Source organism: uncultured Sphingomonas sp., from assembly GCF_913778135.1.
Taxonomy (GTDB): Bacteria; Pseudomonadota; Alphaproteobacteria; order Sphingomonadales; family Sphingomonadaceae; genus Sphingomonas.
The window spans coordinates 1-56,286 of record NZ_CAJYVU010000042.1 but is presented as its reverse complement, the minus strand read 5'-3'; the positions used below and the strand labels follow the sequence as shown (position 1 = coordinate 56,286).

Genomic DNA, 56,286 nt, shown 5'->3' with positions numbered 1-56,286 from the left:
CATTATGGAGAGGCTGGCTGCAGGCAGTGCCGAACCCAAGACCGTCATGATCGACGCGACACACCTGAAGGCGCACCGCGCGGCATCGATCCTGCGGGTTAAGAAGGGGATCTTGGCCGCCTGATCGGGCGCACCAAATGCCTGCCCCGGCGAAGGCCGGGGGCGGCATGAATACCAAGCTCCATGCCATTGCCGATGCCAATGGACGCCCGTTGAGCTTCTTCATGACCGCCGCAAGTCAGCGACTATACTGGCGCGGCAGCGCTACTGGAAGACCTGCCAAAAGCGCAGTGGCTGCTTGACGACCGCGGCTACGACGCGGACTGGTTCAGGGACGCTCTTCAGGCCAAGGGCATCGAACCCTGCATCCCGGGCAGGCTATCACGCAACGAGCCGGTCAAGCACGACAAGCGCCGCTACCGGCGCCGCAGCCGCATCGAGATCTTGTTCGGTCGCCTCAAAGACTGGCGACGCGTCGCCACCAGCTACGATCGCTGCCCCACGGCCTTCTTCGCTGCCGTCACCCTCGCTGCCACCGTCATCTTCTGGCTGTGATCAACGAGTCCTGACCCTAATGGACAGCGGGCGTTGATCGCGATGTCAGCGGAGCAACTGCTACAAGCCTTTATGATCTTGATTGTTTGTGAATCTGATCGCCTTACAAGAAGCGCGGCCATGCGACGATCGGATCCGGCAAGGCCGTTTCAAGCAGCCGAGACGATCGACGCGGCGTCCGTGTGAGCACGTGACGCGAGCTTGCCCGCGCCACGTATCGCCGCTTCACGCCGTCGCCGCGGTGACGCGGCCGCTGCGCTCGAGCTTGTTCCAGCCGACCACCCAGCCGCCGATCGCGGAGGCAATCGCGCGCAGCACCACCCAGTACATGATCTGGCGATAGATCAGCCGCTGCGCGACCAGCAGGTGCGCGGGGTAGCGTGCGCGTCCGCCGTCGAGCACGTAGGCGACCCAGCCGCACAGCACGTCGATGGTGGTGAAGGCGAGCCAGTAGAGCGCCATGGTGCCGACATCGCCGCTCGTCTGCGCCCAGCCGTGCTGCGACACGCGCAATGCGGTGCCGGCGATCGACAGGATCAGCGCGAGGTCGATTAGCGGTGAGATCGCGGCGAATAGGATCTGGAACAGCCAAGCCTGTGGCATGCCGACGAACGCAAGTCCGCGCGGACGCCGATTACGCAGGATGCCGCGATGCTTCCAAAGGCATTGCAGCGTGCCGAACGCCCAGCGATAACGCTGCTTGGCGAGCGCGCGGAAGCTCTCGGGCGCCTCGGTCCAGGCGACCGCACCCGGATCGAAGGTGACGCGCCAGCCTGCGCGCTGGATCGCGATCGTTAGGTCCTGATCCTCCGCCAGCGTGTCCTCCGGGTAGCCGCCGACCGCGTCGAGCGCAGCGCGGCGCCACGCGCCGACCGCGCCGGGCACCACGGTCATCGCGTCGAAGCCAGCGAGCGCGCGGCGCTCCAAGTTCTGCGAGGTGATATATTCGACCGCCTGCCAGCGGGTGACGAGGTTGACGCGGTTGCCGACGCGCGCGTCGCCCGCGACTGCGCCGATCCGCGCGTCGGCGAACCAGCGCGCGAGGCGGCGGATCGTCTGCGGCTCGAACTGCGTATCGGCGTCGAGCGCGATCACGACCTCTCCGGTCGCGTCGCGGAGTGCGCGGTTGAGCGCCGCCGCCTTGCCCCCGTTGGGGAGCGTCAGCAGCGTGACGCGTGAGTCGTCCGGGTATGCCTCCGCAACGATCGCGCTGGTGCGGTCCTTTGAGCCGTCGTCGACGACGATCACCTGCAAGGCCGGATAGTCGCTCGCCAGCACGCGCGCGACCGAGGCGGCAATCACGCGGTCCTCGTTGTACGCGGGGATGATGACCGACACGCTGGGCGTGAACACCGGCGGCTCGGGGCGCTTGCGGCGGCTCTGCAGCCAAGCGAGCCCCGCCATCATCACGCCGCGTGCGATGCCTAAGCTGATCGCGACGAAGAACAGCCAGCCGAGCAGCGCGGAGATGGCGGCGAGCGCGATGAACACCGCGACGTCGGTGCGCACGGCGAGCAGGTCGTGGCCCGACACCTTCGGCATGGCCTGCGCCGGCGGCACACCGACCAGCTCGGACGCGGTAACGAACTGATAGCCTTCTGCCTTCAGCGTGGCGATGATGCGCGGCAGCGCCGCCACTGTCTGCGACCGGTCGCCGCCGCCGTCGTGCAGCAGGATGACGTTGGCCGAGTTATCAGGCGTGGCACTGTGGACCTGATCGATTACCTGCTGAACGATCGCGTCGGTGCCGGGCCGCTGCCAGTCATTCGGGTCGACGTGAAGGCCGACGACGGTATAGCCCGCTTCCTGCGCGGCGAGCGCCGGCCCGAGCTCGTCGGTCGTGGTCGGCTCCGCGTCACCGAAATAGGGCGCGCGGAACAGCCGCATCGACCGGCCGGTGTACGCCTGCACCATCCGCTGCGTCGCGTTCATCTGCAGATCGGTTTCGCGCGCGCTAGCGGCGGCGAGGTTGGGGTGGGTGTAGGTATGATTTCCGATCTCGCCACCGTCGGCGATGATGCGGTTAAGCAGCCCGGGATGCTCCAGCGCATTCTCGCCAATGACGAAGAAGGTGCCCGGCACGTGCGCCTGTTCCAGCACGTTCAGGATTTTGGGCGTCCAGGTGCCGTCGGGCCCGTCGTCGAAGGTAAGCGCCAGCTTCTTCGGGTCGGCCGCGCCCGCGCGTCGCACTACGTACGGCGTCGGCAGCGCGTCGTAGCGCTCCTGCCGGATGATCCCGCTGGCGTCGGCTGCGACCGTGCGATGCCCGGTCTGCGGTGTCGCGGTGATACGCAGGATCTCGCCGCTGCCCTCGACATCGGTGTTGAGCAACTGCTTGAGCGTCGACAGATCGGGCGTGCCGCCGGTGCGGAATGCGCCTAGGTCGGACCAGAATCCCGGGTCTTCGCTGCCCAGCCGCCACAAGGCCACGTCGCCAACCCCCAGGCGTTTGAGCACCTGCATCTGGTTCCAGCTAGTGGCTGCGTCGAGCATCCAGATCGCGTGATGCACGCCACCTTCGTCATAAGCGAAGCCTGCGTTGCCGCTGGCGGGATCGAAGCTGATGGCGGCATCGCTGTCGTGCGCCGCCATCCACGCTTCCTCCATCGTCAGCGCGTCGGTGTCGTCGCCGTGCCAGTCATAGCCGTAGCTGCCGAGCGCCACGACCAGCTTCTCACGCCCGACCCGCTTCAACGCGTCCTGCACCTGCGCGACGAACCAGTCCTGCGCCGCGATCGGGCCGGCGGAGCCACCTTCCCAATGCTGGTCATAGGCCATGAAGATCAGCTTGTCGGACGCGCGCGCGATCGCCGCCAAGGGCCACGCCTCGTCCTCCGCGGGGGCAGTCACAGCCAGCTGCGAACCCTTGGGCAATGCGACGCGCACGTCGCCTAAGAAGCGCAGATAGTCGCGCATCGCGCTCGCGGGCAGCGCTTCGATGTCGAGCACCACGCCGCCGTAATGGCGCGCGGCTACCAGCTTGCCGAGCTTGATCGCGAACGCGCGCCGCGCGGCGGTGTCGTGGAGCAGCGCGGCAGCACCTGCGCCATCCCAGTCGGCGTTGCCGAAATTCTGCACCATCGGCAACACTTTGGGCGGACGCGGCATGGCGGCGATCATGCGGTTGAAGCGCACGTCATCGTTGACCGACACCTGATGCTTCGGACCCGCAAAGGTGATCAGCGACGGCACGACCCAGTCGAGCGAGCCGACGTGGCGGCGCAGCGACGCGATGCTGCTGTCGTCGCCGGGCGAGTAGAAACCGATGCTGAGCGCGGTGTTTGCGCTCTTGCCGGCACGGCGGGGCAGCCAGGCGGCGAGCCCGTGGCGCGGCGGGTTGCCGCGCAGCCGCGACGCGTGCGGCTGTGGCAGGGGCAGTGCGAGATCGCGCTCATGCGGCACACGCACCAGTGTCGAGGCGAACGCGACTGCCGCAAGGATCACCGACAGCAGGATCAATCCCAGCAACCGCTTGGACCAGCGGCTGCGCCGTCCGGTCGGATCGAAGAAAACGGGCGCGCGCATGGCTCAGCGCGGCTCCCGGCTGGTCAGCGGTGTGACGGTGAAGAACATGATGGCGGCTCCCGGTGCGGGCATGATGCCCGACATTATCGGCCTAGCCCATGCGCGATGGCGCGCGGCTGAGGTCTAGCTTAAATCCGTTTCATCTTTCCTGCCGCGCGCGTTCATGGACGTTTTGTCATGTGACGCTCAGCGCGCGAACAGGGGCGGGCAGGCACCCGGTTCTACGATAAAGGAACTTCGTCATGGCCACCAACCCCCTGCACGTGATCGTCGGCCGCCTGATCGGCAAGACCCCCGCCGCGCTCGACGCGGAGGAGCAGCGCGTGCTGGCCACGATGCAGGAAAAACGCCCCGTCTCACGGGATGCCGCCGACGTGGCGGACGATGTCGCGACCTTCGGTGATCGCCTGTCGGACAAGGTCGCGGCGGTCGGTGGATCGTGGAGCTTCATTATAGCCTTTTCCGCCGTACTGGTCGGCTGGATGCTGCTCAACAGCGATGTGCTGACGCATTGGGGGCACGCGTTCGACCCTTATCCGTACATCTTCCTCAATCTGATGCTGTCTACGCTCGCCGCGGTGCAGGCGCCGATCATCATGATGAGCCAGAACCGGCAGGCGGCGAAGGACCGGCTCGCCGCACGGCTGGACTACGAGGTTAACCTGCGCACAGAACTCGAGATGCTGCGGTTGCACGACAAGATCGACCTCGCGGTGGCGGCGCGGCTCGACGAAGTGCTGGAGCAGCTGCGCGGGGCACCCGCCACCCAGCCGGCATCGCTGCGTGCTTGACAGCGAGGACGATTCGCGGCGTCGTTGCGACGAACTGACGGGGGGCACGCGCGTGGCAAACAAGATCCTGCTGGTCGAGGACGACGCCTCCACCGCCGACTTCATCGCCAAGGGGCTGGGCGAGGAAGGCTTTGTCGTCGACCGTGCGACCAACGGTCGCGACGGGCTGTTCCACGCGACCGACGGCAGTTACCACTGCATCGTGCTCGACCGCATGCTGCCGGGCATGGACGGCATGGCGGTGCTCGCCGGCATGCGCGGAGCAGGGGTGGAGACGCCGGTGATCGTCCTATCCGCGCTCGGCGCGCCGGAAGACCGGATCAAGGGGCTGACCGGCGGGGCCGACGATTATCTGACCAAGCCGTTCACCTTTGCCGAGCTGCTCGCACGCATCCGCCTGCTGATCCGCCGCGGCGCGCCGAGCAGCGCGCCCGACACGCTGCTGCGCTGCGACGATCTGGAGATGGACCTGCTCGCACGCCGCGTTCGCCGCGGCGGCAAGGCGATCGATCTCCAACCGCGCGAGTTCCGGCTGCTCGAGTTCCTGCTGCGCCACGTCGATCAGGTGGTGACGCGCACCATGCTGCTGGAGGGGGTGTGGGATTACCATTTCGATCCCGGCAGCAACGTCATCGACGTCCATCTCAGCCGTCTGCGCAAGAAGGTGGACGAGGGGTTCGCGCGACCGCTGCTCCACACGGTGCGCGGCGCGGGCTATCGCCTCGGCGTCAATCCGTAGGTCATATTGACGGTGAACGCGCGCTCGACCACGCTGCGGATCGCCGCACTCGTCTTCGTGCTGCAACTGGCAGCGGCGTTCGTGCTGCTGCTGGGCGTCGGCGCGATCGTGCGGCAGCAGAGCGCGGCCGATGCTGCCGCTACCGCGGCCGTGCTGCGCGATGACCTGCTCGCCAGCTACGCGCGCGGCGGCCGGCGCGCATTGGTGGATACGGTCGAGCTCCGTTCCAGTCGCGAGATCACGCCCAATACGGTCATGCTGGTGGTCGCACGCGATGGCCGCAGGTTGGCGGGCAACCTGGTCGGCTGGCCCGGTGGCCTTGGCAGCGACACTCATTCGGTCGAGGTGCGGCAGGTCCGTCAAGGGCGCGCGCAGCCCGAGGCGATGCGCGTCCGGGTGTCGCGGCTCTCCGGGGGCGAACGGTTGCTGACCGGCGTCATCGTGGAGCAGGATCGTCGTCTGCTCCACGAGCTGGAGGCCGCGACGCTGGTTGCGCTCGCGCTCGCCGCGCTTTTCGCCGTCCTCGCGGCCACGCTCACCGCGCGCATGATCGCCGCGCGGCTGGGGCGCACCGTCGCAACGCTGCGCGCGGTGCGCGACGGTGACTTCGTCCGCCGCGTCGAGCAGCACCGCTCGGGCGACGCGTTCGATGAGCTCGCGGGAGAGGTGAATGCGACGCTGGACCGTGTCGAGGCATTGCTAGGCGAGTTGACGCTGGCGACCGATGCGCTGGCGCACGATCTGAAATCGCCGCTGACCCGCCTGCGCTCCGCCTTGGAGCGCGCCGCGGTAGAGGTCCGCGAACCCGCTGCGCAAGAGGCGGTCGACCGCGCAGTCGCAGAGGGTGAGCGACTGCTGGCGATGGTGGAGACCGCGCTTCGGATCACGCGCGCCGAGGCGGGTATTGGGCGCGACGCGTTCACCGCCACCGATCTTGGCGATGAACTGGCGCAGATCGCGGAAATCTACGGCCCGCTCGCCGAGGATTTCGATCGTGCGATCGTCGTCCACGCGCCTGTTTCGGCGACGTTGCCAGTCCACCATGAGCTGTTCGGGCAAGCGCTGGGTAACCTCGTCGACAATGCGCTGAAATACGGCGCGGGTACGATCACGTTAGCGCTCGCGGTCGGGCCGCGCGCAATAACGGTCAGCGTCGCCGACGAGGGCGCGGGCATCCCGGCCGACCGCCAGGCGGAGGCGCTGCGGCGGTTCGGGCGACTCGATGAGGCGAGGAGTGCCGGCGGATCGGGGCTCGGCCTGTCGCTCGTCGCCGCGGTCGCGCGACTGCACGGAGGCACGATCCGGCTTGGCGACGCGCGCCCGGGCTTGCGCGTCGAGATCGATCTGCCGACGCTGGCGTGACCGTGCTAGGCGCGTGGCCATGATGATGGCTGTTGAACAGGCACCGTGGTGGCAGCGCGGCACGATCTACCAGATCTACCCGCGCTCCTTCGCAGACTCGAACGGTGACGGTATCGGCGACCTCGCCGGGATCGAGGGGCATCTCGACCACGTCCGCTCGCTCGGCGTCGATGCGATCTGGCTGTCGCCGATCTTTCCGTCGCCGATGGCGGATTTCGGTTACGACGTCGCCGATTACTGCGACGTGTCGCCGCTGTTTGGTGATCTGGCGGCGTTCGACCGGCTGATCGCGGCGGTGCACGCGCGCGGGCTAAAGCTCCTGCTCGACTTCGTGCCCAATCACTCGTCCGACCAGCACCCCTGGTTCAAGGCGAGCCGATCCTCGCGCGATGACCCCAAGCGCGACTGGTATATCTGGCGCGATCCCGCAGCCGACGGCGGCCCGCCCAACAACTGGATCAGCGATTTCGGCGGCTCGTCGTGGGAATATGACGCGGCGACCGGGCAATATTACCTGCACGCCTTCCTGAAGGAGCAGCCCGACCTTAACTGGCGCAACCCCGACCTGCGCGCGGCGATGACCGACGTGCTGCGCTTCTGGTTCGCGCGCGGCGTCGACGGTTTCCGCGTCGACGTGCTGTGGCATATCGTTAAGGCGGACGGATTTCCCGACAATCCGGACAACCCGGCATGGCACCCCGGCATCACCGAGCGTGATCGATTAATTCAGCGATACTCGACCGACCAGCCCGAGGCGCACGCGATCGCGGCGGAGTTCCGCGCGCTGGCGAACGAACATGACGCGGTTCTGGTCGGCGAAATCTTCCTGCCCAACGACCGGCTCGCACGCTGGCACGGCACGCCCGAGCAGCCCGAGGTGCACCTGCCGTTCAACTTCGCGCTGATCGAGACACCGTGGCAGGCGGACGTGCTCGCGCGCGTGATCGACGATTACGAACGTTCGATCCCGTCGCACGGCTGGCCCAATTGGGTGATCGGCAGCCACGACGCGGCGCGGATCGCCGCGCGCGTGAGTGAGGCGCAGGCGCGGGTCGCGGCGATGCTGCTGCTGACGCTGCGAGGTACGCCGACCTTGTACCAGGGCGACGAGATCGGGATCGGGCAGGTGACGATCCCGCCCGACCGCATCCGCGACCCGCAGCATTTCCGCCAGCCGACGCTCGACATCGGGCGCGACCGTTCGCGTACGCCGATGGCGTGGGACGACTGCGCGAACGCGGGCTTCTCCACCGGCGAGCCGTGGCTACCGCTCCATGACGACTGGCGTACCCGGAACGTCGCCGCGCAAGCAGGCGATGCGGGATCGATGCTGTCGCTCTACCGCGGGCTGTTGGCGCTCAGGCGCGCGACTCCCGCTTTGACGATCGGCGATTACGCGTCGGCGCAGGCCGACAGCGACGTGCTCGCGTTCGAACGGCGGTATGATGGCGAGCGACTGCTGGTCGTGCTCAATCTGTCGGCGTCGACGCGGCGATTGATCCTGCCCGCGGGAACCGCCATCGCGGCGGTCATGCACTCGACCCTACCGCCACGCGTGCCCGACGACACTTTGTTACCCGACGAGGGGCTGATCCTGCGGCTGGTCGGCGCATGACGATCCGGGTCGCGATGCTGGCGCCGATCGCGTGGCGGACCCCGCCGCGGCATTACGGTCCGTGGGAACTGGTCACCTCGCTGCTGACCGAGGCACTGGTCGCGCTCGGCGTCGACGTGACCCTGTTCGCGACGCTCGACAGCGTGACCACGGCCAAGCTCGACGGTGTCGTGCCTGCTTCCTACAACGAGGACCCGGGTGTCGACGCGAAGGTGTGGGAATATCGCCACCTGTCCTACGTGTTCGAGCGCGCCGATCAGTTCGATATCATCCACAATCAAGCGGACTTCCCCGCGCACGCCTTTGCGCCGCTGGTCACGACGCCGCTGGTGACGACGATCCACGGCTTCGGTTCCGATCGCATCCTGCCGATGTACGAGCCGTATCAGGATAGCGTGCATTATGTCGCGATCAGCGACGCCGATCGGCACCCGCGGCTGCGCTACGCGGCGACGATCCACCACGGCATACCGATGGGTGACTTCGCCTTCGACGCGAACGGCAGCGACGACCTGTTGTTCTTCGGCCGCATGCACCCGGACAAGGGAGCGGCCGAGGCGATTGCCGCCGCCCGTGCGAGCGGACGCGCGCTCGACCTGTACGGGATCGTGCAGGACCAGGGCTATTTCGACCGCGAGGTCGCGCCGCACGTCGACGGCGCGCACATTCGCTACCACGGGGCGGTCGGCGGCGAGGCGCGGGTGCGCGCGCTCGGGCAGGCGAGGGCGTTGCTCCACCTGATCAACTTCGACGAGCCGTTCGGATTGTCGGTGATCGAGGCCATGGCGTGCGGTACCCCCGTGATTGCGATGCGTCGCGGCTCGATGCCGGAATTGATCAAGCACGGCGTCAACGGCTACCTCGTCGACAGCCTCGACGAGGCGGTGGCCGCGATCGACCGTGTCGACGAGATCGATCGCGCCGCCTGCCGCCGCACCGTGGTCGAGCGGTTCAGCGTCGAGCGGATGGCCGAGGAGTATCTGGCGCTCTACCGCCGCATCCTCGGCCGCTGACTACTTACGGGTTGCCCTTGCCGCCGTTGCCACCCACCGCGCCGCCGGTCGTGTAGCTCGACTCGCCCGAGGCGAGCAGGACGTAATGTGCGGCGAGTTCGGCTGGCTGCCCAGCGCGGCCGAGCGGCTGGTCCTGCCCGAACTTGCCCATCGTGCCCGGCAGCTGCCCGCCGGCAACCTGCAGCGGGGTCCAGAACGGCCCTGGTGCCACCATGTTGACGCGGATGCCGCGCTTGGCGAGTTGCTTTGCCAGACCTTTGGTGAAAATCAGGATCGCACCCTTCGTCGAGGCATAGTCGAGCAGTTCCTCGCCCGGATCGTAGCTGTTGACCGACCCGGTATTGATGATGACCGACCCCGCGGGCATCGATGGCACCGCTGCCTTGCTGATGCGAAACATCGCGAAATAGTTGGTCTCGAATGTGCGGACCATCTGCTCGTCGCTGATATCGAGAATGCTTTCCTTACTTTGTTGGTACGCCGCGTTGTTGACGAGAATGTCCAGGCCACCCAGTTGCTTGATCGCGCTAGCTACAATCTTCTCGCAATTGTCACGGCTGCGGATGTCGGCGGGCAGCAGCACCGCCTTGCGCCCGGCGGCGCGGATCAGCTGCGCAACCTCCTGCGCATCGGGTTCCTCGGTCGGGTAGTAGTTGATCGCGACATCGGCGCCCTCACGCGCAAAGGCGATCGCGGCGGCGCGCCCGATCCCGCTGTCGCCGCCCGTCACCAGCGCCTTGCGCCCGGTCAGCTTGCCCGAGCCGCGGTAGGAGGTCTCGCCGCAATCGGGCCGCGGTGTCATCTTGCTCTGCAACGCCGGCCACGGCTGACGCTGCTCAGGGAATGGCTTGTTTGTGTACTTGGTCCGCGGGTCCTGCAAGCCGGCCGGGAGCGTTCCCTGCACCGGTACGCTGCCGGTGTCCATAGCGCCCTGCGCCTCGGCCGTGCCCCCGCCCAGAATCATGCCTGCTGCCGCCGCTGCGCCGCCCAGCACCGTACGCCTGCTCGTTCCAGTCTCGTCCATTGCTGCTCTCCACCTACAACTGCCGCAACGGGCATGGGTGACGGAGGTTCAATGCAAGGAACGCTCAAGGACCGTTCGCGGCCAGTTCGTCTAGCCACACCCTGGCGGTGCCGTCGGACGGCGCGCGCCAGTCGCCGCGCGGCGACAGCGCGCCGCCCGCGGATACCTTGGGCCCGTTGGGGATCGCCGAACGCTTGAACTGGCTGATCTGGAAGAAGCGGAACAGGAAGCGTTCGAGCCAATGCTTGATCGTGGCGAGATCGTAAGCGATCTTCGCCTCCTCAGGGTATCCGATCGGCCAGCGTCCGGCGCTCGCGTCCTGCCACGCGTGCCAGGCGAGGAACGCGATCTTCGACGGCGCGAGCCCGTGGCGGATCACGTAATGCGCGAAGAAGTCGTTGAGCGCGTAGGGCCCAATTTTCGCCTCGGTGCTCTGCAACTGCTCGCCGGGGACCAACTCGGGCGAAATCTCGGTGCCCAGGATCGCCTCCAGCACGCGGTCGGTTTCCGCGTCATATTGGTCGGTGCCGATCGCCCAGCGGATCAGAAACTGGATCAGCGTCTTCGGCACGCCCGCATTGACCGCATAGTGACTCATCTGATCGCCGACGCCGTAGGTACACCAACCGAGTGCGAGTTCAGACAAGTCGCCGGTACCAACCACCAGCCCGCCGCGCTGATTGGCGATTCGGAACAGGTAGTCGGTGCGCAGGCCCGCCTGCACGTTCTCGAACGTCACGTCGTAGACCGGCTCGCCGCGGCCGAACGGATGCCCCATGTCGGCGAGCATCCGCGTCGCCGCCGAGCGGATGTCGATCTCTTCCGCGGTGCATCCCAGTGCGCGCATCAGCGCCCATGCATTCGCCTTCGTGCCCTCGCTGGTGGCGAAGCCCGGCATCGTGATGCCGAGGATGTCGGAGCGCGGACGGCCGAGCCGGTCGAGCGCCTTTGCCGCGACGATCAGCGCGTGGGTCGAATCTAGCCCGCCCGAGACGCCGATCACCAGCCGTTCGGCGCCGACTGCCTGCAATCGCTTGGCAATGCCCTCCACCTGGATGTTGAACGCCTCGAAACAATCCTCATCGAGCTTGTCCGGGGTATTAGGCACGAAGGGAAAGCGGCGGATCGCGCGGCGCAGGCCAATGTCGGCGTAATCCGGTCGGTGCGCAAAGGTGACGCGGCGTGTGCCGAATTTGGGTGACCCGAGCGCGCGTGCGGCGTCGTTGAAGGTTCCGTTGCGCAGCCGTTCCTGGATCAGGCGCTCGCAATCCACGTCGGCAACCAGCAGTTCGGACGCGCGGGCAAAGCGGCTGGATGAGGCGAGCAGTTCGCCCAGTTCGTGGACGCTGCCTTGTCCGTCCCAGGCGAGATCGGTGGTGCTCTCGCCCGTACCCGCGGCGGAATAAACGTAGGCGCAGATCGCACGCGCCGACTGCGACGCCGACAGCATCATCCGCTCGCGTGATTTGCCCACCACGACGTTGGAGGCGGACAGGTTGCAGCACACCAATGCGCCCGCCAGCGCGCCACCCGTCGAGGGCGGCGTGGGGGCCCAATAGTCCTCGCAGATTTCGGCATGGAAGACGAAGTGCGGCAGATCGTCGGCGGCGAAAATCAGGTCGGTGCCGAACGGCACGCGCTCGTCGCCGATGTGGATGTCCAACTCGGTCAGCCCCATCCCGCTCGCGAACCAGCGCTTCTCGTAATATTCGCGGTAGTTGGGGAGAAACGTCTTAGGCACCACGCCCAGCAGGCGTCCGCGCGCGATCGCGACCGCGCAATTGTACAGCCGCCCGTCCCGCACCAGCGCCGCACCGACCAGCAGAACGGGGCGCAACTCGGCACTTGCCGCGCGTACCGCCTCGATCGCGGCCAGCGTTGCCGACTGCATCGCCGAATGCAGGTGCAGGTCGTCGATCGCGTAGGAGGTGAGGTTCAGTTCGGGGAAGACGACGATGTCGACCGCCTGCTCGTGCGCTTCTTGGGCAAGCGCGATCGCCGCCTGTGCGTTGGCGGCAGCATCGCCGACGCTCGCGAGCGGGGTCGCGGCGGCGACGCGCAGCATGCGGTGATGGTGGATCGACCGGAAACGTTCGCTCATAGTGCAAGGCGTTGGCCTCCCCAGCGGCAAATGGCAACTTGCGCGCGTCGTGCCCCCCGTTAAATCCTGGCATTACGATGAACGAGCTTCGCCCTCCGCATGCCCTGTTCGCCGGCTCCGAGATGGGTGAGCGCATCCGCACGCACGATTGGACCCGGTCACCGGTCGGGCCGATCCAGGGATGGCCGATCGAGCTGGTGAATGCGGTGGCCCTGCTGCTGCCGGCCGCGATGGAGATCGTGCTGTTCTGGGGCGAGGAGTACGTCGCCTTCTACAACGATGCCTATGCGCCGACGATCGGCGACAAGCATCCCGCTTCGCTGGGGCGTCCCGCGCGTGAGGCGTGGCGCGAGTTGTGGGATGATCTAGAGCCATTGCTCGATCATGTGCGCACGACCGGGCAGACCTATTCCGCCAAGGACCGGCCATTCTACATCGAACGGCACGGCTTCCGCGAGGAGGTGTTCTTCGACATCTCCTACTCCGCCATTCCGCTGGCAAACGGCAGTGTCGGCGGCGTTTTGTGCATCGTGTCGGAGACGACAGAGCGCGTGCGCGCCGCGCGTACGGTGGCGGAGGATCACGCGCGGCTGGCCGAAATGTTCGACGCCGCGCCGAGCTTCATGGCCGTGCTACGCGAACCGGGCCACCGCTTCGAACTTGCCAACGCATCGTATCGGCGGCTGGTCGGCGGCCGCGAGGTCGTCGGGCGGACGCTGGCGGAGGCGGTGCCCGAGGCGGTCGAGCAGGGCTTCGTCGAACTGCTCGATACCGTGGTCGCGACGGGGACGCCCTTTTTCGGGCAGAACCGTACGCTGCGGCTCGAAACAGCGCGCGGGCAGTCCGAGCAGGAGCGGCTGCTCGACTTCGTCTACCAACCGATCAAGGATGCCGCGGGCGCCGTTACCGGAGTCTTCATCGAAGGGGTCGACGTGACCGAGCGGCACCGGGCCGAGGAAGCTTTGCTCGCCAGCAGCGAGTCGCTCGAACTCGCGACCGAGGCGGCGGAGATCGGGACCTGGGATGTCGACATGACGACCGGCCTGCTCAATTGCTCGTCGCGCACCAAGACGATCTTCGGTCTGCCGCTCGATCGCCTAGTGACGATCGACGAGTTCTTCGCGCGCGTTCACGCCGACGACCGTGACATGGTGCGTGCTGCGCTGCAGGCGACGACCGACCCCGATCGACGCGCGGCTTATGATGTCGAGTACCGGATCGTTCGCGCCGACAGCGGCGAGGTGCGCTGGTTGACCGCGAAGGGACGCGGGTTCTTTGACAAGAGCGGGCATTGCACCCGTGCGCTCGGCAGCCTGATCGACGTCACCCGCCGTAAGGTCGACGGCGAGCAGTTGAAGGAAAGCGAGCGGCGTTTTCGCGCGCTGTCGGACAGCCTGCCCGCGCTAGTGTGGATGTCGGACGAGCACGGTCGGCTCGTGTTCGTCAATCGCGGGTTCGAAACGATGCTCGGTGTCGCACCAGAACGCATGCTGCGCGATGGCTGGGCCGCCGTCCTGACCGAGGCCGACGCACGCGCACTCGATGCCGCGCGCCCGCTTTTCCTTGAGCAGCGAAGGTCGCTCGGCCGCGACTATCCGGTCCGCACCGCCGCGGGTGAGACACGCTGGATCCATGTCGAAGTCCGCCCACATCTCGTCGGGGACGCGTTTCTGGGGCACGTCGGCTGCGCGATCGACGTGACCGACGCGCATCTGGCGGGCGAGGCGTTGGAGGCGCGGATCGCCGACCGAACCGCGGAATTGCGCGAGCAGATCGGTGAGCGCGAGCGCGTCGAGGAGACGCTGCACCAGCTACAGCGGCTGGAGGCAGTGGGGCAATTGACCTCGGGCGTGGCGCACGACTTCAACAATCTGCTGACGGTAGTACTCGGCAACGTCGACGTGATTGCGCGTACCGTCCGGACCGCCGGCCTTGACGAGCGCACGCTGCAGCGGCTGGATCACGTCCGCACCGCCGCGCAGCGCGGCGCGACGCTGACTGCGCAGTTGCTTGCCTTCTCGCGTCGTCAGCACCTTGAGACGAAGACGGTCGATCTAAACACCACTGTTTTGGGCATGAGCGCGCTGATGCAGAGCACGCTGGGCCGCGCGATCGCGATCGAGACGACACCGGCGGAGGGATTGTGGCCTGCGCTGGTCGATCCAACCCAGATCGAGCTCATCATCCTCAACCTCGCCATCAACGCGCGCGACGCGATGCCGGACGGCGGCACGCTGACGGTCGCGACCGCCAACGTGTCGCGCGGCGCGCCAGAGCGGCCGGAGGAACCTCCGGCGGGGGACTACGTCGCGGTGTCGGTGACCGACACCGGCACTGGCATGAGCGAGGAGGTGCTGGCGCGCGCGTTCGAACCGTTCTTTACCACCAAGGAAGTCGGCAAGGGATCGGGCCTGGGTCTCGCGCAGGTTTTCGGCTTTGCCAAGCAGTCGGGCGGCGGCGTGCGGATCGACACGGCGGTCGAGTGCGGAACGACCGTCAGCGTGTTCCTGCCGCGGGGTACAGCGATCACGGCCGCACCGAAGCTGACGGCAACCGGGCCGCTCGACGTGGCAGGGCGCACCATCCTGGTTTTGGATGACGAGGATGCGGTGCGCGGCGTCACGGCCGACACCCTGCGCGACGCCGGCTGCCGCGTGATCGAGGCGGCGGACGGGCAGGGCGCGCTCGACGCGATGGAAGAGATCGGGCGCGTCGACGCGGTGGTCGCTGATTTCGCTATGCCGCGGATGAACGGCGCGCAGTTCCGCACGCTGGCACAGCAACGCTGGCCGGGGCTGCCTGTCCTGTTCGTCACCGGTTACGCCGATGCGGACGCGATCCGCGACGTGCCGGACGAGCGCGTGATCCGCAAACCATTCACGCGCGACGACCTGATCGCACGACTGTACGCCATCTGCGCTTAGGCAGAGCCGCACAACCGTACGTCAGGCAGCTGCTGCCAACGCTCTCCCCTGGATCATGTCGGCGGCTTTTTCCGCGATCATGATCGTCGGTGCATTGGTGTTCGATCCGACGAGCGTCGGCATGACCGAGGCATCGACGACGCGCAGCCGATCGATCCCGCGCACGCGCAAGGTGCCATCGACCACGGCGCCCGCGTCACTGTTCGCGCCCATCCTGCACGTGCCGACCGGGTGGTAGATCGTCTCCGCGGTGGCACGGACCCAGGCGTCGATCTCCTCGTCGCTGCGCACTAGCGGACCCGGATAGATTTCGTCCACGCGGTAGGGGTCGAGCGCGTGCTGGCTTGCCACGTCGCGCCCGATCTTTACGCATTCGCGCAGCACGCGGCGATCCGCTGGCGCGGCGAGATAGTTGGCGAAGATGAGCGGGTCGGCGGTCGGATCGGCCGAGCCGAGCGCGATGCGCCCGCGGCTCTCGGGGCGCAGCTGGCACAGGTGGAGCGAGAAGCCGTCCTCCTTCACCTGCGTGCGTCCGTGGTCGCGCATGATCGCCAGTACACCATGGATCTGCACGTCTGGCCGCTCAAGCCCTTCGCGTGAGCGCAGGAACGCGCCCGATTCGAGGAACTGCTGCCGTCCCAGTCCTTGCCTGCGCAGTGCGTAGTTCACGCCGGTCTTCAGCATCGACAGCCCGCGCGTCGCCGAGTAGCCGGTGACAATCCCGCGCGTCGTCCAATTCATGATGACGTCGAGGTGATCCTGCATGTTCTGACCGACGCCCGGCAGGTCGTGGACCGGCATCACGCCCGCGTCGCGTAGGTCGGCGGCGTTGCCGATGCCGGACAGTTGCAGGATGTGCGGCGACTGCACGGCACCCGCGGCGAGTAGCAGTTCGCCCATTACATCGACCCGCGCGCGTTCACGCCCCCGCAGATACTCGACCGCCACGGCACGTCCGCGCTCGACCACGATCCGAGACGTGCGCGCGTCGGTGATGACCGTCAGGTTCGGGCGTGACAATGCGGGGCGCAGATAGGCGGCAGCGGCGGACCAGCGCTGCCCGTTGCTGATCGTCAGGTCGTAGCGGCCGAAGCCTTCCTGCTCGGCGCCGTTGAAATCGTCGGTGACCGGGTAACCCGCCTGGCGTCCCGCCTCGACCAGCGCGTCGTGGAAAGGGCTGTCGCTCTCGCCGGCCGACACGTGCAGCGGGCCTGCGTGGCCGTGCAGGCCGCCGCTCTCGCCGCGGTGGTGCCCCTCGAGCCGACGGAAGTAGGGGAGCACATCGTCCCATCCCCAGCCGGTCAGCCCCATCTGCCGCCAGTCGTCATAATCGCGCGGGTGTCCGCGCGTGTAGATCATGCCGTTGATCGACGACGATCCGCCCAGCCCGCGTCCACGCGGCCACCACAAGCGGCGGTTGTTCAGGTACGGCTCAGGCTCGGTCCAGAAGCCCCAATTGTGCTTGCCCTTTGCCTTGATGAGGTTGCCGACGCCGGCGGGCATACGCACCAGCATATCCTTGTTGGCGCCCCCGGCCTCGATCAAACAGACGCTCGCCGCCGGGTCCTCGCTCAGGCGGGCGGCAAGCGTGCAGCCGGCCGAGCCGCCGCCGACGATGACGTAATCGTATCCGGGCATCGCTTCTTCTCCTCATGCGCGTCTCGCTCATCCGGCGGAATCGCGTGTGCATCCAACGTCAGGGAACCAGCACCATCTTCCCCACGATGCGACTGTCGCGCATCGCCTCGAACGCCTCACGCCAGTCGGCCAGCGGCAGCGTGCGGTCGACTCTGGGCGTGATCCGTCCCGTCTCAGCCAGCTGCCAGATCGAATCCAGGTTCTCGCGTCCGCGCGCCGGAAAGCGCCGGCCGTACTCGCCCGCGCGGACGCCGATGACCGAAAATCCCTTGATCAGCGGCATGTTGGTGGAAACGTCCGCGATCCGCCCGGAGGTGAAGCCGACCACCAACAGCCGTCCGCCAAACGCAATACAGCGCACCGATTCGTCGAACACGTCGCCGCCGACCGGATCGACGATCACGTCCGCGCCGCCGCCGGTGATCTCCTTCACCCGCTCGCGAAAGCCCGGCACCGGCAGCGTGATCGTTCCCGGCTGCTCGCGCGCCAATACCCCAAGCTTTGCCGGGTCGCGCCCGGTGGCGATCACACAGGCACCCAGCGCGCGGGCGAGGTCGACCGTGGCCCAGCCGACGCCGCCGGTCGCACCGTGCACCAGCACCCACTCGCCGGCCTCCACTCGCGCGAGCCGGACCAGCGCGACATAGGCGGTCAGGTACGCCGCACCGACGCAGGCGGCCTGCTCAAACGACAGGTGCGCGGGCTTGCGCCTGACCGCGCCCGCGTCGACCGCGACCAGCTCGGCGAACCCGCCCAGCCGCGTGCCCGCGACCACCGTGTCGCCGGGCGCGAAGCCGTCGCCGGCGACGACCTCGCCCGCGACTTCCATACCGGGTACGAACGGCAGCTCGGGCCTGAGCTGGTAGTCGCCGCGCGTCATCAGCAGGTCGGGGTAGTTGAGTGCGGCGGCGCGGACGCGGATCAGGACCTGTCCCGCGCGCGGCTCGGGCGCGGGCATGTCGGCGATCTCGACTCCCGACAGATCGGGCGTCACCGCAGAGACGCGTAGTGCCTTCACGGCATCGGCGCCCGTGCGATCATGATGTCGAGCAGGTCGTCGAACAATGTTGCGATGTTCAGGTGCGGCGCGTGAACCTTGCTCAGCCCCAGCGTGATCAGGCCGTAGGCGCGGATTTCCGCCTCCGCGCGCGTGAACCCGGCGGCGGTCAGGCAACGCGACAAGAAGTCGAGCATCAGCGTATCGTGCCGCTCCACCGCTGCGCGCGCGCGCGGATCGCTCTCGGCCCAGGCGCGCATCGCAATCGCCAATCGCGACGATCCCCGCCGACGCACCGTCTGACCGAGCAGGCGGATGCGCGCGATGGGATCGGGCGTTGCGCGTTCCAGCGCGCCGATCAGGTCGCTGACCTGATCCTCCGCGAAATACCGGGCGAGCTTGCCCTGGTAATCGTCGAAATCGCGAAAGTGATGGTAGAAGCTGCCCGTCGATACGCGCAGCTCTTCGGCGAGCGGGCGGAGTTTGAGCGCGCGCAGCCCCCCGCGCCGAAGCAGCGACTGACCCGCCTCCAGCCAGGCCGCGGGCGTCAGATCGGCTGAGCGAGCAGGGGCCACCTCTTTCACCGCATTGCCCGTCACCGTGTCCGCGTCGCTTGACATGCCTGCTACCATAACGAAGGTTATGCGAGATTGACGAAGCGGTAAAGCGTCGCGTGCGCTTGCCCGGCGAGAGAGGAACGACGATGGCCGAGGCTTACATTATCGACGCGGTGCGCACCCCGCGCGGCATCGGCAAGCAGGGCCGCGATGGCAAAATGGGCGGAGCGCTCGCGCACCTCCATCCGCAGCATCTCGCCGCCACGGTGCTGAAGGCGATCGCGGAGCGCAACGCAATCGACACCGCGGAGGTGGACGACATCATCTGGTCGACCTCGACGCAGCGCGGGCACCAGGGCGGCGACCTTGGCCGAATGGCGGCGCTCGATGCCGGATATGACGTGAAAGCGTCGGGCACGACGCTTGATCGCTTCTGCGGCGGCGGCATCACCGCGGTGAACTTCGCCGCCGCGCAGATCATGAGCGGGATGGAGGACCTCGTCATCGCGGGCGGTACCGAGATGATGAGCCTGACCGCGGCGATGATGCAGGAGGACATGGCGGCGGCCAAGCCGATGCTGGGCATGGGATCGGGCAACGAGCGTCTGAACCTCAGCCACCCGCAGTCGCATCAGGGCGTGTGCGGCGACGCGATCGCGAGCATGGAGGGGATCGACCGCGAGGCACTCGACGCGCTGGGACTCGAATCGCAACGGCGCGCCAAGGTCGCGATCGACGAAGGACGTTTTGATCGCTCGGTCGTGCCGGTCACCGACGACGACGGCAATGTCGTACTCGACCACGACGAATATCCGCGTCCGCAGACGACGGCGGAGGGGCTGGCGGCGCTCAAACCCTCGTTCGCCGCGATGGCGGACATGCCGTACAACAAGGAAGGCGACACGTTCCGCAAGCAGATCAACCGTTGCTACCCCGACCTCGACATCCGGCATTTCCACCACGCCGGTAACTCCTCGGGCGTAGTTGACGGCGCGGCGGCGGTGCTGCTGGCCTCGAAGGATTATGCCGAAAAGCACGGGCTGAAACCACGCGCGCGGATCGTCGCGATGGCGAACGTCGGCGACGATCCGACGCTGATGCTTAACGCGCCGGTGCCCGCGGCGAAGAAGGTGTTGGCGAAGGCGGGGCTGACGAAGGACGACATCGACCTGTGGGAGATCAACGAGGCGTTCGCGGTTGTGGCGGAGAAGTTCATCCGCGATCTCGAGCTCGATCGTGACAAGGTCAACGTCAACGGTGGCTCGATCGCGCTCGGCCACCCGATCGGCGCGACGGGCGCGATCCTGATCGGCACGATCGTCGACGAGCTGGAACGGCAGGAGAAGCGCTACGGCCTCGTCACGATGTGCGCGGCGGGCGGCATGGCGCCGGCGATCATCGTCGAGCGCGTGAGCAGCTGACCACGCAGCTTTCAATTGGCTGACGCATCAGTTCAGCAACGGTTCGACACGCCGAGCCCATTACTGCACCGTCGCTGACCGGATCCGCCGGGCAGCATCCGTGGCGGGGCCGGCCGGTCGGCTGGCGTGTGGGAGTGCGTAGCAAGATGATCAGGTCGTTGGTTGCCGGGCTGCTCGCCGCGGCAGCGGGGATCGTGCCCGGTGCGGCGAGTGCGCAGGACGGGTCGGTGCGTGACATGATGCGTGCGCGCATGCAGGCGCGGATTGAGGCGCAGGGTCGTGCCGAACGGACGGCGGGACCGGAGCGCGGCGGTGATCGCGGCGGCTGGCAGCGACCCGACCGGCCCGAGGGAGCCGCGGGCGGCGAGTGGCGTCGCGACGATCGCGGTCCCCGCGCCGACGGCGGACCCCGCCCTGACCGCGGCGGCGAACGCGCGGTGGTGCCGGCCCCAACGCGCGACTGGAACCGCGACGCGCGCGATGGAGCGCAGCGACCCGACCGCGGGCAGGGCTGGACGCGCGGCGACCGCGGCGATGCCCCAGGCCGTCCGCGGCTGGAAGATCGACGTTTCGAGGATCAACGCGGTGATGGGCGCGGGCCTGACGCGCGTAGGCCGAACGGTGACTGGCGCGGTCGCGATGCCGCCCGGCAAGGGTGGGGCGATCGAGGCACGACCGGACGAGACTGGCGAGCAGGAACCGATTGGCGCGGGCGGAGCGACTGGAACGATCGGCGCGGCATTGCCGGGCGAGAGGGGCATGCGTCCGGCTGGGGCGCGGCGTCGTCGCGCGGCTGGGATCGCGGCTGGCGCCAGCAGCGTCGCTACGATTGGTCAGGCTACCGCAGCACCAACCGCGGCGCCTATCGCCTGCCGCGCTACTACGCGCCCTACGGGTGGAACCGCGGTTACCAGCGTTTCGGCATCGGTGCACGGCTCTCGCCCGTGCTGTTCGCGCAGAGCTACTGGATCGACGATCCGTTTACCTACCGCCTGCCCGAACCATACGGGCCTTACCGTTGGGTGCGCTATTACAACGACGCGGTGCTGGTGGACGTCTACACCGGCGAGGTCGTCGACACGATCTACGACATCTTCTGGTAAGGCGTGCCGCTGGGTGAGGCTTGCCTCGCCCGCCGCGGCTTGCGAGGGATGACGGCATGGCCACGACGAGCATACCCCCCGGTCACCCCTCTGCCGCCCGCGCAAAGATCGGCGCGCAGGTTGCCGCGCGGCTCGATGCCGATCCGCGCATGACGCGGCTGCCGAGTGAGACGATCCAGGCCTACCGCTGCCTCGATTTCCTCGATGAGGCGACGTGCGATCACCTCGTCGCGCTGATCGAGCGGCAGCGACGACCTTCGACGCTATTGTCTGATACGGGCAAGAGCGCGAACCGCACCAGCGACAGCTGCGACATGGACCGCAGCGCACCCGATATTCGCGCGATCGACGAAGTGATCGCCGGCGCGCTCGGGCTCGATCCCGCGCATGGCGAGACGATGCAGGGGCAGCGCTACGCGCCGGGTCAGCATTTCCGTACCCATCACGATTACTTCCACGAAGGCGAGAGCTACTGGCCGCGGATGCAGGCGAGCGGCGGGCAGCGCACCTGGACCGCGATGATCTACCTGAACGAGGTGGAGGAGGGCGGCGCGACCTGGTTCCCGCAGGGCGGCGTCCGCGCGGTGCCCCGACGCGGCATGCTGCTCGCCTGGAACAACATGGAAGCGGACGGCCGCCCCAATACGCGCACGCTGCACGAAGGCATGCCGGTGGTGGAGGGCGTCAAGTACATCGTCACCAAATGGTTTCGCGAGCACCCTTGGGTCATGCGGCAGGCTTGAGCGCCCGGCGTCAGGCCGGCCGCGGCGTAGCACGTGACCGGACCCACGATTTCCGCTAACTATCGGTGATGCGGAACGTTCTGGACATCGATCGCTCGATCCTCGGGCAGGCATGGCGTTGGCGCGCGCTCGCCGACGACCAGCGTTCAGGGTTCAAACCCGACGATCTCGTCACGCAGATCCTGCTATCGCGCGGCGCCACGCGGGAGGCGCTGGACGATCATCGCACGCCCTCGATCCGCAGCTTCATGCCCGATCCGTCGATCTTCCGCGACATGGACAAGGGCGCCGCGCGCCTTGCTGACGCGGTCGCGGCGGGAGAGAAGATCGCGATCTTCGGCGATTACGACGTCGACGGCGCGACCTCCTCGGCGCTGCTCGTGCTGCTGTTGCGCGCGCTCGGGCGTGACGCGCGTGTCTACATCCCCGATCGCCTGACCGAGGGTTACGGCCCCAATGCAGCGGCGATGCGGCTGCTGGCGGAGGAGGGGGCGACGCTGATTGTCACGGTGGACTGCGGCGCGCAGGCGTTCGAGGCGCTGGCCGACGTGCCGGTCGACGTGCTGGTCGTTGACCATCATAAATGCGCGAGCGAATTGCCGCGTGCGCACGCGGTGGTGAACCCCAACCGGCTCGATGAAGCAGAAGGCGCCGCGCACGGCCATCTCGCCGCCGTCGGCGTGTGTTTCCTGCTCGCCGCCGCGACGGTGCGCGTGCTGCGGACCCGCGGTTATTTCACGAATGGGGCCGAGCCTAGATTGCTCGACCTGCTCGATCTCGTCGCTTTGGGTACCGTTGCCGATGTTGCGCAACTGCGCGGATTGAATCGCGCGTTCGTGGCACAAGGGTTGAAGGTCATGGCGGCGCGGCGCAATCCCGGCATCGCCGCGCTGATCGAGGCATCGCGGCTGACGCGCGCGCCGACTGCGACTGACCTCGGCTTCGCACTCGGGCCGCGGATCAATGCGGGCGGGCGCGTCGGGCTCGCCGACCTGGGTGTTCGGCTGCTCACAACGCAGGATGCGGGCGAGGCGAGCGCGATCGCGGCCGAGCTTGACCGCTTCAATGAGGAGCGCCGCACAATCGAAGCAATCGTGCAGGAAGGTGCGGAGGCGAACATCGTCGCCGACCGCGGAGTCGTGGTGGTCGCTGGGCAGGGCTGGCACCCCGGCGTTATCGGCATCGTCGCGGGACGATTGAAGGAAAAGCTCGGCCGCCCCGCGATTGTCATCGCGCTGGACGAGCATGGGCTGGGGAAGGGATCGGGCCGATCGATCACCGGCGTCGACCTGGGCGCGGCAATCCTGGCGGCGAAGGAACACGGGCTGCTGGTCGCGGGCGGCGGGCATGCAATGGCGGCAGGGCTGACCGTCGTGGCCGACCGGATCGATGCACTTGCCGCGTTTCTCGACGAACGGCTGTCGGAGGCGGTCGCGCAGGCGACCGCGAACCGCGCGCTGCTCGTCGACACGGTGCTGGCGCCCGGCGGGGTCACGCCCGACCTAGTGCAGGCGCTGGAGGCGGGCGGGCCCTACGGCACCGGCTGGCCTAGCCCGCGCGTTGCGGTCGGTCCGGTCCGCACGATCAAGGTCGATGTCGTCGGCAACGGCCACGTCCGCGCGATCGTCGCGGGCGATGATGGGCGCAGCATCAAGGCGATGGCGTTCCGCGCCGCCGACACGCCGCTGGGTCAAGCGCTGCTCGCGGCCGGTTCGACGCGGCGGCTGTGGCTGGCCGGGCGCGCCAAGCTCGACGACTGGGGCAGTCGCCCCGCGGCCGAACTGCACCTCGACGATGCGGCGTGGGCGAACTGATCCCGACAATGATGCGCGTACAAGAGGCTTGACCAACCGCCGCTTTTGCCGCAATGCGCCGCCTCGCCTCACGGCCCCTTCGTCTAGCGGTTAGGACGCGGCCCTTTCACGGCTGAAGCACGGGTTCGATTCCCGTAGGGGTCACCAACGTTGAATTCGTTGGTCTTTTTCCTTGGCGACTGTTCTGTTTACCCCTTCGGCGTCGTAGCTTTTACCCCCGGAAGCGCGGCCTTATGTAAGTTTCCGCCCCTAGTGTCTGAGCCGCGTATAAACTAGCTTCGCTAACTCTCGACGCTTCAGGTGCCACGTGTCCGATAAAGTAACGTCACAGCATGACCAGCACGAGCAAGGCGATATGAGCGATGATCTGCCTGTCTGCGGGATCGTCATGCCGATTTCCGCGTGTGGAGATCAGTACCCGCTTGATCATTGGCGACGCGTAAGAAAGATTATCGAACGAGCCATAAATATTGCTAATATGCGGCCTCAGTTGGTTTGGGAGAAGGCTGAGACTGACATCATCCAAGCAAAAATCCTGCAAAACATATACGAAAACGACGTAGTCGTTTGTGACGTAAGCGCACTTAACCCAAACGTGATGCTAGAAGCTGGGCTTCGACTATCAACTAAGAAACCGACTGTGATCATCACGGATGAGGTGGTCAAACCACCGTTTGATATAAGTACGATCGCCTATATTCCCTATCAACATAACCTAGAGTTTAACGCGACGGATGAATTTGTCGGTAAGCTTGTGGCGCGTTTGAGTGAGGTGCATAAGGCTTTCTTGAAAAAGACCTATAAGTCGTTTGTGGAAAACTATAGGTTTGAGACGGTCACGCCTGTTACGGTTGCTGTCACGTCGGAGCAATTTGTCTTAGACCGTTTGGAGAGTGTAAGCCTTTCGATCGAGAGGTTGACGCGCGAGGTTTCTTCGCTCTCCTCTCAATCAAATTCGCGGCCTCCGTTCAAAAACGTAAGCGGCAACTATTTCACTTTACAGCCTAATAAGTTCCACTCGGCGGTGGAAGTTGACGCAATGGTATCAGCAGATAGGCACTCAAGGTTTATTTCGCTGAATGCTCGCCTGTCAGAAAGTCTTGCCGATCGATTTAAGAAAGATGTCAGAAAGACAGATATAGCTACGGTTGCTGTAATAGAGAAAGAAGACGATGATAGGTATCGTTTTTTGGTCCGCATTAGAGAAAATGAAACAGAAGAAAGTATATCTAGTACACGGCATTTTCTCACGTCAGTACTAAACTCTTACGAACAGCAGTATTTACGATCGATGAGCAGCGAAGGTTGAATTAAGCACATTGCCGACTGTGGCGCGCTCAAATGCATTGCGGGCTATTGTCAACGCCTTGGCTCGCTTTCCATAATGCCGTACCATCTCGGGCGACATTCCAAGTATCTCGCCTACTTCGCTATCGTTAAGGCCATTCTCCAACAGGTAGCAGCACGCGTTCTTGCGCAGGCCGTGGAAGGTGAAGGTCGCGCCTTCAGAGATCATCTCGCGCGCGATGAGATCGGCATGGACCGACTGCACCGCATCCTTCGCCATTAACGCGCGTAGCCGCTCCTGAATGGCGCCGGTGCTCTGAAACGGTGCGCCGGTGCGCTCGTAGAGCAGCGTTACCGACTTGCGCGGCAGCTTGGCGAGTTCCTCCACCCAGAACGGGTGCATCGGCACAGCCACGTCCTTGGTCACGCCACCACGCCGCTTCTTTTGCTGGGTGAACTCCATGATGCCGTTCGTCACCCAGCCGTACTGCATGCGAATACAGTCGCCGATGCGCTGACCGGAGCACAGGCCGGTGACGATCGCGAGGCGCGTCATGGGCGTGGCTTCCTCCAGACACACGCGGAGCATGTCGGCCGGCCACGGATCGTGCTCGCCAATCTTCAGGATCGGCACGCCCTCGGCCGGGTTGTCATCGCGCAGGCCGATCTTCACCGCGTGGCGCATCAACGAGCCAAATACGCTCAACCAATTGTTCGCCTTGCCTGGTGTGTCGGACAGGCGGTCGCGTAGCTTGAACACGTGGACGGGGCGGACTCCGGTGACGGTACGGTGGCCGTCCTCGGTCGCGATCAGGTCGAGGTAGCGGATCTGATTGGTGCGGGTGCGCTCGCTCTTCGCCTTCCACTCCGGGCTCTTCCGGTAGTCGACGGTGAGCCATTCCAGCGTGCCGTGCTTCGGCCCCGCCTTCACGACGTCGGGAGCGGACAACCGCGCGTACTCGAAAGAGAAGTCGGAATGATCGACGGCGGGAAGACGAATGTAGGTGTCCTTGCCGGCAATCTTGCGACGAAAATAGAGCAGCTCGCCGATCTGTTTGACGTTCTTCAATCCAAGTCGTCCCACGAATCGTCTCCGCCTGCCGCGGCGGGAGATTGGGGTAGGTTGAATTGGCGGGCAACCAGCCGGTCGAGCTGAAGGCGTGACCATAACGTGTTCGCGCCTTCTTTCACGCCATGCGGCGCGAAGCGGGTCAGGAACGATCCCTTAGATATGCCCATGTAGAGCGCGGCCACGTCGGCCGTCATGCGTGCCGGCCAGTCCGGCATAATGCGAAGAGCCTCGGGCTTCATGCAGCCTTCGCCCGCTGCTCGATCAACCCGAACGCGCGCAGGATCGGCTCGTCCTCGGGCGACGGCGTCCAACGCACGACCGGGTTGCGGCGATCGATCAAGCCGAACAGCACGATGCGCGGGCAGTCGCCGTCGCTACCCTGCCACCACGCGAGCGCCTCGTAGAGATCGGCGTCATGCGCACGCAGCCGGTCGTCGGGCGCTTGCGCGGCGTGACCGCGCGCCCAGGTGGCGAGGGTGATCAGCTGCGCCAGCATGTCAGGCTCGGTCGCGCCGAAGTGCCCTTCCGCGTCCTGCTCGACCGGCAGCGGCGACAAGGCCGGGTCGATCGCCCAGCGCCACTGCGCGACGATCGCGCGCGACACGGCGAGGCTCGCGTCTGCCGCGGCCTGCGTCATGCGGCCGTCCGCCACGCGCTCAGGATAGCTGCGCTCACGATCTCGTAGGAGCGTGAGCGTGACCCATGCGAGATAGGCGCGATCGAAAGCGCGGGGCGAGTTCACGACGCGGTGCTCGCCACCCGCTCATCAATGTCCTGTTCGGCCAGATGACACAGGAAGTCGCACGAGGCGATGTCAGCTGGGCGGGGCGGGAAGTCAGCGGGTAGTTGGTCGAGGCATACGCGCCGGCCGTGTAGCTCCAGCTTGTTCCGTCCGAACCTTCGGTCCTGATCCACACGACGCGCCCATACTTCAGGAAAGTGCAGACGAACGGCTGCCCAGTAGCCGGGGCTGCTACTCTTCGAGCACCCAAGGCAATTGCCGTTGGGAAAGCCAAGGTCGTATACGCGCGGCCGGCGAATGCCCGACCGCTCAAGCAAAGCATGGCAAGCCAGCTTAGTTATGCCCCGAGCGATCAGCGGTGCGTCCTGCCGAAGCTCAGGGTAGTTCTCCTGCATAAGGCGGAACCGCCGAGCATCGCGACGATCAGCGGTGTAACCCCACAAATGCGTGTCGTCATGACGCTGAAAAATGAGCCGGGGCGCGACCTTCATCTCGCCAGTGCAGGGCGCTCCGTGCTGTCCGCCGAGGTACTTTCGCTTTTCAAAGACCTCGTCGACATTGGCGAACTCGTCCGAACGAATGCGGACGATCTCCTTGCCGAACCAGCCCTCCAAATCATCGATGAACCTATGGCTATCTTCATCGACGCTGGTACCGAGGTCGACATGCACGGGGATGATGTCGGGATCGCTGGATAGAGCCAGCTTGGCCATGACCGCGCTGTTGGCGCCATCAACCCACGCGAGGACCCGGCTCATGCGGCATCCTGCTGTTCGGCGAAGCGATTTACAGCCACGTCGACGCGCGCGAGCGCGCGCTCGATCCCGGTCGACGCGCCGCCACCACCGGCGAAGGTGTCGATGATCAGGCGGCGCATCAACGCCCACCGATCGCGAGGACGACAATGACCGATCCTACGATCCACACTCCTGCCAACACGAACAGCATGTTGAGGAAGAAGTCCGCGACGGGTGTGTGATCATCGGGGTGCTCGATCGGTGCGAGCGGTTGAAAGCAGATCGGCTCAGGACCGCGGCGTGGCGGGGGCGATACGAACGACATGGCGACCTCCAGCCGGCATGTGCCGGTTGAGGCGCTATGTACGACTTAACCGTACAACGTCAACGGGTTTCCCGCACACTGTACGGGTTTGTCAGATGCGACGGACGATCGCGACCACCCTTCCAATCAAGAAGGCTTCACCGTCGGCTGCATGAATCGGGCTGACGGCAGGATTGTCACTGTTGATCTGCAATGAGCCGTCCGGGAGTGCGCGCACGCGCTTGATCATGCCGAAGCCGCCGTAGGAGACCGCCCAGACGCGGTCCTGGCTTCGTATCGTCTTCTGCGATCGGTCGATGATCACGATGTCGCCGTCGAGCAGTGTCGGCTGCATTGAATCGCCGTCACCGCGTGCAACGTAAAGCTTGCTGGCCGGCGCGTCTGTTAAAGACGCCAGCCATTGGCGCGAGAACGGTATCTGTCGGACGACCGGATAGTCTTCGATGTCTGATCCGCCGCCCATTGAGTAGCCGACTTCCACCTCGTCCAGCATCACGGCGTCTAGCTGCTGCGCGATCTGGTCCGCTTCGGTCACCGGGAAGTTGCGCTCGTCTATACCGGCGAGCGCAAGAACCTCCCGTCGATCGACGCCGTTGCCCCCAAAGAGCTTGGTCAGCTGATGTGTGAGGGGCACGGGGAGGAATGGCTTTTTGAACTGAGCGGCGTCTTCGTAGAAGGCATAGGAAGACGCCGGCATGCCCAGCGCCTCGGCCGTCGCTCGGACAGAAAGCCGGGGCGTCGTGCTCTCGCGGAGGCGCTTCAAACGGGTCGCGATTGGCAGTTCGTCGGACATGCCACCTAATCGCGGAAAACTCGCACGCTGTATGTGCGGAAAACCCGTTGACGACTGTACGGCTTTACCGCACATAGCAAAGCCATGACGACGCTGTTCGACAAGTTCGGGGGGGTGAGGCCGATGGCCAACCATCTCGACGATGCACCCTCAACGATTCAAAGCTGGAAGACGGCAGGCCGTGTGCCGTCGACGCACCAGCCGCGCGTCTTGGCGAAGGCGGAGGAGCTCGGCCTCGATGTTTCCGCCGAAGACATCATCTTCCCACTTGGACGTGGTGACGTTGATCATGTCGTGGAAGATGGCGTCGGTAGCTGCGTCTCGTCATCCGGAAACCTCGGCAGTCTTTCCGATCAGGTGCCGGCATGACGCCGGAGCAACTGAAGCTGAAGCAGGCAACCAAGGAGATGATCCTTGGCAACGGTGGCGTCGAGGCCGCGGCCGAATCCTGCCGCGTCGGTAAGTCGACGATCGCCGACTATTACCACTTTCAAAAGGCCGACTGCTTCGCTCCACTCGACGTGATCGTCGAATTGGAAACGCTGTCACGTGCCCGTGACGGGTGGCCGCACGTCACGACCGAACTGTGCCGTCAGATGGGGGGCATGTTCGTCGCGCGTCCGCAGGTCGCCGTCAGCGGTGCGAGCCTGCTTCAGCTGATGGCGGCGAGCACGCAAGAGTTCGCCGACGTAGCGACCGCCATCTGCACCGCCCTTCAGGACGGCAAGTTCTGCGCGAAGGACGCGAGCAAGGTTCGCGGCGAGATCGCGCAGGCAATGGAGAAGCTTGCCAGCCTCGATGCGCTGGCGGCGACAATCGAGAAGGAGGGGCATTGATGCACAAGATGCATTTGACCGCGCGCGTGCCGAACGAAGGCGCCCGCAAGTTGGCATGGTGGATCGGGCGCGAATGCGCCGGCAGCGTCGCCGTAGCGGCGCTCAAGCTGCGCGAAAGCGCCGCAATGCTCGATCGGCTTCTATCGGGCGAGATCACCCCCGGCGAGCCGCTGGCGCGCAACATCGGCGAGCGTACCGGTCGACGGATCGCGCGGCTGGATTGGCAGCGCCGGGCGCAGGGCAAGTGGTCGGACATGCCGCACGAGCCGGGTACGCTCGGCAGGGCGGTGGCGTGATGGCATCTGCTGCAATCAACCCCGCGTACACGCGGACGGTCGCGGACTTCGAGCAGTGGCTCGACAACGCGGAAGCTGGTGACCGGTTCGTCATCGCCGAAGGGTTCTCCACGCCGCGGGCTGAACCCTTGTGGACCCTCGCTCGCAATCTTTGCGACGACGGTGTCATCAGGGTGCACCATAAGAGGGGCGATCAATCAGGATGGTGGCTCTACATCGCGGTCCGGTCGGCTCTGGTGCCTGCTGGGCAAGAGTCCGCACGTGTCATTCGGGTCGAGGATGAAAGCGATCCCGCCGACAAGGTGCTTCGACAATTGCGCCGTGCGGCCAACTTCGGTCGCCCGTGCCCGAGCAACGCGGAACTCGCGAAGGCGTGCGGCCTGCGCGATGCGGGGCAAGCAAGCTACCAGATGCGCCGCTTGGTTCAGGCAAACGCTATCCGCGTTGTCGGTCAGGGTGTCGGGCAAGCTCGGGTCGTCGTGATTACCGGGTCCGGTCGCCGCACCGCGCAGGCGATCGGGTGAGGGCGCGTCAAGCGGCAGTCGCCGCCACGTCGGACCTGTCATTCGCGCGCGAGTGCGACTGGTATGGATGGACGGCAGCAAGTTTCGGTGTGGCTGGTGGCAACGAAGCCCAGGCCTACAGCCTGCCGGTGTGTGGCTGGACGAAGGGCGCACTCGGGTTGGATTATCGGCCGTTCCATTGGGAGCGATACGAAACGCTGCCGGACGAAGCTGCGCCGTTCGCCTGGGCGGTCACGCACTTGCCGAGTGGCTGGGGCGTGGTGGCTCTTGCAGTCGTTGCCAGCAAAGCCCGAACGATGGCGGACGAAATCGCTGCGCTAACCGATTGGCACGCTGTCGAATACGGGCAGCACCATGCCATCGCACTGCGTTTCCGCGCATGGATGGCCAACTATCCCGGCGTGTGCTTCGCCACGTCCGACACGATCGGACCTTGTACGACGGCCGAACGGGAAGTCGCGTGATGCGCGCAGGTCGAGCGATCTTGAGCGCCTTCGCCAGCTACCGCGACAACATCGAGATCGCTCGCGATCCCGATGAAACCGGTCGCGTGCGGGAAGCGGCATGGTCTCGCGCCGCTAAAGCTCGTGCTCGGCTGGAGCGTCACGCAATCAACCTTGATCAAGGCGCGCGGACCTGATGCGCAGCTCGCGCGCCCGCTCCTGCGAGACGCACGGGTGTGGCCGCGTGCGACAGGTCGGGCAGGAGGTCTGTTCGACCTGCTGGCAGCGTCTCACTCGTGCGATGCGATCGGCCTTGATGGTAGCACAGCGCAGCGGCCGTTTTCGCGATCGGGCCGAACTCGGCCGGCAAGCGCGGGCATGGCTCGAACAATCACCGGACGATCAGCGGCAGCGGCGCTGATCACCTTCGCTTCATTGGGGGTACGTACAGGTGTCGACCAATCTGCCGTCTGTAATGGGTCAGGCGGCGATCCAATTTGCGCGTCGCGGATGGCCGGTGTTCCCGTGCCGCGAACGCGACGAAACGCTCGTGATAGGGGGTGCCGGCGGCAAGACGCGCACGTTCCGCGCGAAAGCGCCTTATGGTGGACAGGGATTGAAGGATGCGGTCACGCAAGAGGACCGTATTCTGTCGTGGTGGCGCCAGAACCCCGACGCGATGATCGGCGTGCCGATGGGCGTCAACGGGTGCTTCGCGCTCGACTTTGATCCGCGCACCGAAGAGGACGTTGACGAATCGACAGGCGAAGTCACCACGCGCAGCTGGACGCTGGAACAGCTGAAGGCCGATCTCGAAGCGCAAATGGGTGTGCCGCTGCCGGCGTCGCTGACCTCGCGAACGCCGTCAGGCGGTGTCCACGTCTGGTTTAGACAACCCGAGGGCGAGCCGATCCGCAATCGCGGTAACCTGCCCGAGCACGTCGACGTGCGCGGCCTGGGCGGTTACGTCATCGCGCCTCCTTCCAAGGTCATCACCGACGATCGGGTGAGCGGCGAGTATCGCTGGATCGAGCGACGCGGCGATTGGCGCGACGACGCGGCCATTGCCGACGCGCCCGCCGAGCTGATCGAAATCCTCAGATCGCGCAAACAGGCGAAGCTTGCGCCACGGTCGGCCGAGCCGAGCCGTTCGTCGCCGGCAGTGCGCGAGGGTGCGGTCGACGAGGCGGTGCGCAAGTATGCCCTCGTGGCGCTCGATGGCGAGTGTCAGACGATCCGCACGGCGCCGTCCGGGCAACGAAACGGTCAGTTGAACGAAGCGGCATTCAAGGTCGCGACGTTGGTCGCAGCCGGAGCACTCGACGAAGCGATCGCTCGTGCAAGCGTCGAAGCGGCCGCGCGGCACAATCCCGGCAACGACGACGATGCGCAGCTGCTCGCAACGATCACGAGCGGCTGGACAGCCGGTCTCAGCAGCCCTCGCGATCTCGGAGAGATCGCGGCCGCTGCCCGTTCCCGCGCGGAACGTAGCGCGCGCCAGCCGCCCCGCCCGGCGCCTGCGACGGCAGAACCGGAGCGATCCTTCCGGCTTGGAAGGGTGGACGGCCTGCAAGTGTTGGGGGAAGCGGGCGAGGCGCAGGCGCGAAAAGTCGCGGCCGCGTGGTTGATGCGCAGGTTGGAGCATGTCGACCGCACGAAATCGGCGCTGACACGCCTCGCGTTTAGCGTCGGTCGTCGCATCTCGGTTGGGATGCTCGACGAAGGGACGGCCAAAGAGGCGCTTTGGGCCGTCTACGAAAGCGTGGCGGATGTCAGTCACGCCGACATCGATCGCGCGCTCGACGACGGTGCTGCACGCGGGTTCGATGTCGACAGCATCGCGACGACGCTGCGCTGCATTGGGCATCCCATGACGGACTTTGGGATCGCTGAGCGGTTTCGCGATCGGTTCGGCGCCAACTTCCGGTTCACGACGGCGAAGGGTTGGCTCGGCTGGGATAATCGCCGCTGGAAGGTGCTCGATCAGGACGAAAAGACACCTCCTGCCGAAGTGATCGCGGCCGTGTTCGAGACGGTGCGCGCTATTCAGGACGAGGCTCGCTTCGTTGCCGACACCGGCGTCAAATGGGACTTGGTGCGGGAGAACAACGGAAAGGATCAGCGCCTCGATCTCGATGACGAGGGTAATCCGCACGGGCTGGATCGGTGGATACCGAAGGGTAAGACGTTCGAGCTTCTGTCGAGTAAGATCAGCGCGTGGGGCCGCATGTCCGAGACGACCGGGAAGCCCGCGGCCGTGGCGGTGCTCGCCCGGCGCTGGTTGACGGTCCCGATCGAGCGGTTTGATCACGATCGCTATGCCATCAACGTCATGAACGGCACGCTGCGATTGCAGGTCGAGCAGGATCACGACGGCCGCAAAAGGGCGATCGTCGATCTGACGGATCACAACCGCGATGACATGCAGACGAAGCTGTCGCCTGTCACCTACGACCCGGAGGCCACGGCACCGCGCTACGACACGATGATCGAGTGGGCGCAGCCTGATGCGTCGATGCGGCGCTATCTGCACCAGGTGGGCGGCTATTCGCTAACCGGCGATGCCGGCGAGCAGAAGCTGTGGTTCTGGTACGGGCGCGGCCGCAACGGCAAGGGTGTGACGATCGAAAGCTGGCACCACGTCGCGGGCGATTACAGCGGCTCGATACCGATCGGATCATTCCTCGATCAGGGCATCAAGAAACGAGGCGATCAGGCCTCGCCCGATCTCGCCAAGCTGGGCGGCGTTCGTATGCTGCGATCGTCGGAGCCGGGCCGCAACGAACGTCTCGATAGCGGGCTGATCAAGCTGGTGACGGGTGGCGAACCGCTGCCAGTGCGGATGCTGCACCGCGGGTTCTTCGACCTCGAACCGCAGTTCAAGCTGATCATATCGGGCAACTCCAAGTTCGACATTCCCGACACCGATGACGGCATCTGGGGGCGCCTCAAGCTGGTGTCGTGGCTTCGCAACATCGAGAAACCCGAGCCCGGCGTCGCCAACTGGCCGGAAAAAGACCCGCACTTGGTCAACAAGATCAAGGCGGAGGAAGGCTCGGGCGTTCTCAATCGGCTGGTCGCCGGGTTGATCGACTATCTCGAAAACGGGCTGGTGGAGCCCAAGAGCGTCACCGAAGCGACAAGCGCTTACCGGGACGCCAGCGATCCTCTCGCGCGCTTCCTGCGGCTCTGCGTGGTCGAGGATGCCGAAAGCAGGGTTCAATCGTCCAAGCTGCACGAGGTGTTCGTTGCGTGGTGCAAGGCTGCTGGCGAACGGGACTGGTCGAACAAGGGCTTCTCGAACGCGCTGGCCGAGAAAGGCTATCAGAAGAAGCAATCGGACGGGATGCAGTGGCTCGGTATTCGGCTAGTGCGCGAGGTGCACGACTTCGTCGACAGCGATGGCAAGCCGCGCAGTCTCGGCGACGAGTTCGACACCACTGCGCATGATGGAGCCGACCCGCCGCATCGTCCGCCCGAACGCGAGTGGCGAGACGACATGCCGCTATGACGGCTGACAATCGTGATCCTTCCGGTTCGGAAGGGTGGCGGAAGGATCACCGGAAGGAAAAAGGCGAGGATTTCTGCGCCTTCGGAAGGGTCGGAAGGTTTCTGCGCACAATTCTCATACATCATGCGCGCATGCGCAGGCACACATGAGGCAAAATATACAACAATGCTTCCAATCCTTCCGAACCTTCCATGAGTAAGAATAAAGGTGGATAAACCAATGAGTTATGAAACCACGATCTATGGAAGGATTGCCGAGGAAGGTTCCGCGGCTGGAAGGATCACCACGTTCGTCGAAACTGAAGCCCGACTGATCGAGATGTGGGGGTTCCTGCGACGCACACCTGACCGTGAAGCGGGCTGGATGCGCGCGAAGGTGATGTGGCCGGAGATCATGCGGCACAATGCCTTCGGCGATTACGGCGACATGGAGATGGACGCGCCGCGCCGCCTGCCGGGTCTGCGCGCGGTGGAGGTCGACCGGATGGACGAAGCGCTTAGCTGGATGGCCTGGGTGAACCCGCGCGATCGGAAGCTGGTCGGCGTCGTGTTGTCTCAACTCGACCGCGATCAAGCACGGCCGTCGTGGGTGTCGGCCGCGCGCGTGCTCGGATGGGGTGGACACCCGGATACGCTCGCGAAGCGGTACGGGGCTGCGCTGTCAACGATCACGTCGAAACTCGCGAAGGGGCTGAAACCCGCAGAAATCCACCGCTAGACACCGTCAAGCCCTAGAATGTCAGCGCAGGTCAGATTTTGTTTTCGGTCTCTAGCGGGGAGCGCGCCTATTCACCGCTATGTTCGGCGTGGCGTGTAGGCGCGGCGGACACCCTCTCCCGATGATCCTCACGAAGGGCGCTCTGGCTTCGGCTCGGGCGCCCTTCGTGCGTTGTGGTGTCCTGACATGGCTCGCTTGAAAACGCCTCGGCCTCGGCTGACGCCGATGGCATCGCGCATCGGCCGGCCAGCGGGTGATCGGCAGGCATACGACCGCGAGCGTGCGCAGAGCGAAGCCCGGCGCTGGTACAAGACGGCCGAGTGGCAGCGGTTGCGCGAAGCGACGCTGCTGCGCGATCACTTCACCTGTCGCATGTGCGGCAAGGGTCCGCAGGTCGAGACATCGCAGCTGGTGGCGGATCACCGCACACCGCACCGCGGCGACCGCGCGCTGTTCTTTAACGCAGGCAACCTTTGGACGCTGTGCGCCTCGCCTTGCCACAACAAGGTGAAGCAGGCGGAGGAACGCCGCGCCGACGCGTAACTCTGCGCAGGTAGGGGGGGGTCGAAAGCCGGGCAGGGCGCCGCCTCCCGGACCGCTAACGTCCCCACAGGGAGATTTTTTTTGGCCGCGGACGATTTTTCGGGCGTCGATCTGTTCGGTGACCCGATCCAGCCGCGCAAGGAAGGTCGCGGGCGACCGGAACATGTCTGGTCTCTCGAAAACTCGAACAAGGTGCTTCTGGGCTTTGCGCGCGGCCTGACGGTCAAGCAGGCGGCAACGGTGATCGGGTTGTCGGTGCCGACGCTTCGCAAGCATTATTCTTCCGAGGTCGCGCAACGCGATGCGGCCGCGCTTCGGTTCGAGATGGTGCAGCTTGCCCGCCTCAACGACGGCGCGAAGGCGGGCAGCGTCGCGGCCGAGAAGGAACTCGGGCGTCGCCTGGAGAAGGCGAAGCTCGATCAGTTGTCCGATCAGGTGTCGGGCGGCGCGCGTGCGCCGGCTCCGAAGGGCAAGAAGGAAACGTTGCAGCAGGCCGCTGACGAACTGACCGGCCTGTACGAGACCCCGCCGTCACCCGGCGCGGCGGTGCATTGATCATGGTCGAGCAGCCCGTCTGGTCGACCGCGTGCCCTGATTGGGAACGCCGCATCATCGAGCGGCAGTCGTTGGTGCCGTTCGCACCGCTGTTCCCCGATGAGGCGGCGAGCGCGCTGGGCGTGTTCAAGTCGCTTCGCATGGTCGATGTGGCAGGCCAGCCGACCTTTGGCGAGGCGTGCGAGCCGTTCGTGTTCGACCTCGTGGCGGCGATCTTCGGCGCCTACGATGCCGCCAGCGGGAACCGGCTGATCGAAGAGTACATGCTCCTGATCAGCAAGAAGAACGGCAAGTCGACGATCGCGGCCGGGATCATGCTGACGGCGCTGATCCGCAACTGGCGGCACGAGGCGGCGCTAAGCATCCTCGCGCCGACGCAGCGGATCGCGAACAACAGCTTCGCGCCCGCCGCGGCGATGGTGCGCGCCGATCCGAAACTACGCGTGCTGCTGCACCCGGTTGATAACCAGCGGCTGATCCGGCACCGTAAGACCAAGGCGGAACTGCGGGTGATCGCCGCGGACTCGCAGACTGTTGGCGGCAGCAAGGCCGGGTTCGTGCTGGTCGACGAGTTATGGTTGTTCGGCAAGCGGGCGAACGCCGAGGCGATGTTCGAGGAAGCGACCGGCGGCTTGGCGTCGCGGCCGGAAGGCTTCGTCATCTACCTGACAACGCACAGCGACGAACGGCCGGCTGGTGTGTTCAAAGACAAGCTCGATTACTTCCGGGGGGTTCGCGACGGCACGATCGCCGATCCGCGCAGCTTCGGCATGCTCTACGAGTGGCCGCGGGCGATGCGCGACGACGAAGCATACCTCGACCCCGACAACTTCTACGTCACCAATCCCAACCTCGGGCGATCACAGTCGGTCGGCTTCATCCAACGCAAGCTGCGGCAGGCGAAGGAAGGGAAGGGCGAGGACGGCGACACGTCGTCACAGATCGTCCTGGCCAAGTATCTGAACGTCGAGATCGGCATGCGGCTCTCGCGTGACCGCTGGACCGGCGCCGAGTTCTGGGACCGTGCGGCCGACGTGTCGCTCGTGTCGCTCGACGAACTGATCCGGCGCAGCGAGGTCGCGGTCGCGGGAGTCGATGGTGGTGGGCTGGACGATCTGCTCGGACTCTGCATCATTGGCCGCGAGAAGGGCAGCAAGCGTTGGCTGGTGTGGGTCTGCGCTTGGGCGTGGTCGATCGTGTGGGATCGTCGCTCTGACATCGCGACGAAGCTGGACGAGTTCGTTGCCGAAGGCACGTTGGTTCGCTGCGCCATGCCCGCCGACGACGATCTGGCAGCGGTGAGCGACGGAGACGCGGAAGACGCCGAGGACCTGACCGAGGACGTGCGCGGCGTGGTCGAGGTGCTCGTGCGAGTGCGCGACGCTGGCCTGCTGCCGGACCGCGGCGCGATCGGGCTGGACCCGGCCGGGGTCGCCGCGATCGTCGATGAGCTCTCGCGCTGCGGGTTCACCGACGACCAGCTGCGGGCGATCCCGCAGGGCTGGAAGTTGTCGAGCGCGATCAAGGGCGCGGCGCGCAAGGTCGCGGCGCGTGTGATGCGCCACGGCGGCACGAAGCTGATGACCTGGTGCATCGGCAATCTGAAACAGGAACCGAGGGGAGCAAGTGGCGTGGCTATCACCAAACAATCCCCGTCGGCGAAGATCGACCCGGTCGCGGCCATGTTCAACGCCGTCATGCTTATGAGCGAGAACCCGGAGGCCGCGGTCGGCTTCGTCTATGACCAACGCCCAATGCTGGTGCTTTGATGAGTCCCGACGATTACCGGCGCAATGCCGGCTACGTGGTCAGCACGGCTCACGGGCCGGCGATGATGACGAACGTGGCTCCGGTCGTGCCGAGCCGTCCTGCGCCGTCCAACGTGACCGATGGCCGCTTCTTCGGCAACGATACGTGGTCGCTGCTGTCGGCGCTGCCAGTGGAGGCTAATACGGCAGAGACCGCGGCGCGTGTTGCGGCGGTCTACTTCTGCGTTTCGCTGATCGCCGAGGCGGTCGGAAGCCTCGCGCTCGACTTCAAGGATGACGCCGGACGGCGCGACGACTTTCCGGTGGCGCAGACGCTTGCCTACGAGCCGAACCCGCTCCAGACCGGCGCGGAGTTCTGGGCGGCGATGGCGTACACGGCCGTTCTACGCGGCGAGGCATTCGCAGAACCGGTCGTCGGTCTCGACGGCGTCGAGGTCTGGCCGCTCGATCCGACGCGTGTCACGTCCGAATGGGGCGAGCGCAGCATGTCGGTGCGCTACCATTCGGATCGCGGCATGCGTCGCTTGCTGCCGCAGGAACTGTTCTGGTTCACGACGCTGGCGGATGGCGGTCTGCGTCCAATCACGCCGTGGCGGCAGGCAAAGGGCGCGATCGACTTCCAGCTCGCGCTCGAGGTCGGTGCGCGTGCCTTCTTCCGCAACGATCGCAAGCCATCCGGCGTCCTCTCGACCGACAAGTCGCTGACGCAGGAATCGGCCGACCGTCTGAAGGACGGCGTCGCTCGCTGGCGTCGCGGTGGAACGCCAGTGCTGGAAGCGGGCGTGAAGTATCAGGCGATCGGTGCGTCGAACACGGACGCGCAGCTGGTCGAGTTGATCAAGCAGCGCACGCTGGAAATGGGGCGCTATTGGCGCATCCCGCGCTCGATCATCGGCGACGATGGCGGCAACGCCGGCAACGGCGAGAACGACACACGCAGCTTCGTCAATTGGGCGCTGCGTCCGCTGACGCGGCGGATGGAGCAGGCGATCACCGTTCGCATGCTGCCGCCTGCTATCCGGGCGCAGGGCGTGCGGGCGAAGTTCAACCTCGACAGCATGCTGCGCGGCGACAGTGCGACCCAGTGGCGCAACGCCGTGCTTGCCCGCACGGCCGGCATCCTGAGCGTCAACACGATCGGCACCGAGTGGTTCGGCCAGCCGAAGATCAACGAGGACTGGGCGGACGATCCTCGTGCGCCGCTCAACAGCAACCGCGCTGCCGACACCCTCACGGGTGGAGAAACGGCGCCGCAGGACAAGGTACAGTAGAATGGATCAGCTGCTCGCCACGTCCGCGCTCTGGGCGATGCACCCGGCGTTCCTCGAAGCGGTCCTGAAGCGCGGATCGATCGACGCCATGTTGCCCGACGCCGTTCGCGATCTCGCGGCGATGATGGGCGGCACGCGCGAAGCCGCGAAGACGGCCGATCCAATCCGCGAAGGTGCAACCGTGATCATGCCGGTCACCGGACTGCTCGCGCCGCGCGGGCTGGGTGGCAGCATGTACTACGATGTGATCGCCGACCGCGTGCGCGAGTTCGCGGCTGACCCCAAGGTCGGCGCAATTGTTCTGCCGATCCGTTCGCCCGGCGGTTATGTCTGGGGCTGCGCCGAAGCGGGTGACGCAATCTTCGAGGCGAGAGCATCGAAGCCCGTCGTCGCCGTCGCCGACCCCTACTGCTTCTCGGCTGCATACTGGCTCGCGACGCAGGCGAGCGCCTTCTACTGCACCACCAGCGGGGAGGTCGGCTCGGTCGGCGTGCGCTCCGGTCACACCGACATGTCCGGGTTCGAGAGCAAGATCGGGATGGTCACCACGCTGATCGCGTCGCACCCCGACAAGATCGCTGGTCACTCGCATGCGCCGCTCAGTGACGAGGACCGGGCGGAGATACAGGAAGGCGTCGACGAGTCGAACGTCGCCTTCGCGGCCGCCATCGCTCGCGGGCGCGGCATGCCGATCGGCGAGGTCGCCGCGGTGCACGGCACGGGTAAGACATTCTCGGCCTCGCGCGCGCAGGCGAGCGGCGCAATCGACGGCATAGCGACGCTGCGCGACGTGGTCGCCAAGCTGAACACCAGCCGCGCCCGCTTGTCGCTGATGCGCAAGCAGGCTGCGGCGATGGAGCTTGCACTAGCACTCTGAGGATCCCCGCGAGGGGCGAAGTGGGGCGATGCCATCTGGCACCGCCCTTTGTGGGCGTGCGCGCCCGACAGACGACCTGCGGGTCAGGAGATGACAATATGCGGAAGTTCATGCTTCTGGCGACCGGCTCCGCGGTCGCCTCGATCGGTGCGATGTCGGCCGTGGAGCGCCGTCACGGCCGCTACATGCGCGGACCGGAGGGACACCAAGGCGGCGGGGGTTCGGTCAACATCGCGGTTCTGCGGACCGAGGCACAGCGTATTTCGACGCGCGTTCAAGCCCGCCTGGACAAGGCTGAAGGCGAAAATCGCGATCTCACCGCCGAAGAGCAGGCCGACCACGACAAGGACATGGCGGAAGCCAACGGTCTGAAGAACCGGATCGACCGTGCGCAGGCATCGATTGATCTGGCGTCGGGTGTCGGCAGTGGCGCTACGGGCACCACGCCCGGCACCGCTGGTCAGCAACAGCAGCCGCGTCCGCGCATCACCTTCACTGCGACACCGGAGAATGGCGGCTTCGCTAACCTTGCCGAGTTCGCGCAGGCGGTGCGGGTCGCCAATCCCGCGGCCGGTCAAAACTTCCGCCTGGACGATCGCCTCGCCGCTCCGGCGAACGTCCACATGGAACAGGGCGACGCGGCCGGCAGCTACCTTGTCCCAGCCGAGTTTCGCCAGCAGATCGTCAACCTCGTCTTCGACGACGGCAACGATCCGATCATGGACCTGATCTCGCCCGACCCGACCGCATCCAATCGCGTCGTGGGTCTGGGCGACATGACGACGCCGTGGGGATCGAGCGGCATTCGCGCCGCATGGCGGTCGGAAGGCGAGCAGATGCAGCCGAGCCGCATGGAGCTCACACCGCGCGAGACCAAGCTGGGCGAACTCTACGCCTTCGTACTCGCAACCGAGGAACTGCTCGAAGACGCACCGCGCGTCTCGACGCTGCTGACCACGCATGCCGCTTCCGCGATCCGGTGGAAGGCCGCGGACGCGTTCATGTACGGCGACGGGGTCGAGAAGCCGCTCGGTTGGCTCGAATCGCTGGCGACGATCATGGTCGCCAAGGAAGGCGGGCAGGCCGCCGCGTCGATCGTCCGTCAGAACATCGCGAAGATGTTCTCGCGCATGATCATGCCGACGCAGGCAAGCTGGCTCGCGAACAGCGATACGCTGCCCGCGCTGATGGAGTTGAAGACCGACGCGGGCGTGCCGCTCTGGTATCCGAATTATCAAGCGGCGCCGGGTGGTACGCTGCTGGGTCGGCCGGTGATCTTCAACGAGCATTCGCGCTCGATCGGGCAGTACGGCGACCTCCAGTTCGTCAATCCGAACGGCTACGAGGCCTTCCGCAAGCAGAACGGCGTCAGCTTCGCGGACTCGATCCACCTGTACTTCGACTACAACATCCGCGCGTTCCGCTGGGTGTTCCGCATCGGTGGTCAGCCCGTGCTCGGAAAGCCTGTCGCGCCCGCGCAGGGCGCCAACACCAAGTCGCACTTCGTCGCGCTCGCCGAGCGCGCCTGAAGCCCAGCCCGACCGGCGCCGCGGCGCCGGCCGGTCGCGGTGGTCGCGGCCGGAGCCAGAAGGACCCAATATGTTCGGCAATCTGAACCCTACGGCCCGCGCCGGGATCGCGGCCGTGATCAATCCCGCTCAGGCGAACGTCGGCACGGTTACGACACCGTGGGTCGACGCGCGCACCTTTCATTCGCTGCTCGCAATCCTCGCGGTGGGCGTTCTCGGCGCGGCTGCAACCGTTGACGCCGTCATCGAGCAGGCAACGGACAACGCGGGCGGCAACGCCAAGGCGGTGCCCGGATCGACCATCGCGCAGCTGACCAAGGCCGCGAGCGACAATACGCAGGTCGAGATCAACGTTCGACCGGAAGACCTCGACAAGAATGGGGGCTTCAAGTTCGTCCGTCTGTCGCTGACCGTGGGCGGCGCTGCGAGCCAGATCGCCGGCTTCGTGCTCGGCTTCGATCCTCGCTACGGCGCGGCCAGCGCCAACCAGACCAACACCGTCGCCCAGACGGTCGGCTAAGGAGGGTGCAATGATCGAGTTCCTTCAGGACTATCAGACGCGGGCGCTGCCGCCCGAGACGTTCAAGCGCGGCGAGCAGGTCAAGCGCTCCGAAGACAGCGAGCAGTACTTCGTCCGCCTGGGTGTCGCCGGCTTCGTAACCAACGGCGGCTTGGTCGATCAGGATCATCTGCCGATCACGCCGGCCGCGCCGGTTTCGCAGGTGGTGACCCCCGGCGAGCGTCGCGCCAGCGTGTTGGGTGGCCGTGCGGGCGAACTCGCACTCGGTCTCGACACGCCGCAGCGGGCTACCAGCGGGCCGGGAACGGCCGCGCTGATCGGTGGCGATCAGCAGACGGCGGCTATCGCGAGCGACGTGGACCGGCTGATCCTCGAACTGGAGACCGCCAACGCGGCAGGCGGTGACCTCACGCAGAAGCTGCAGCAGGCGCTCGACGACCTTCAAGCTGAACGACACGCCCATGCCGCGACGCGTGACCAGATCGCCGGTCTGAACACCAGCCTTGGTGCTGCCGACAATGGCCGCGCCGAAGCCGAGCGGGAGGTTGGCGACCTGAAGGCGCGCGTCACGACGCTGGAAGGGCAGCTTGCCGAGGCGATGAAGCCTGCGGGCGAGCAGCAGGAGCAGAAGCCCGCCGAAAAGCCGGCGAAGGCAAAGTAATCGAGAGGGGCGGCAGCATGGCGACAAATCTGCGATCTGCCGCCCCGGTCGACTGGGACAGCATCATACCGCTCGAAACTGCGATGGCGCAGGTCAAGGCGGACGATGCTGACACCCAGCTGGTGAAAGCGCTCCGCGCGTCCGCCATCGACTGGGTAGAACGCTACACGGCGTGCGCGTTGTCGCGCCGGCAATTCGTGTGGTCGCCCGACCGGGTGGATTGTCGCCTGACGTTGCCGCGCGGTGTCGATCCAGTGATCGAAAGCGTCGAGGCGTTCGACGAGCGTTCCGCGAGCGTGCCGCTCGACGCCGCTGCATGGCGATTGGCTGGTGCTGCGCTCGTGTTGGTGTCCAATCGGGTGCCGCGTGCCACGCAAAGCATTCGCGTGGTGTTCACCGCCGGGTTCGAGAACGTGGCTGAAGAAGCACCGTCGCTCGTGACGGCCTGTCTGATGATGCTCGCCCACTTCTATCGTAATCGTGAGGCATCCGCGGCTGTGGCGATGAGCGCGGTGCCGTTTGGCGTGGAGGCGTTGTGCGGACCCTTCCGTGATGTGGTGATCGCCTGATGGTCGGACTTGCTGCTGGCGATCTGCGCGATCGGGTCACGATTGAGCGGCCGGTTGCTGACGGCGCGTTTGATGGTGCCGGTTCCGGCGCCTGGACGAAGGTTGCGACCGTGTGGGCGAGCGTCGTCGATGCGCTGCCGAGCCGTGGCGAGAAACTGGCCGAGGGGATCAACGTCACGGCGCGGCCTGCTCGCATTCGGATGCGTTACCGCGAGGACCTTACTGCCGCGATGCGCTTGGTGATGGGTGATCGCGTCATGCAGATCGTCGCCGGCCCCGCTGTAATCGGCAACCGGGACGGGATCGAGGTCATGGCGGAGGATTACACCTCTGCCGGCAACGCCGCCTGATGGCTGGTGTGCGCGGGCGCGAAGCCGTTTCGCGCTACCTCCGCGACCTGCCCGAGGAACTTACGAAGGTCCTCCGCGGAGCCGGGCGGGCGGGCGGAAAGGTGATCGCCGACGAAGCGCGCGCCGAGGTCCGATCCGACCTTGTTCGTGCCAACATCACGGCCAAGTCGGCGATCGACGCTGAGCAGGTGCGGGTGACCGTCACCGTGAAGCGTGGCTTCGCGCGATCGGTCGGCACCTGGCTGGAATATGGCACCGATCCGCACTTCATCAGTGTCGACGACAGCGTGCGCCGCGGCATGAGTGTCGGGCGCATCAACCGGGCCGGAAGCGATGAGCACAAGGCCTCGCTGGTGATCAACGGAAAGCCGGTCGGCACGACTGTCTTCCACGAAGGTGCGAGACCTTATCCGTTCCTGCGTCCCGCCTTGGACCGGAAGGGCGACGACGCGATCGGTGCTGCAAAGCAATACGTGCTGTCGCGGATCAAGGGCGGCGCAGTCGTCGCCGAGCCGGAAGCGCAGGAGGGTGACGAGTGAGCGGCGTTTCGATCATCGGTGCGCTACTCGCGGCGCATAAAGCCTTGCGTGATCTGGTGCCCGAAGATCGCATCAAGGCCGGTCGCTTGCCGGACGGCGTGAAGCTACCGGCGCTGCTGGTGCGCACCGTGTCTTCGGGCGAGTGGCAGGCGTTGGAGCGCGGCGACAACGTGCCGACCACCGATCGCGTGTCGGTCACCGTCCGCGCCGCCAGCTACCGCGATCAGAAAGCAGTCATGAAGCTGATCGTCGCGGCCTGCGCAGGTCGCACCGGCATGATCGCCGACTTCAACCGCGTCGCCGTGCTGACGGCAGGCGCCGGCCCGGACGTGGCCGGGCCAGCCGATAGCTTCGAGCAGACGCAGGATTTTCGCGTGTCATTCGACGCGCCACAGTGAGGAGAACACGCATGTCGACCCCCGCCACGAAGAAGGCGTTTGCAACGCGCGACTTCAAGGACGCTGGCACGTCCAAAGCGTACAAGCTGGGCGACGAGATCAACGCCGAACCGGGCGTGATCGATAACTACGCCGCTGCCGGCCTCGTGTCCGACCAGAAGCCCAAGGCCGACGCCGCTAAGCCTGACGCCGCCTAACCCCGCTTTCCTGCCCGCGGCAGGACTGACCCGCCGGCATCGCCGGCCTGCTCCAAGGGAGTTCCTACATGACCTCGATGACTGCCGCGGGTTCCAAGCTCGCGATCTCCGTTGCCTCGCCTGCCACGCTCGATGTGGCCGGCTATTCGGCCCTCAGCTTCACCACCATCGGACAGGTCGAGCAGCTGGGCGCGTTCGGCTCCACGACCGAAGTCGTCAATTTCCAGCCGCTCGACGGCCCTCTTCAGAAATACAAGGGACCGAGCAACTCGGGGGCAATTGCTCCGCAGCTGGCGCACGACGACGACGACGCCGGCCAGACGCTGCTGCGAACCGCGGCCGACGACAAGACCAGCAAGCTCTACACCTTTCGGGTCACGCTCCCGAACGGCGCGCGTCGTTTCTTCGGCGGGCGCGTCTTCGGCTATCCCGAGACGGTCGGCGCCGCGAACAGCATGGTCATGGCCAACCCGTCGATCGAGATCAGCACGGACGTGATCAAGGCGCCCGCCGCCTAGCCATCCATCAGTTTCGGCGCCCGCGACGCCGATCACCACCATGCACCGGCTCGCCCCGCTCGTCGCGGGTCGCGGGGCGGGTCGGTGCGCCATCCCCCGCGAGGATACTCATGAAGATCAAGACGCTCGCCGTATCGGCCACCGCTTTCCTGCACCTGAAGGGGCCGGATGGAACGCACCTGTACGACGGCAAGACGCCGGTCGGCATCGATCTGTTCGGCCCCGGCTCGCCCGAGTACGCCCGGATCGAGGAACGCCAGTCCGCGCGCACGATCAAGCGCATGCAGGACAACGACAACAAGCTGGCGCACGTGCCGATCGAGCAGCGCCGCGTCGAATCGAGCGAGGACTTGGCCGACCTGACCAAGGACTTCCGCAACATCGAGCATGACGGCGAAGATGGTCAGCCGCTCACCGGCCGCGCGCTGCACATCGGCGTCTATGCGGACCCTGCGCTCGGCTGGATCAAGGAACAGGTGATCAAGTTCGTCGGTGATTGGGGAAAGTTCACGCCCGGATCGCAGACGAGCTGACGCTCTACGTCCGGCAGATGGCATGGCTCAACGCCGTGCCGAAGCCGGACCCGAACAGCGCGCGCGGCAAAAGCGAGGCGGCGCACGCGAAGGTGAGCCGTCTCGACGCGCTGAAGCAGGCGAAGATCACGCCGAAGATGCCGCCTAATCCGGCGCCGCACATCATCGACCGCCTGATCGAGATCGGCACGACCGAAGCGGGCGGCATGGGTGCGGTGCCGATCAGCTGGCGCGAGATCGTGGCGTGGCAGGAAGCGACGTGGGTGCGGCTCGCGCCTTGGGAGGCGCGACTGCTGCGACGCCTGTCCGCTGCGTACCTCGCCGAAAGCAAGCTCGCCGAAAGCGAGAACCGTTCCGCGCCCTGGCACACAGGGCCGGATCAGCAGTCAATCGAGACCGAGCAGGCCCGCCTCGAAGCGGTGCTCGGCTGACGGGAAGGGAGGGTTTAGCATGGATACCGGCTCTCCCGATCTGGGCGTCGACTTCGTCATCAACTTCGGTGACAGCTTCGGCGGGCTGAAGACGCTCGATGATCTGATCGGCACCACCAGCGCCAACGCAGTGCGCGAGTTCCAGCGCCTACAGAAGGCGGTCGACGGCGGTCTCGGCATGTCCGAGGCCTCCGCCCAGTTCCGCACCCTCGACGCGTCTGCGACACGCGCGCTTCGATCGGCCGCGAAGGAAGCGGCGAACGCCGAGCGTGCCGGCGAGGCGCTGGTGCGTCAGCTGGAGAAGCAGAACGCGACCTTCGGCAAGAGCCGCGAGGAAGTGCGTGCCATGCGCGTCGAGGAAGCGGCGCTCGCGGCCGAGCGGACGAAGAACAGCGATCTGGCGGGCCGGCTGCGCGCCGAGCTACAGCTGCTGGTCAACGCCGAGGCCGAGGCTGCGGCGATGGCACAGACGCAGGCGCAGGCTGTGCGTGAGGCCGCGTTCGCATACAATCAGTTCGAGGCCGCAGCGCGGCGCGGCATGGCGCTCGCTCGCGAGGCGGATGCGCGCGATGCGGCTGTGGCACGTGAAGCCGAGGCGCAGGCGGTCCGCGACGCTGCGTTTGCCTACAATCAGTTCGAGCGCGCCGCGCGCGAAGGCATGGCCATCGCCCGCGAAGAGGACGCGCGCGCGGCCGCGGTCGCGCATGAAGCCGAGGCGCAAGCCCTGCGCGACGCGGCGTTCGCGTATAATCAGTTTCAGGTCGCGGCACGTGCCGGCATGACCGCGTCGCGCGAGATCGATGCCAATGCGGCCGCGGCCGAGCGCCTGAGGCTGTCTACCGATCCGCTTTATGCTGCGACCAAGCGGGTCAACGACGAGATCGCCGAGTCGACCCGGTTGTTCAAGGCCGGCGCCATCGCCGAGGGCGAGTACATCCGACAGCAGGCGGTGCTGACTGAGCGGTTGAACGCCCATACCGTCGTGCAGGACACGAACACGGTAGCAGCAAAGCGCGGTAGCGGTGCCCTGACACAGCTGTCGTTCCAGTTGAACGACGTGGCGACGATGGCTGCGGCCGGCTCTCCCCCGTTCCAGATCCTCGCCACACAGGCGGGGCAGATCGTGCAGGTGTTTCAGATGGCGGAGGGCGGCGCCAAGGGGCTGGCGCTCGAACTAGGCGGGCTGCTGCTGCGCTTCGCCCCCCTGATCGGCTTCGTCGCCGCGGCTGGCGCCGGGCTCGCGCTGTTCGTGCGCTGGGTCAACGAGGGCGTCACGAACAATCAGCTGACTAAGGACCTCGGCGACATCACGGGCGGCGCGGACGCCACCAAGCAGGAACTCTACAAGCTGAAGGACGAGACCGTCACGTGGGGAGATACCACTAAGGCGATCTTCAGCGTGGTCGGCCATGATGTGGCCGAAGCGTTCGTCGGTGACATGAAAGGCATGTCGAGCAGCGTGAAGAGCGTGCTCGACGACATGACCAGCTACGGCCGCAAGGCGCTTGCCGCGCTCTACGCGGGCGTGGCCGGCACGAGATCGTACCTCAACGAGGTCGAGAAGGGCGGACTTCTCGGCCTTGGGAAGATGATGATCGGGCTGGGCGATCCCAAGCTGATCGAGAAGACGTACGGCGCGGCGTATGACGCCGCGGACAAGTACCTGACCAAGCTGGGCGCCCGGATCAAAACGGCCGCGATCGGCAACGCGCGCGAGCGCATCGCGAAGAGCATCGGATTTAACAACGAACCCAAGCCGAAGACCGACCGCCATGCGGATCAACTCGCGCGCGAGGCGGCCGCGACCGAGGCGCAAATCCGCAACCTGTACAAGCTGGCCGACGCCTACGGTGTGTCAGGCGCAGCCGCGCTGATCGCCGAAGCGCGCGTGAAGGCCGAGAGCGAGGCGATCAAGAAGCGCGCCGACATCGAAGAAGCGGTTGCGCGGCAGGTCCGGCTCTCCGTGGCGCAGCGGGTCGCGGACAGCGCGAAGTCGACGGCTGGACTGCGCGACGAGGCGCTGATCCAAGAGCAGATCAACGCAGGCGTGGCTGATGGCTCGATTGCGACGGAGCGCGCCAACGTCCTCCTGCGTGAGCGGCTGGCCGATCTTCCCCTGCTCGCCGCGCTGGAAGCGGCTCGCACGGTCAAGGACCTGAAGGGTACGCAGGAAGCCACGAAGGCGCTGGAAGAGCAGCGGGCGGCCCGTGACCGGCTGACCGATGCACAACGAGCCGCGCAGATCGCGACGGCGACGATCGACGGCAACGACCGGCTGGCCGAGTTGCGCGAGGAACTGCGGCTTGTCGGCGCGACCGAGGCGGTGCGTGTTCGCGCTCTGGCGGTGTTGCGCGCAACGCAGGAGGCCTCGCGAAAGGACTGGACCGGGCCGAAGGCTGAAGCGTGGATACAGCAGCAGGCGGACATAGCCGTCGCACAGCTGCAAGTGTCGGAAGCGACCGACGCATGGAACGCCTCGCTCGGCTACACCTCCGACCTGTTCGGCGAGATCGATCACGCAGCGCAGGGCGCGGCTCGCGGTATGTCGGACGCGTTCGGGTCGGTTGGCGCATCGATCGGTGACGCGCTGACGATCATGACCGCGTTCTACGCGGATCAAGCGAACCTTCAGCAGGCGCACGACGCGGCGATCCGCAAGGCGGCGGGCAATCAGGCGGCAATCGCGCACGAGCAGCAGCTGTACGCGATCCGTTCGTCGTCGCTTCAGATCGGCGCCTACGGAGACATGTCGGCCGCGGCGAAGAGGTTCTTCAAGGAAGGCTCGGCCGGGTACAAAGCACTCGGGGCGGCCGAGAAGGCGTTCCGCATCGCGCAGTTCGCCATGTCGGTGCAGGCGATGGTGCAGAACGCAGCCGAGACGCTGGGTTTCGTCGCCAACTCTGCCGCAAAGGCGACCGCGGCCGGCGCCGAGGGCGTGGCGACACAGTCGAAGCTGCCATTCCCGGCCAACATCGCCGCGATGGCCGCAACGGCCGCGGCGCTGGTTGCGGCAGGTGTCGCCATCTTCGGTGGCGGTGGTGGCGGTTCATCCGTTCCCAAGTCGAACACGGGCACCGGAACGGTGCTGGGCGATGCTGACGCGAAGAGCGAAAGCCTGAAGCGCTCGATCGATCAGCTGCGCGAGATCGACACCGTCACGTCGGTGTTTGCGCGCCAGATGGCGGGGTCGCTTCGCTCGATCGACGATCAGATCGGCGGGCTGGCGGCGGTGCTCGTGCGCTCGGGCAACGTCGATGCGTCCAGCGGCGTGATCGAGGGCTTCAAGTCCGACGTGATCGGCTCGATCCTCGGCAAGGTCCCGGTGATCGGCGGGTTCCTGTCTTCGCTGTTCGGCAGCAAGACGACCGTCCTCGCCTCGGGTCTGTATGGTGGAGCGCAGTCGGTCGGTAGCATCCTGTCGAACGGCTTCGACGCGTCGACCTACAGCGACGTGCAGAAGAAGAAGAAGTTCTTCGGCCTGACCACCAGCACCAAGACCTCGACGCAGTTCGGCGCGGCCGACGCCGATCTGGAACGTCAGTTTACCCTTATCCTCGGCAGCTTCGCGTCCGCTATCGCGGGAGCGGCCGCGCCGCTCGGCGAGGCGACCAGCGCGGTCGAAGCGCGCCTGAACGGCTTCGTCGTCAACATCGGCAAGATTGACCTGAAGGGGCTGACCGGCACCCAGATACAGGAAAAGCTTGAGGCGGTGTTCGGCGCCGCGGCCGATGGCATGGCCGAGGCGGCGTTCCCCGGCATCGCCCGCTTCCAGAAGGCGGGTGAAGGTGCGTTCGAGACGCTGGTGCGTGTCGCCTCGACGCTGGAAGCCGTGTCGTCGTCGCTCGACCTGATCGGGGGAAGCGCGCGCGCCATGTCGATCGATGCCAAGCTCGGCCTCGCCGATCAGTTCGACAGCGTGGGTGATCTGACGAACGCTATGGAGGCCTATTTCGGCACCTACTTCAGCGAGGCGGAGCAGGCCGCGGCCAAAACGGCACAGCTGGGGCGCGTGTTCGAGAGCATGGGCCTGACCATGCCGGCCACGCTTCATGCCTTCCGCGCGCTCGTCGAGGCGCAGGACCTGACCACCACGGCGGGACAGCAGACCTACGCAACCCTTCTGCAACTCGCGCCCGCGTTCGCGGACCTTCAGAAGTCCATGGCCGGCGCGAAGAGTGCCGCGGACGTGCTCGCCGAACGGCAGGACCTCGAACGCAAGCTGCTCGAACTGAACGGCGACACCGCTGCCCTTCGGGCGCTGGACCTCGCCAAGCTGGACGAAAGCAACCGCGCGCTCCAGCAGCAGATTTGGGCGATCGAGGATGCCAAGCAGGCCGCAGATGCCGCCAAGGACCTGCGCGATGCCTGGACCTCGGTCGGCGACAGCATCATGGACGAGGTCAAGCGCATCCGTGGGCTGACGGACAATGGGGGTGGCGACACCTTCGCCTCGCTCATGGGTCAGTTCAACGCCGCGACCGCCGCGGCACGTGCAGGCGACCTTGATGCCGCCAAGAGCCTGCCCGGTCTGTCGCAGTCGCTGCTCAACGCAGCGGCGGAGATGGCCACCAGCCGACAGGAACTGGCGCGTATGCAGGCGCAGACGGCCGCAAGCCTAGAGGCGACCTACGGCCTGCTGAACGGGCTTCCTGCCAGCACGCCGGCTGCAAGCCCCGATCGCGCCATTCTTGAGGCCATGTCGACCAGCGTCACCGCTCCCGTGTCGGGTGCGGCGAACGACGATGTGGCATCGGTGATCCGTGACCTGAAGGAAGAAACCGCCAGCATGAAACGCGACCTGACCTCCGCGCTCGCCGTGATCGCCGGCAACACGGCGAAGGTCGCGAAGAAGCTGGATGACGTGACGGCCGAGAGCGGTGGTAATGCGGTGACGATCGCGAGCGTCGCGGCGTGAGGGTCATCACCGAAGCCGGGGAAGTGATCAACCTCGGCATCACCGAGGCGGCGCCGACGATCGGCATCGTCGACTATAGTCGTCGCGTCACCGACGACTTCGGCGTCACCACGGTCGTGCAGCGCGGCTTTTCGCGCACGATGTCGGTGCGTCTGGCGCTGCCGTTCGATCAGGTTGACGCGGTCCAGCGCCGGCTTGCCGATCTGCGTTCGACGCCTGCCGAGTGGATCGCCGACGATCGCTTCGCGAGCCTGCGCATGACGGGGTTCTACAAGGACCTCAGCTTCGATCTCGCCATGCCCCCGATCAGCTATTGCACGCTCACCGTTGAAGGCTTGGTGTCGACCGAAGTTATGCTCGACAGCGCCATCGATCCCGCGCCGGGCGAGCAGACTTCCACGCTCCGCCTGCTGACCCCCGCCGAGGTGACCGACGCAGCGCTGACGGCGTCCAGCGTGCCGGAAAATGACGCGCCTGAGTGGGCGGCTGGCACGACGTACCCGGCTGGTGCGCAGGTGATGCTTGGTTCAGCGCACCGCCTCTACGAGAGCCTGATCCCGCTCAATGTTGGTAAGAGTCCGGCTGCTGACGCGAGCGCCTGGCTTGATGTCGGACCGACCAACCGTTGGGCAATGTTCGATGACGCGCTCGGCACCGTGACGCGGGGTGACCAGCGCATCGCGGTTACCGTTTCGGTCGGGCCGGTGGAAGCCATCGCCTTGATCGACATCAAGGCTGATGCCGTGCGTGTGCAGACTGCCGGTTACGATCGAACCGCTCAGGTACGATCAGGCACGGTTACCTTCCTCGATTTGCCCGGAGGCAGCGCTGCCGTGACGATCACTGCAAGCGCAGGGGCGACCGTCGAGATCGGCACGTTGCTGATCGGCCGTCTAGCTGCTCTCGGGATCACCGAAGCGTCACCGACTGCCTCGATCACCGATTTCAGCCGCAAGCAGATCGACGACTTCGGCGAGGTGACGATCGTCAAGCGCGCGTTCGCAAAGAACATGACGGCGCGCGCGCTGCTCGACAGCGCGGCCGTCGACGTGGTCGCGGCACGGATCGCCAACGTCCGTGCGCGGCCGTGTCTATGGATCGGGCAGGACGGGGTCGAAGCGCTGACGATCTATGGCTTCTTCAAGGAAGCCTCGGTCGAGATTGGCGAGACGCTGAGCAAGCTATTGCTCTCGATCGAGGGCATGAGCGCGGCCGCGAAGCTGAAGCCGCTCGGTAGCTTGGTGAATTGGGACGATGTTGCCGATCCCGCTGGCACGAAGCCTGCCGACAATGCGACCAACACCGCCAAGCCGGATGCGCCGTTCGGACCCGGCGCGACCGTTGGTTCGGCCCTTCTCACGATCGAGAAGGTGCCGTCGCTGATCGAGCGCGTCGACGCGATCGAGCCGGTGGTGAGCGATGTCGACGCGCTCAAGGAAGCCGCAGTCGGGCAGGACAAGACGCTCGAGCAGCTTGGCCAGGTCACCATCGACCACGACGCGCTGATCCGGCAGGCCGAACGTGCGGCTGGTCGGATCGACGACGCGCTGCTGCGGCAGGTGATGGAGAGTGCGCGCACGCGGCAGGTGATCCGCGATGCGGGCATCGATATTGATCCAGTGACCGGCATCGCCCGGCTCTACGCCATCGACCAGCAGGCCGAGCGGATCGCGCGTGCCGAGCTCGCGATCGACGCGCAGAGAGGCACGATCGCGCTGAAGGCGGACTCTGCCTACGTTGACGAGCAGATCGCGCTCGCGGTGCTCGATCCCGCTCAGGTTGCCGAGCTGGAGCCGATCATCAAACGGCTGGCGACCGCCGAGCTGACAATTGATGGTCTGTCCGGCTCAATCGTGACCAAGGCCGAGGTGATCGACCTGGGCAAGGTCGACAAGCGCGTGACGGACGCGTCTGAAAAGATCGACGCGCTGGCGGGCGAGATTGAGGACAAGGTCGAGAAGACGACGTTCGACGATCTCGGCAAAACGGTGCAGTCCATATCGGAGAAGCTGTCGACGGTCGGCGACACGACCGGGTTGTCGCTGACTATCCGGCAGGCGCGGATTGTCGCTGACGACGCCGCGACTGCGGCGATGCGGGCATCGCTGTCGGGCGACGAGGCGGTCCGTCGCCAGATCGTGCAAGCGGCCGAGGTCCGCGAGGATGTGTACACCCGGATCGTCGCCGGCGAGCTGACCGAGGCACGCGCGCGGCTCGCGCTCGCGGCCGAGGTCGGCGACGTACGCGCGATGGCGCTGCGTGAGACAGCGACCCGCATCGCCGACGACGAGGCGATCGCGTCCGATGTGCGCGCGCTCGGCGTCACCAGCAAGGATCAGGCCGCGGCGATCGGCGAGAACGCCGAGGCGATCCTGACGGCCGCGGGCGGCGTCGCCCGCACGCAGACGACGATCCGGCAGGTGGTCGGTCGTGCCGACGAGAGCGACGAAGCGATCCTGCGTGCGCTCGTGAACGGCGATATCGACAGCCGCGCCCGACGCGACCAGCTAGTGCAGATACAGACCGAGTTCGCGACATCGTTGGTCACCAACGAGGCGGCGAGCGCAGCCGCCCGGCAAACGTTGCTGGTGCGCATGGCAGCGGCCGAAGCCGCGATCGTCGAGACGAGCCGTGTTCTTGCCACCACGACGCAGGCGCTGGCCGAGCGGATCAGGGCTGCGGAAGCGGTGGTCGCTGATCCTGTGACCGGCCTCGCCGCCACGCGCGCGCGGCTGATCGAGGAAGAGAAGCTCAGCGCCGACCGCGACAAGGCAACCACGGGCAAGCTGTCGCTGCTGGAAGCTGCCGTCGAGGATCCCGAGACAGGGCTTGCTGTGACACGCGCGCAGCTGGCCGACGAGATAAAGCTCAGCGCAGACCGGGATGGCGCGATGGGCGAGCGCGTCGATACGCTGGTGGCCGAAATCGACGACCCTGCAACCGGCTTGGCGGTGACGCGGGCACAGCTGGCCGATGAGGTGAAGCTGAGTGCCGATCGTGACGGCGCAATGGGCGAGCGCGTCGACGCTCTGGTGGCCGAGTTCGGCGATCCTGCTGCGGGCCTCGCCGCCACGCGCGCGCAGCTGGCCGATGAGGTGAAGCTGAGCGCAGATCGTGACGGCGCGATGGGCGAGCGCGTCGACGGGCTCGAAAGCGTCATCACCAATCCCGACACCGGCTTGCCGGCCGTCAACGCGTCGGTCGGGCGGCTGACCGAGACGACGGCGAAGGCGGACGAGGCGAACGCCAAGCTGATCGAGCAGGTGCGGGTGAAGCTCGGCGACCTGGGCGAAGCGACGGTGTCGGACCTGATCGAGGCGGTGGTGAAGGCCAACGGCGACATCATGGCGACGCGCACCTTCGCGATCGACGTCAACGGTAATCTCGTCGGCACGCAATTGGTTGGCTCACCAAACGGGCGCGGCAGCCTCAACGCCATCAACATCGACCTGAATATGGGTGCGGGCCGCATCATCATGGACACCGGCACGATGATGCTGGCCAGCGGCGTCGGCTTCGGAGCGCAGCGCGATCTGCTGCTGTGGTTCGGCCCGACTATGCCTTTGGAGCAGTGCAGCCGCACGAACGGTCAGATGTTCCTGCCGACCACCGGGCAGGCATATTTCGGCGGTGGTCTGTCGGCTGGATCGCTGACGGTGCCGGCTACGAACCCCAGCCTTGCGGCCGATGCGGTCGCCGAGCTTCCCCGCTTCGGCTCGAACGGCAAGCCGGTGCGCTACATCGCGAGCTGGGCGTACACGTTCCGGCGGGTGAAGTTCTACAATCCCGACAGCGATGGCCTGCGCGACTTTAACACCGACGCGCAGCGGTACAACGCCACGACAGACGACGGCTTCGACTATTTCGGCGCCGTCACGCAGAAGCAGCCCGCGTCGACGATCACGCTCAAGCGGGCGTTTGCTGGCGGCAACTACGAGCAGCTGAAGCAGGTGAGCTTCGACACGCAGACGCTGACCATGTCCGGCACCGCGCCGACGCCGGGCGATGCACCCGGCACCGCCACCTTCACCACTACGATCGGCGGGGGCTTCACCATCGTGGACCCCGCACAGACCGTTTCCGACCGCACCGTGCAGCTTGTGCTCTCGCGCGGCTTCGGCATCATCGAGGACGGCTCCAGCCAGCGCCTCAGCATCGTATCCGTCGAGGAGTAAGAATATGCCCTGGTATCGCGCCGGCACCGTCTCGGTCGCCAACGGCTCGCCCGTAGTCACCGGCGCGGGCACCGACTTCGTCGCCAACACGCAAGCCGGCGAGGTCTTTCTCGGCCCGGACGGCCGCGTTTATGAGATCAGCTCGGTACCGTCCGCGACCGAGCTGCGGATCGTACCAGCCTATCAGGGCGCCAGCGCTGGCGGGCAAAGCTACGGCATCCAGCCGACCAGCAGCTTCGCACGCGACCTCGCGATTACTATCGCCGCGCTGATCGCCAGCTTCGCCGCGGTACGCGACGGCGTGGGGCAAGGCCTCTTTCCTGACGGCTCGGCAGCATCGCCGGCCTTCCGCTTCGCGGCGGATCAGGACACCGGCATCCGTCGCAACAATCCCAATTCGCTCGCGCTCGTTACCGGTGGCGCCGATCGCGCCTTCGTCAACGCCTCTGGCCTCAGTGTCTTCGGTGACATGAGCACCGTGAGCGGCGCAGGACGGATCGGCTTTTTGGCTGACTCGCAGCAGTGGCCGCTAAACGGCGACAGTATCGCGCACTATGGCATGACCGTCGGCGTTACGCTCGGCGGTGGAGATCCGAAAACAGTGCTGTCGGGCTATGGCGGCTTGATCTTCGGCAGCGCCGGGCAAGAGCGGGCGCGGATCGATACGGCAGGTAACCTGCTCGTCGGCCAAACAAGCGCCTCGTGTCACACAATACGTAAAGGCTTTAGCG

51 protein-coding genes, 1 tRNA gene and 2 pseudogenes are annotated in these 56,286 nt (G+C 66.1%); 41 read left to right on the top strand and 13 right to left on the bottom strand.

What is annotated here, in order from left to right; genetic code table 11:
* Window positions 1–555, top strand: a pseudogene (locus QZ847_RS04400) (IS5 family transposase); the annotation flags it as partial.
* A 225-nt stretch (window positions 556–780) separates the two neighbouring features.
* On the opposite strand, the gene QZ847_RS04395 reads toward QZ847_RS04400, so the two are convergent.
* A complete protein-coding gene (locus QZ847_RS04395; RefSeq protein WP_294353418.1) occupies window positions 781–4,080 on the bottom strand; it encodes a glycosyltransferase in 3,300 nt (1,099 codons plus the stop codon).
* On the opposite strand from QZ847_RS04395, the gene QZ847_RS04390 reads away from it, so the two are divergent.
* The 6 genes from QZ847_RS04390 to QZ847_RS04365 all read left to right on the top strand — a co-directional run bounded on the left by QZ847_RS04390 (window position 4,079) and on the right by QZ847_RS04365 (window position 9,600).
* The gene (locus QZ847_RS04390; RefSeq protein WP_294190746.1) at window positions 4,079–4,207 is read left to right on the top strand and encodes a hypothetical protein; all 129 of its coding nucleotides are present in this window, start codon (window positions 4,079–4,081) and stop codon (window positions 4,205–4,207) included. The two genes, QZ847_RS04395 and QZ847_RS04390, sit on opposite strands and share 2 nt — an antisense overlap.
* A 115-nt stretch (window positions 4,208–4,322) precedes the next feature.
* A complete protein-coding gene (locus tag QZ847_RS04385; protein ID WP_294190745.1) occupies window positions 4,323–4,871 on the top strand; it encodes a DUF1003 domain-containing protein in 549 nt (182 codons plus the stop codon).
* 52 nt (window positions 4,872–4,923) lie between these two features.
* Window positions 4,924–5,610, top strand: a complete 687-nt coding sequence (locus tag QZ847_RS04380) for a response regulator transcription factor (protein WP_294353415.1) — start codon at window positions 4,924–4,926, stop codon at window positions 5,608–5,610.
* Window positions 5,611–5,622: 12 nt separating this feature from the next.
* The gene (locus QZ847_RS04375; protein ID WP_294353412.1) at window positions 5,623–6,972 is read left to right on the top strand and encodes a HAMP domain-containing sensor histidine kinase; all 1,350 of its coding nucleotides are present in this window, start codon (window positions 5,623–5,625) and stop codon (window positions 6,970–6,972) included.
* Window positions 6,973–6,997: 25 nt separating this feature from the next.
* Window positions 6,998–8,587, top strand: a complete 1,590-nt coding sequence (locus QZ847_RS04370) for an alpha-amylase family glycosyl hydrolase (RefSeq protein ID WP_294353428.1) — start codon at window positions 6,998–7,000, stop codon at window positions 8,585–8,587.
* Window positions 8,588–8,589: 2 nt separating this feature from the next.
* The gene (locus QZ847_RS04365; protein WP_294353424.1) at window positions 8,590–9,600 is read left to right on the top strand and encodes a glycosyltransferase family 4 protein; all 1,011 of its coding nucleotides are present in this window, start codon (window positions 8,590–8,592) and stop codon (window positions 9,598–9,600) included.
* A gap of 4 nt (window positions 9,601–9,604) precedes the next feature.
* Here the strand turns inward: QZ847_RS04365 and QZ847_RS04360 are convergent, their stop codons facing one another.
* Window positions 9,605–10,624 carry an SDR family oxidoreductase gene (locus QZ847_RS04360; RefSeq protein WP_294353409.1) on the bottom strand — a complete coding sequence of 340 codons (1,020 nt, stop codon included), beginning with the start codon at window positions 10,622–10,624 and terminating at the stop codon, window positions 9,605–9,607.
* A 64-nt stretch (window positions 10,625–10,688) separates the two neighbouring features.
* The gene (locus QZ847_RS04355) at window positions 10,689–12,725 is read right to left on the bottom strand and encodes an NAD(+) synthase (protein ID WP_294353408.1); all 2,037 of its coding nucleotides are present in this window, start codon (window positions 12,723–12,725) and stop codon (window positions 10,689–10,691) included.
* Window positions 12,726–12,802: 77 nt separating this feature from the next.
* Here QZ847_RS04355 and QZ847_RS04350 point away from each other — a divergent pair, with 77 nt between their 5' ends.
* Window positions 12,803–15,649: a PAS domain S-box protein gene (locus QZ847_RS04350; RefSeq protein WP_294353405.1), complete on the top strand. Its 2,847-nt coding sequence runs from the start codon at window positions 12,803–12,805 to the stop codon at window positions 15,647–15,649.
* Window positions 15,650–15,670: 21 nt separating this feature from the next.
* Here the strand turns inward: QZ847_RS04350 and QZ847_RS04345 are convergent, their stop codons facing one another.
* Genes QZ847_RS04345 through QZ847_RS04335 form a run of 3 tightly spaced genes read right to left on the bottom strand, consistent with a single transcriptional unit; the run spans window position 15,671 to window position 18,904 of the window.
* Complete coding sequence (locus QZ847_RS04345) at window positions 15,671–17,287, bottom strand: choline dehydrogenase (RefSeq protein ID WP_294353402.1); 1,617 nt, start codon at window positions 17,285–17,287, stop codon at window positions 15,671–15,673.
* Window positions 17,288–17,345: 58 nt separating this feature from the next.
* Window positions 17,346–18,305 (bottom strand): NADPH:quinone oxidoreductase family protein, encoded by a 960-nt coding sequence (locus QZ847_RS04340; RefSeq protein ID WP_294353399.1) that lies wholly within the window; start codon window positions 18,303–18,305, stop codon window positions 17,346–17,348.
* Window positions 18,302–18,904 (bottom strand): TetR/AcrR family transcriptional regulator, encoded by a 603-nt coding sequence (locus QZ847_RS04335; protein ID WP_294353396.1) that lies wholly within the window; start codon window positions 18,902–18,904, stop codon window positions 18,302–18,304. Before QZ847_RS04335 ends, QZ847_RS04340 begins: the two co-directional genes overlap by 4 nt.
* A gap of 83 nt (window positions 18,905–18,987) precedes the next feature.
* Here QZ847_RS04335 and QZ847_RS04330 point away from each other — a divergent pair, with 83 nt between their 5' ends.
* The 6 genes from QZ847_RS04330 to QZ847_RS04305 all read left to right on the top strand — a co-directional run bounded on the left by QZ847_RS04330 (window position 18,988) and on the right by QZ847_RS04305 (window position 25,231).
* Window positions 18,988–20,262: an acetyl-CoA C-acetyltransferase gene (locus QZ847_RS04330; protein ID WP_294353393.1), complete on the top strand. Its 1,275-nt coding sequence runs from the start codon at window positions 18,988–18,990 to the stop codon at window positions 20,260–20,262.
* 146 nt (window positions 20,263–20,408) lie between these two features.
* Entirely contained in the window at window positions 20,409–21,365 is a 957-nt protein-coding gene (locus QZ847_RS04325; protein WP_294353391.1) for an RcnB family protein, read from the top strand.
* 56 nt (window positions 21,366–21,421) lie between these two features.
* Window positions 21,422–22,108, top strand: a complete 687-nt coding sequence (locus tag QZ847_RS04320) for a 2OG-Fe(II) oxygenase (protein ID WP_294353388.1) — start codon at window positions 21,422–21,424, stop codon at window positions 22,106–22,108.
* Between the two features lie 68 nt (window positions 22,109–22,176).
* Complete coding sequence (gene recJ, locus QZ847_RS04315) at window positions 22,177–23,922, top strand: single-stranded-DNA-specific exonuclease RecJ (protein WP_294353385.1); 1,746 nt, start codon at window positions 22,177–22,179, stop codon at window positions 23,920–23,922.
* Window positions 23,923–23,994: 72 nt separating this feature from the next.
* A tRNA-Glu gene (locus tag QZ847_RS04310) sits at window positions 23,995–24,069 on the top strand.
* A 208-nt stretch (window positions 24,070–24,277) separates the two neighbouring features.
* Window positions 24,278–25,231 carry a hypothetical protein gene (locus QZ847_RS04305; protein WP_294353382.1) on the top strand — a complete coding sequence of 318 codons (954 nt, stop codon included), beginning with the start codon at window positions 24,278–24,280 and terminating at the stop codon, window positions 25,229–25,231.
* Here QZ847_RS04305 and QZ847_RS04300 read toward each other — a convergent pair.
* From QZ847_RS04300 to QZ847_RS04270, 7 genes are all read right to left on the bottom strand, one after another.
* A complete protein-coding gene (locus tag QZ847_RS04300; protein WP_294353377.1) occupies window positions 25,205–26,278 on the bottom strand; it encodes a tyrosine-type recombinase/integrase in 1,074 nt (357 codons plus the stop codon). The two genes, QZ847_RS04305 and QZ847_RS04300, sit on opposite strands and share 27 nt — an antisense overlap.
* Entirely contained in the window at window positions 26,275–26,520 is a 246-nt protein-coding gene (locus QZ847_RS04295; protein ID WP_294353374.1) for a hypothetical protein, read from the bottom strand. The genes QZ847_RS04300 and QZ847_RS04295 overlap by 4 nt, the downstream gene beginning before the upstream one ends.
* On the bottom strand, window positions 26,517–27,023 hold the full coding sequence (locus QZ847_RS04290; RefSeq protein ID WP_294353371.1) for a hypothetical protein: 507 nt from the start codon (window positions 27,021–27,023) through the stop codon (window positions 26,517–26,519). The genes QZ847_RS04295 and QZ847_RS04290 overlap by 4 nt, the downstream gene beginning before the upstream one ends.
* Entirely contained in the window at window positions 27,020–27,781 is a 762-nt protein-coding gene (locus QZ847_RS04285; RefSeq protein WP_294353368.1) for a hypothetical protein, read from the bottom strand. Before QZ847_RS04285 ends, QZ847_RS04290 begins: the two co-directional genes overlap by 4 nt.
* The gene (locus tag QZ847_RS04280; RefSeq protein WP_294353366.1) at window positions 27,778–27,900 is read right to left on the bottom strand and encodes a hypothetical protein; all 123 of its coding nucleotides are present in this window, start codon (window positions 27,898–27,900) and stop codon (window positions 27,778–27,780) included. The genes QZ847_RS04285 and QZ847_RS04280 overlap by 4 nt, the downstream gene beginning before the upstream one ends.
* Window positions 27,900–28,085, bottom strand: a complete 186-nt coding sequence (locus tag QZ847_RS04275) for a hypothetical protein (protein ID WP_294353362.1) — start codon at window positions 28,083–28,085, stop codon at window positions 27,900–27,902. The genes QZ847_RS04280 and QZ847_RS04275 overlap by 1 nt, the downstream gene beginning before the upstream one ends.
* A 91-nt stretch (window positions 28,086–28,176) precedes the next feature.
* Window positions 28,177–28,878 carry a S24 family peptidase gene (locus QZ847_RS04270; RefSeq protein WP_294353360.1) on the bottom strand — a complete coding sequence of 234 codons (702 nt, stop codon included), beginning with the start codon at window positions 28,876–28,878 and terminating at the stop codon, window positions 28,177–28,179.
* Window positions 28,879–28,962: 84 nt separating this feature from the next.
* Here QZ847_RS04270 and QZ847_RS04265 point away from each other — a divergent pair, with 84 nt between their 5' ends.
* The 27 genes and pseudogenes from QZ847_RS04265 to QZ847_RS04135 form a co-directional block, all read left to right on the top strand.
* Window positions 28,963–29,247 carry a carph-isopro domain-containing protein gene (locus QZ847_RS04265; RefSeq protein ID WP_294353357.1) on the top strand — a complete coding sequence of 95 codons (285 nt, stop codon included), beginning with the start codon at window positions 28,963–28,965 and terminating at the stop codon, window positions 29,245–29,247.
* A complete protein-coding gene (locus QZ847_RS04260) occupies window positions 29,244–29,714 on the top strand; it encodes a phage regulatory CII family protein (protein ID WP_294353353.1) in 471 nt (156 codons plus the stop codon). Before QZ847_RS04265 ends, QZ847_RS04260 begins: the two co-directional genes overlap by 4 nt.
* Window positions 29,714–30,010 (top strand): hypothetical protein, encoded by a 297-nt coding sequence (locus QZ847_RS04255; RefSeq protein ID WP_294353352.1) that lies wholly within the window; start codon window positions 29,714–29,716, stop codon window positions 30,008–30,010. Before QZ847_RS04260 ends, QZ847_RS04255 begins: the two co-directional genes overlap by 1 nt.
* Window positions 29,959–30,534, top strand: coding sequence for a hypothetical protein (locus tag QZ847_RS04250; RefSeq protein WP_294353350.1), 576 nt, complete (start codon window positions 29,959–29,961; stop codon window positions 30,532–30,534). Before QZ847_RS04255 ends, QZ847_RS04250 begins: the two co-directional genes overlap by 52 nt.
* Window positions 30,531–30,998: a hypothetical protein gene (locus tag QZ847_RS04245; RefSeq protein WP_294353348.1), complete on the top strand. Its 468-nt coding sequence runs from the start codon at window positions 30,531–30,533 to the stop codon at window positions 30,996–30,998. The genes QZ847_RS04250 and QZ847_RS04245 overlap by 4 nt, the downstream gene beginning before the upstream one ends.
* 20 nt (window positions 30,999–31,018) lie before the next feature.
* Window positions 31,019–31,174 carry a hypothetical protein gene (locus tag QZ847_RS04240; protein ID WP_294353346.1) on the top strand — a complete coding sequence of 52 codons (156 nt, stop codon included), beginning with the start codon at window positions 31,019–31,021 and terminating at the stop codon, window positions 31,172–31,174.
* Between the two features lie 278 nt (window positions 31,175–31,452).
* Window positions 31,453–34,488 carry a phage/plasmid primase, P4 family gene (locus tag QZ847_RS04235; RefSeq protein ID WP_294353421.1) on the top strand — a complete coding sequence of 1,012 codons (3,036 nt, stop codon included), beginning with the start codon at window positions 31,453–31,455 and terminating at the stop codon, window positions 34,486–34,488.
* 219 nt (window positions 34,489–34,707) lie between these two features.
* Window positions 34,708–35,205 (top strand): DUF6362 family protein, encoded by a 498-nt coding sequence (locus QZ847_RS04230; protein WP_294353344.1) that lies wholly within the window; start codon window positions 34,708–34,710, stop codon window positions 35,203–35,205.
* Between the two features lie 225 nt (window positions 35,206–35,430).
* Window positions 35,431–35,748 (top strand): HNH endonuclease, encoded by a 318-nt coding sequence (locus QZ847_RS04225; protein ID WP_294353342.1) that lies wholly within the window; start codon window positions 35,431–35,433, stop codon window positions 35,746–35,748.
* An 81-nt stretch (window positions 35,749–35,829) separates the two neighbouring features.
* Window positions 35,830–36,303, top strand: coding sequence for a hypothetical protein (locus QZ847_RS04220; RefSeq protein WP_294353341.1), 474 nt, complete (start codon window positions 35,830–35,832; stop codon window positions 36,301–36,303).
* 2 nt (window positions 36,304–36,305) lie between these two features.
* Complete coding sequence (locus QZ847_RS04215; protein WP_294353339.1) at window positions 36,306–38,072, top strand: terminase TerL endonuclease subunit; 1,767 nt, start codon at window positions 36,306–36,308, stop codon at window positions 38,070–38,072.
* Window positions 38,072–39,343, top strand: a complete 1,272-nt coding sequence (locus QZ847_RS04210; RefSeq protein ID WP_294353337.1) for a phage portal protein — start codon at window positions 38,072–38,074, stop codon at window positions 39,341–39,343. Before QZ847_RS04215 ends, QZ847_RS04210 begins: the two co-directional genes overlap by 1 nt.
* Window position 39,344: 1 nt before the next feature.
* Window positions 39,345–40,220, top strand: coding sequence for a S49 family peptidase (locus QZ847_RS04205; protein ID WP_294353336.1), 876 nt, complete (start codon window positions 39,345–39,347; stop codon window positions 40,218–40,220).
* A gap of 98 nt (window positions 40,221–40,318) precedes the next feature.
* Window positions 40,319–41,749: a phage major capsid protein gene (locus tag QZ847_RS04200; RefSeq protein ID WP_294353334.1), complete on the top strand. Its 1,431-nt coding sequence runs from the start codon at window positions 40,319–40,321 to the stop codon at window positions 41,747–41,749.
* A gap of 70 nt (window positions 41,750–41,819) precedes the next feature.
* The gene (locus QZ847_RS04195; RefSeq protein WP_294353332.1) at window positions 41,820–42,269 is read left to right on the top strand and encodes a hypothetical protein; all 450 of its coding nucleotides are present in this window, start codon (window positions 41,820–41,822) and stop codon (window positions 42,267–42,269) included.
* Between the two features lie 10 nt (window positions 42,270–42,279).
* Entirely contained in the window at window positions 42,280–42,930 is a 651-nt protein-coding gene (locus QZ847_RS04190) for a hypothetical protein (protein ID WP_294353330.1), read from the top strand.
* A gap of 83 nt (window positions 42,931–43,013) precedes the next feature.
* Entirely contained in the window at window positions 43,014–43,499 is a 486-nt protein-coding gene (locus tag QZ847_RS04185) for a head-tail connector protein (RefSeq protein ID WP_294353328.1), read from the top strand.
* A complete protein-coding gene (locus QZ847_RS04180) occupies window positions 43,499–43,849 on the top strand; it encodes a phage head closure protein (RefSeq protein ID WP_294353326.1) in 351 nt (116 codons plus the stop codon). Before QZ847_RS04185 ends, QZ847_RS04180 begins: the two co-directional genes overlap by 1 nt.
* Window positions 43,849–44,388, top strand: a complete 540-nt coding sequence (locus QZ847_RS04175) for an HK97 gp10 family phage protein (protein ID WP_294353324.1) — start codon at window positions 43,849–43,851, stop codon at window positions 44,386–44,388. The genes QZ847_RS04180 and QZ847_RS04175 overlap by 1 nt, the downstream gene beginning before the upstream one ends.
* Window positions 44,385–44,786, top strand: coding sequence for a hypothetical protein (locus tag QZ847_RS04170; protein WP_294353323.1), 402 nt, complete (start codon window positions 44,385–44,387; stop codon window positions 44,784–44,786). Before QZ847_RS04175 ends, QZ847_RS04170 begins: the two co-directional genes overlap by 4 nt.
* Window positions 44,787–44,797: 11 nt before the next feature.
* Window positions 44,798–44,983 carry a hypothetical protein gene (locus QZ847_RS04165; protein ID WP_294353321.1) on the top strand — a complete coding sequence of 62 codons (186 nt, stop codon included), beginning with the start codon at window positions 44,798–44,800 and terminating at the stop codon, window positions 44,981–44,983.
* A 68-nt stretch (window positions 44,984–45,051) separates the two neighbouring features.
* The gene (locus tag QZ847_RS04160; RefSeq protein WP_294353319.1) at window positions 45,052–45,501 is read left to right on the top strand and encodes a phage tail tube protein; all 450 of its coding nucleotides are present in this window, start codon (window positions 45,052–45,054) and stop codon (window positions 45,499–45,501) included.
* A 110-nt stretch (window positions 45,502–45,611) separates the two neighbouring features.
* On the top strand, window positions 45,612–46,034 hold the full coding sequence (locus QZ847_RS04155) for a hypothetical protein (protein ID WP_294353317.1): 423 nt from the start codon (window positions 45,612–45,614) through the stop codon (window positions 46,032–46,034).
* Window positions 46,035–46,069: 35 nt separating this feature from the next.
* A complete protein-coding gene (locus QZ847_RS04150) occupies window positions 46,070–46,465 on the top strand; it encodes a hypothetical protein (RefSeq protein ID WP_294353315.1) in 396 nt (131 codons plus the stop codon).
* Between the two features lie 19 nt (window positions 46,466–46,484).
* A complete protein-coding gene (locus tag QZ847_RS04145) occupies window positions 46,485–51,380 on the top strand; it encodes a phage tail length tape measure family protein (protein WP_294353313.1) in 4,896 nt (1,631 codons plus the stop codon).
* Window positions 51,377–55,555 carry a hypothetical protein gene (locus tag QZ847_RS04140; protein ID WP_294353311.1) on the top strand — a complete coding sequence of 1,393 codons (4,179 nt, stop codon included), beginning with the start codon at window positions 51,377–51,379 and terminating at the stop codon, window positions 55,553–55,555. Before QZ847_RS04145 ends, QZ847_RS04140 begins: the two co-directional genes overlap by 4 nt.
* 4 nt (window positions 55,556–55,559) lie before the next feature.
* A pseudogene (locus QZ847_RS04135) lies at window positions 55,560–56,286 on the top strand (hypothetical protein); the annotation flags it as partial.

Excerpts from the sequence above, each read along its gene's own strand:
- QZ847_RS04280 (WP_294353366.1), bottom strand. The coding sequence starts at position 27,900 with ATGCGCCGCCTGATCATCGACACCTTCGCCGGTGGTGGCGGCGCGTCG.
- QZ847_RS04145 (WP_294353313.1), top strand. The coding sequence starts at position 46,485 with ATGGATACCGGCTCTCCCGATCTGGGCGTCGACTTCGTCATCAACTTC.
- QZ847_RS04180 (WP_294353326.1), top strand. The coding sequence starts at position 43,499 with ATGGTCGGACTTGCTGCTGGCGATCTGCGCGATCGGGTCACGATTGAG.
- QZ847_RS04360 (WP_294353409.1), bottom strand. The coding sequence starts at position 10,624 with ATGGACGAGACTGGAACGAGCAGGCGTACGGTGCTGGGCGGCGCAGCG.
- QZ847_RS04295 (WP_294353374.1), bottom strand. The coding sequence starts at position 26,520 with ATGAAGCCCGAGGCTCTTCGCATTATGCCGGACTGGCCGGCACGCATG.
- QZ847_RS04235 (WP_294353421.1), top strand. The coding sequence starts at position 31,453 with ATGGGTCAGGCGGCGATCCAATTTGCGCGTCGCGGATGGCCGGTGTTC.
- QZ847_RS04160 (WP_294353319.1), top strand. The coding sequence starts at position 45,052 with ATGACCTCGATGACTGCCGCGGGTTCCAAGCTCGCGATCTCCGTTGCC.
- QZ847_RS04230 (WP_294353344.1), top strand. The coding sequence starts at position 34,708 with ATGAGTTATGAAACCACGATCTATGGAAGGATTGCCGAGGAAGGTTCC.
- QZ847_RS04175 (WP_294353324.1), top strand. The coding sequence starts at position 43,849 with ATGGCTGGTGTGCGCGGGCGCGAAGCCGTTTCGCGCTACCTCCGCGAC.
- QZ847_RS04210 (WP_294353337.1), top strand. The coding sequence starts at position 38,072 with ATGAGTCCCGACGATTACCGGCGCAATGCCGGCTACGTGGTCAGCACG.
- QZ847_RS04385 (WP_294190745.1), top strand. The coding sequence starts at position 4,323 with ATGGCCACCAACCCCCTGCACGTGATCGTCGGCCGCCTGATCGGCAAG.
- QZ847_RS04305 (WP_294353382.1), top strand. The coding sequence starts at position 24,278 with ATGAGCGATGATCTGCCTGTCTGCGGGATCGTCATGCCGATTTCCGCG.
- QZ847_RS04330 (WP_294353393.1), top strand. The coding sequence starts at position 18,988 with ATGGCCGAGGCTTACATTATCGACGCGGTGCGCACCCCGCGCGGCATC.
- QZ847_RS04155 (WP_294353317.1), top strand. The coding sequence starts at position 45,612 with ATGAAGATCAAGACGCTCGCCGTATCGGCCACCGCTTTCCTGCACCTG.
- QZ847_RS04185 (WP_294353328.1), top strand. The coding sequence starts at position 43,014 with ATGGCGCAGGTCAAGGCGGACGATGCTGACACCCAGCTGGTGAAAGCG.
- QZ847_RS04395 (WP_294353418.1), bottom strand. The coding sequence starts at position 4,080 with ATGCGCGCGCCCGTTTTCTTCGATCCGACCGGACGGCGCAGCCGCTGG.
- QZ847_RS04325 (WP_294353391.1), top strand. The coding sequence starts at position 20,409 with ATGATCAGGTCGTTGGTTGCCGGGCTGCTCGCCGCGGCAGCGGGGATC.
- QZ847_RS04190 (WP_294353330.1), top strand. The coding sequence starts at position 42,280 with ATGATCGAGTTCCTTCAGGACTATCAGACGCGGGCGCTGCCGCCCGAG.
- QZ847_RS04275 (WP_294353362.1), bottom strand. The coding sequence starts at position 28,085 with ATGTCGTTCGTATCGCCCCCGCCACGCCGCGGTCCTGAGCCGATCTGC.
- QZ847_RS04270 (WP_294353360.1), bottom strand. The coding sequence starts at position 28,878 with ATGTCCGACGAACTGCCAATCGCGACCCGTTTGAAGCGCCTCCGCGAG.
- QZ847_RS04255 (WP_294353352.1), top strand. The coding sequence starts at position 29,714 with ATGCACAAGATGCATTTGACCGCGCGCGTGCCGAACGAAGGCGCCCGC.
- QZ847_RS04205 (WP_294353336.1), top strand. The coding sequence starts at position 39,345 with ATGGATCAGCTGCTCGCCACGTCCGCGCTCTGGGCGATGCACCCGGCG.
- QZ847_RS04285 (WP_294353368.1), bottom strand. The coding sequence starts at position 27,781 with ATGAGCCGGGTCCTCGCGTGGGTTGATGGCGCCAACAGCGCGGTCATG.
- QZ847_RS04345 (WP_294353402.1), bottom strand. The coding sequence starts at position 17,287 with ATGCCCGGATACGATTACGTCATCGTCGGCGGCGGCTCGGCCGGCTGC.
- QZ847_RS04320 (WP_294353388.1), top strand. The coding sequence starts at position 21,422 with ATGGCCACGACGAGCATACCCCCCGGTCACCCCTCTGCCGCCCGCGCA.
- QZ847_RS04355 (WP_294353408.1), bottom strand. The coding sequence starts at position 12,725 with ATGAGCGAACGTTTCCGGTCGATCCACCATCACCGCATGCTGCGCGTC.
- QZ847_RS04350 (WP_294353405.1), top strand. The coding sequence starts at position 12,803 with ATGAACGAGCTTCGCCCTCCGCATGCCCTGTTCGCCGGCTCCGAGATG.
- QZ847_RS04225 (WP_294353342.1), top strand. The coding sequence starts at position 35,431 with ATGGCATCGCGCATCGGCCGGCCAGCGGGTGATCGGCAGGCATACGAC.
- QZ847_RS04335 (WP_294353396.1), bottom strand. The coding sequence starts at position 18,904 with ATGTCAAGCGACGCGGACACGGTGACGGGCAATGCGGTGAAAGAGGTG.
- QZ847_RS04195 (WP_294353332.1), top strand. The coding sequence starts at position 41,820 with ATGTTCGGCAATCTGAACCCTACGGCCCGCGCCGGGATCGCGGCCGTG.
- recJ (WP_294353385.1), top strand. The coding sequence starts at position 22,177 with ATGCGGAACGTTCTGGACATCGATCGCTCGATCCTCGGGCAGGCATGG.
- QZ847_RS04390 (WP_294190746.1), top strand. The coding sequence starts at position 4,079 with ATGGCTCAGCGCGGCTCCCGGCTGGTCAGCGGTGTGACGGTGAAGAAC.
- QZ847_RS04200 (WP_294353334.1), top strand. The coding sequence starts at position 40,319 with ATGCGGAAGTTCATGCTTCTGGCGACCGGCTCCGCGGTCGCCTCGATC.
- QZ847_RS04215 (WP_294353339.1), top strand. The coding sequence starts at position 36,306 with ATGGTCGAGCAGCCCGTCTGGTCGACCGCGTGCCCTGATTGGGAACGC.
- QZ847_RS04370 (WP_294353428.1), top strand. The coding sequence starts at position 6,998 with ATGGCTGTTGAACAGGCACCGTGGTGGCAGCGCGGCACGATCTACCAG.
- QZ847_RS04260 (WP_294353353.1), top strand. The coding sequence starts at position 29,244 with ATGACGCCGGAGCAACTGAAGCTGAAGCAGGCAACCAAGGAGATGATC.
- QZ847_RS04165 (WP_294353321.1), top strand. The coding sequence starts at position 44,798 with ATGTCGACCCCCGCCACGAAGAAGGCGTTTGCAACGCGCGACTTCAAG.
- QZ847_RS04265 (WP_294353357.1), top strand. The coding sequence starts at position 28,963 with ATGACGACGCTGTTCGACAAGTTCGGGGGGGTGAGGCCGATGGCCAAC.